The sequence below is a fragment of the uncultured Sphingomonas sp. genome (assembly GCF_913774285.1).
In the GTDB taxonomy this organism is placed as follows: domain Bacteria; phylum Pseudomonadota; class Alphaproteobacteria; order Sphingomonadales; family Sphingomonadaceae; genus Sphingomonas.
Genome location: NZ_CAJYHX010000032.1, coordinates 1 through 56,916 on the forward strand (window position 1 = coordinate 1; position 56,916 = coordinate 56,916).

At 65.9% G+C, this 56,916-nt stretch carries 48 protein-coding genes and 1 pseudogene (1 of these 49 only partly in view); 21 read left to right on the top strand and 28 right to left on the bottom strand.

Annotation, left to right across the window (positions count from 1 at the left end; genetic code table 11):
• The 3 genes and pseudogenes from QZ670_RS17890 to QZ670_RS17900 all read left to right on the top strand — a co-directional run.
• The coding region (locus tag QZ670_RS17890) for a HEPN domain-containing protein (protein WP_294257988.1) at positions 1–671 on the top strand (671 nt) is incomplete at its 5' end.
• Between the two features lie 73 nt (positions 672–744).
• Positions 745–1,020: an HU family DNA-binding protein gene (locus tag QZ670_RS17895; protein ID WP_294257989.1), complete on the top strand. Its 276-nt coding sequence runs from the start codon at positions 745–747 to the stop codon at positions 1,018–1,020.
• Positions 1,020–1,353: pseudogene (locus tag QZ670_RS17900) on the top strand (YbaK/EbsC family protein). The gene QZ670_RS17895 and the pseudogene QZ670_RS17900 overlap by 1 nt, the downstream one beginning before the upstream one ends.
• On the opposite strand, the gene QZ670_RS17905 reads toward QZ670_RS17900, so the two are convergent.
• Positions 1,348–1,536: a conjugal transfer protein TraD gene (locus tag QZ670_RS17905; protein ID WP_294258183.1), complete on the bottom strand. Its 189-nt coding sequence runs from the start codon at positions 1,534–1,536 to the stop codon at positions 1,348–1,350. The pseudogene QZ670_RS17900 and the gene QZ670_RS17905 overlap by 6 nt on opposite strands.
• 34 nt (positions 1,537–1,570) lie before the next feature.
• On the opposite strand from QZ670_RS17905, the gene QZ670_RS17910 reads away from it, so the two are divergent.
• From QZ670_RS17910 to QZ670_RS17920, 3 genes are all read left to right on the top strand, one after another.
• Positions 1,571–3,643, top strand: a complete 2,073-nt coding sequence (locus QZ670_RS17910) for an AAA family ATPase (RefSeq protein ID WP_294257991.1) — start codon at positions 1,571–1,573, stop codon at positions 3,641–3,643.
• A gap of 1 nt (position 3,644) precedes the next feature.
• Positions 3,645–4,349, top strand: coding sequence for a DUF6118 family protein (locus tag QZ670_RS17915; protein WP_294257993.1), 705 nt, complete (start codon positions 3,645–3,647; stop codon positions 4,347–4,349).
• A 786-nt stretch (positions 4,350–5,135) separates the two neighbouring features.
• On the top strand, positions 5,136–5,675 hold the full coding sequence (locus tag QZ670_RS17920) for a hypothetical protein (protein ID WP_294257995.1): 540 nt from the start codon (positions 5,136–5,138) through the stop codon (positions 5,673–5,675).
• On the opposite strand, the gene QZ670_RS17925 is transcribed toward QZ670_RS17920, so the two are convergent.
• Both QZ670_RS17925 and QZ670_RS17930 read right to left on the bottom strand, forming a co-directional pair.
• Positions 5,604–6,281: an ISNCY family transposase gene (locus tag QZ670_RS17925; protein ID WP_294257997.1), complete on the bottom strand. Its 678-nt coding sequence runs from the start codon at positions 6,279–6,281 to the stop codon at positions 5,604–5,606. The genes QZ670_RS17920 and QZ670_RS17925 overlap by 72 nt on opposite strands.
• Positions 6,281–6,619 (bottom strand): helix-turn-helix domain-containing protein, encoded by a 339-nt coding sequence (locus QZ670_RS17930; RefSeq protein WP_294257999.1) that lies wholly within the window; start codon positions 6,617–6,619, stop codon positions 6,281–6,283. The genes QZ670_RS17925 and QZ670_RS17930 overlap by 1 nt, the downstream gene beginning before the upstream one ends.
• A 550-nt stretch (positions 6,620–7,169) precedes the next feature.
• On the opposite strand from QZ670_RS17930, the gene QZ670_RS17935 reads away from it, so the two are divergent.
• Positions 7,170–8,102, top strand: coding sequence for a retropepsin-like aspartic protease (locus tag QZ670_RS17935; RefSeq protein ID WP_294258000.1), 933 nt, complete (start codon positions 7,170–7,172; stop codon positions 8,100–8,102).
• A gap of 226 nt (positions 8,103–8,328) precedes the next feature.
• Here QZ670_RS17935 and QZ670_RS17940 read toward each other — a convergent pair whose 3' ends face one another.
• From QZ670_RS17940 to QZ670_RS17950, 3 genes are all read right to left on the bottom strand, one after another.
• Entirely contained in the window at positions 8,329–8,637 is a 309-nt protein-coding gene (locus tag QZ670_RS17940; protein WP_294258186.1) for an IS30 family transposase, read from the bottom strand.
• On the bottom strand, positions 8,580–9,260 hold the full coding sequence (locus QZ670_RS17945; RefSeq protein WP_294258003.1) for a hypothetical protein: 681 nt from the start codon (positions 9,258–9,260) through the stop codon (positions 8,580–8,582). Before QZ670_RS17945 ends, QZ670_RS17940 begins: the two co-directional genes overlap by 58 nt.
• A gap of 1,397 nt (positions 9,261–10,657) precedes the next feature.
• A complete protein-coding gene (locus tag QZ670_RS17950; protein ID WP_294258006.1) occupies positions 10,658–11,419 on the bottom strand; it encodes an SDR family oxidoreductase in 762 nt (253 codons plus the stop codon).
• Positions 11,420–11,522: 103 nt separating this feature from the next.
• Between QZ670_RS17950 and QZ670_RS17955 the strand changes: the two genes are divergently transcribed.
• Entirely contained in the window at positions 11,523–12,416 is an 894-nt protein-coding gene (locus QZ670_RS17955; protein ID WP_294258009.1) for a LysR family transcriptional regulator, read from the top strand.
• 961 nt (positions 12,417–13,377) lie between these two features.
• Here QZ670_RS17955 and QZ670_RS17960 read toward each other — a convergent pair.
• Entirely contained in the window at positions 13,378–13,770 is a 393-nt protein-coding gene (locus QZ670_RS17960; RefSeq protein WP_294258011.1) for a nuclear transport factor 2 family protein, read from the bottom strand.
• Positions 13,771–14,082: 312 nt separating this feature from the next.
• Between QZ670_RS17960 and QZ670_RS17965 the strand changes: the two genes are divergently transcribed.
• From QZ670_RS17965 to QZ670_RS17975, 3 genes are all read left to right on the top strand, one after another.
• Positions 14,083–14,355: a PadR family transcriptional regulator gene (locus QZ670_RS17965; RefSeq protein WP_294258013.1), complete on the top strand. Its 273-nt coding sequence runs from the start codon at positions 14,083–14,085 to the stop codon at positions 14,353–14,355.
• A gap of 119 nt (positions 14,356–14,474) precedes the next feature.
• Entirely contained in the window at positions 14,475–14,996 is a 522-nt protein-coding gene (locus tag QZ670_RS17970) for a hypothetical protein (protein ID WP_294258016.1), read from the top strand.
• 120 nt (positions 14,997–15,116) lie between these two features.
• A complete protein-coding gene (locus QZ670_RS17975) occupies positions 15,117–16,193 on the top strand; it encodes an alpha/beta fold hydrolase (protein WP_294258019.1) in 1,077 nt (358 codons plus the stop codon).
• A gap of 310 nt (positions 16,194–16,503) precedes the next feature.
• Here the strand turns inward: QZ670_RS17975 and QZ670_RS17980 are convergent, their stop codons facing one another.
• Positions 16,504–17,922, bottom strand: a complete 1,419-nt coding sequence (locus QZ670_RS17980) for an ISNCY family transposase (RefSeq protein ID WP_294258022.1) — start codon at positions 17,920–17,922, stop codon at positions 16,504–16,506.
• Positions 17,923–18,611: 689 nt separating this feature from the next.
• Here QZ670_RS17980 and QZ670_RS17985 point away from each other — a divergent pair.
• Positions 18,612–19,382, top strand: coding sequence for a family 1 glycosylhydrolase (locus tag QZ670_RS17985; protein ID WP_294258025.1), 771 nt, complete (start codon positions 18,612–18,614; stop codon positions 19,380–19,382).
• A 174-nt stretch (positions 19,383–19,556) separates the two neighbouring features.
• Here the strand turns inward: QZ670_RS17985 and QZ670_RS17990 are convergent, their stop codons facing one another.
• Entirely contained in the window at positions 19,557–19,706 is a 150-nt protein-coding gene (locus QZ670_RS17990; RefSeq protein ID WP_294258027.1) for a hypothetical protein, read from the bottom strand.
• A 174-nt stretch (positions 19,707–19,880) separates the two neighbouring features.
• Here QZ670_RS17990 and QZ670_RS17995 point away from each other — a divergent pair, with 174 nt between their 5' ends.
• A complete protein-coding gene (locus QZ670_RS17995) occupies positions 19,881–20,171 on the top strand; it encodes a UvrB/UvrC motif-containing protein (protein ID WP_294258029.1) in 291 nt (96 codons plus the stop codon).
• A 168-nt stretch (positions 20,172–20,339) separates the two neighbouring features.
• Here the strand turns inward: QZ670_RS17995 and QZ670_RS18000 are convergent, their stop codons facing one another.
• From QZ670_RS18000 to QZ670_RS18010, 3 genes are all read right to left on the bottom strand, one after another.
• Positions 20,340–20,534 (bottom strand): YbdD/YjiX family protein, encoded by a 195-nt coding sequence (locus QZ670_RS18000; RefSeq protein ID WP_365894687.1) that lies wholly within the window; start codon positions 20,532–20,534, stop codon positions 20,340–20,342.
• A gap of 3 nt (positions 20,535–20,537) precedes the next feature.
• Complete coding sequence (locus tag QZ670_RS18005) at positions 20,538–22,589, bottom strand: carbon starvation CstA family protein (RefSeq protein ID WP_294258032.1); 2,052 nt, start codon at positions 22,587–22,589, stop codon at positions 20,538–20,540.
• Positions 22,590–22,693: 104 nt separating this feature from the next.
• Complete coding sequence (locus tag QZ670_RS18010) at positions 22,694–24,745, bottom strand: M3 family metallopeptidase (RefSeq protein WP_294258035.1); 2,052 nt, start codon at positions 24,743–24,745, stop codon at positions 22,694–22,696.
• Positions 24,746–24,840: 95 nt separating this feature from the next.
• Between QZ670_RS18010 and QZ670_RS18015 the strand changes: the two genes are divergently transcribed.
• On the top strand, positions 24,841–25,860 hold the full coding sequence (locus tag QZ670_RS18015; protein ID WP_294258038.1) for a glycoside hydrolase family 43 protein: 1,020 nt from the start codon (positions 24,841–24,843) through the stop codon (positions 25,858–25,860).
• Between the two features lie 56 nt (positions 25,861–25,916).
• On the opposite strand, the gene QZ670_RS18020 is transcribed toward QZ670_RS18015, so the two are convergent.
• The 6 genes from QZ670_RS18020 to QZ670_RS18045 form a co-directional block, all read right to left on the bottom strand.
• The gene (locus tag QZ670_RS18020; protein WP_294258041.1) at positions 25,917–26,426 is read right to left on the bottom strand and encodes a MucR family transcriptional regulator; all 510 of its coding nucleotides are present in this window, start codon (positions 26,424–26,426) and stop codon (positions 25,917–25,919) included.
• Positions 26,427–26,656: 230 nt separating this feature from the next.
• Positions 26,657–27,682 (bottom strand): cupin-like domain-containing protein, encoded by a 1,026-nt coding sequence (locus QZ670_RS18025; RefSeq protein ID WP_294258044.1) that lies wholly within the window; start codon positions 27,680–27,682, stop codon positions 26,657–26,659.
• Positions 27,679–29,211 carry a tryptophan halogenase family protein gene (locus tag QZ670_RS18030; RefSeq protein WP_294258047.1) on the bottom strand — a complete coding sequence of 511 codons (1,533 nt, stop codon included), beginning with the start codon at positions 29,209–29,211 and terminating at the stop codon, positions 27,679–27,681. Before QZ670_RS18030 ends, QZ670_RS18025 begins: the two co-directional genes overlap by 4 nt.
• Positions 29,208–30,800 carry a tryptophan halogenase family protein gene (locus QZ670_RS18035; RefSeq protein WP_294258050.1) on the bottom strand — a complete coding sequence of 531 codons (1,593 nt, stop codon included), beginning with the start codon at positions 30,798–30,800 and terminating at the stop codon, positions 29,208–29,210. Before QZ670_RS18035 ends, QZ670_RS18030 begins: the two co-directional genes overlap by 4 nt.
• Positions 30,787–32,217, bottom strand: a complete 1,431-nt coding sequence (locus QZ670_RS18040) for a tryptophan 7-halogenase (protein ID WP_294258053.1) — start codon at positions 32,215–32,217, stop codon at positions 30,787–30,789. Before QZ670_RS18040 ends, QZ670_RS18035 begins: the two co-directional genes overlap by 14 nt.
• Positions 32,214–33,728, bottom strand: a complete 1,515-nt coding sequence (locus QZ670_RS18045) for a tryptophan halogenase family protein (RefSeq protein WP_294258055.1) — start codon at positions 33,726–33,728, stop codon at positions 32,214–32,216. The genes QZ670_RS18040 and QZ670_RS18045 overlap by 4 nt, the downstream gene beginning before the upstream one ends.
• Before the next feature lie 235 nt (positions 33,729–33,963).
• Between QZ670_RS18045 and QZ670_RS18050 the strand changes: the two genes are divergently transcribed.
• The gene (locus QZ670_RS18050) at positions 33,964–37,323 is read left to right on the top strand and encodes a TonB-dependent receptor (RefSeq protein ID WP_365894689.1); all 3,360 of its coding nucleotides are present in this window, start codon (positions 33,964–33,966) and stop codon (positions 37,321–37,323) included.
• Between the two features lie 61 nt (positions 37,324–37,384).
• Here QZ670_RS18050 and QZ670_RS18055 read toward each other — a convergent pair whose 3' ends face one another.
• The 3 genes from QZ670_RS18055 to QZ670_RS18065 are packed head-to-tail and all read right to left on the bottom strand — an operon-like array spanning position 37,385 to position 39,610.
• The gene (locus QZ670_RS18055) at positions 37,385–38,341 is read right to left on the bottom strand and encodes an alpha/beta hydrolase-fold protein (RefSeq protein ID WP_294258057.1); all 957 of its coding nucleotides are present in this window, start codon (positions 38,339–38,341) and stop codon (positions 37,385–37,387) included.
• The gene (locus QZ670_RS18060) at positions 38,338–38,892 is read right to left on the bottom strand and encodes a transcriptional regulator (protein ID WP_294258059.1); all 555 of its coding nucleotides are present in this window, start codon (positions 38,890–38,892) and stop codon (positions 38,338–38,340) included. The genes QZ670_RS18055 and QZ670_RS18060 overlap by 4 nt, the downstream gene beginning before the upstream one ends.
• A 49-nt stretch (positions 38,893–38,941) precedes the next feature.
• Positions 38,942–39,610, bottom strand: a complete 669-nt coding sequence (locus QZ670_RS18065) for a class I SAM-dependent methyltransferase (protein ID WP_294258061.1) — start codon at positions 39,608–39,610, stop codon at positions 38,942–38,944.
• A 94-nt stretch (positions 39,611–39,704) separates the two neighbouring features.
• On the opposite strand from QZ670_RS18065, the gene QZ670_RS18070 reads away from it, so the two are divergent.
• Together QZ670_RS18070 and QZ670_RS18075 are read left to right on the top strand one after the other, a co-directional pair.
• Entirely contained in the window at positions 39,705–40,343 is a 639-nt protein-coding gene (locus tag QZ670_RS18070; protein WP_294258063.1) for a TetR family transcriptional regulator, read from the top strand.
• A gap of 10 nt (positions 40,344–40,353) precedes the next feature.
• The gene (locus QZ670_RS18075; protein ID WP_294258065.1) at positions 40,354–40,785 is read left to right on the top strand and encodes a DUF1810 domain-containing protein; all 432 of its coding nucleotides are present in this window, start codon (positions 40,354–40,356) and stop codon (positions 40,783–40,785) included.
• On the opposite strand, the gene QZ670_RS18080 is transcribed toward QZ670_RS18075, so the two are convergent.
• From QZ670_RS18080 to rpiA, 6 genes are read right to left on the bottom strand one after another with little or no spacing between them, the layout of a single operon-like run.
• Entirely contained in the window at positions 40,782–41,591 is an 810-nt protein-coding gene (locus QZ670_RS18080) for a Cof-type HAD-IIB family hydrolase (RefSeq protein ID WP_294258067.1), read from the bottom strand. The genes QZ670_RS18075 and QZ670_RS18080 overlap by 4 nt on opposite strands.
• Positions 41,588–43,021 (bottom strand): glucose-6-phosphate dehydrogenase, encoded by a 1,434-nt coding sequence (gene zwf / locus QZ670_RS18085; RefSeq protein ID WP_294258069.1) that lies wholly within the window; start codon positions 43,019–43,021, stop codon positions 41,588–41,590. The genes QZ670_RS18080 and zwf overlap by 4 nt, the downstream gene beginning before the upstream one ends.
• Positions 43,018–44,031: a phosphogluconate dehydrogenase (NAD(+)-dependent, decarboxylating) gene (gene gnd / locus QZ670_RS18090; protein ID WP_365894697.1), complete on the bottom strand. Its 1,014-nt coding sequence runs from the start codon at positions 44,029–44,031 to the stop codon at positions 43,018–43,020. Before gnd ends, zwf begins: the two co-directional genes overlap by 4 nt.
• Positions 44,028–46,832 carry a bifunctional transaldolase/phosoglucose isomerase gene (locus QZ670_RS18095; RefSeq protein WP_294258073.1) on the bottom strand — a complete coding sequence of 935 codons (2,805 nt, stop codon included), beginning with the start codon at positions 46,830–46,832 and terminating at the stop codon, positions 44,028–44,030. Before QZ670_RS18095 ends, gnd begins: the two co-directional genes overlap by 4 nt.
• The gene (gene tkt / locus QZ670_RS18100; RefSeq protein WP_294258075.1) at positions 46,829–48,904 is read right to left on the bottom strand and encodes a transketolase; all 2,076 of its coding nucleotides are present in this window, start codon (positions 48,902–48,904) and stop codon (positions 46,829–46,831) included. Before tkt ends, QZ670_RS18095 begins: the two co-directional genes overlap by 4 nt.
• A gap of 58 nt (positions 48,905–48,962) precedes the next feature.
• Complete coding sequence (gene rpiA, locus QZ670_RS18105; protein ID WP_294258077.1) at positions 48,963–49,661, bottom strand: ribose-5-phosphate isomerase RpiA; 699 nt, start codon at positions 49,659–49,661, stop codon at positions 48,963–48,965.
• A gap of 132 nt (positions 49,662–49,793) precedes the next feature.
• On the opposite strand from rpiA, the gene QZ670_RS18110 reads away from it, so the two are divergent.
• The 4 genes from QZ670_RS18110 to QZ670_RS18125 all read left to right on the top strand — a co-directional run bounded on the left by QZ670_RS18110 (position 49,794) and on the right by QZ670_RS18125 (position 54,514).
• Positions 49,794–50,501: an alpha/beta fold hydrolase gene (locus QZ670_RS18110; RefSeq protein ID WP_294258078.1), complete on the top strand. Its 708-nt coding sequence runs from the start codon at positions 49,794–49,796 to the stop codon at positions 50,499–50,501.
• A 107-nt stretch (positions 50,502–50,608) separates the two neighbouring features.
• Positions 50,609–52,252, top strand: a complete 1,644-nt coding sequence (locus QZ670_RS18115) for a glycoside hydrolase family 43 protein (protein ID WP_294258080.1) — start codon at positions 50,609–50,611, stop codon at positions 52,250–52,252.
• Positions 52,252–53,796 carry a glycoside hydrolase 43 family protein gene (locus QZ670_RS18120; protein WP_294258082.1) on the top strand — a complete coding sequence of 515 codons (1,545 nt, stop codon included), beginning with the start codon at positions 52,252–52,254 and terminating at the stop codon, positions 53,794–53,796. The genes QZ670_RS18115 and QZ670_RS18120 overlap by 1 nt, the downstream gene beginning before the upstream one ends.
• Before the next feature lie 94 nt (positions 53,797–53,890).
• The gene (locus QZ670_RS18125; protein ID WP_294258084.1) at positions 53,891–54,514 is read left to right on the top strand and encodes a DUF1826 domain-containing protein; all 624 of its coding nucleotides are present in this window, start codon (positions 53,891–53,893) and stop codon (positions 54,512–54,514) included.
• Between the two features lie 6 nt (positions 54,515–54,520).
• Here the strand turns inward: QZ670_RS18125 and QZ670_RS18130 are convergent, their stop codons facing one another.
• Positions 54,521–56,916: the 3' portion of a DUF5695 domain-containing protein gene (locus QZ670_RS18130; RefSeq protein ID WP_294258086.1), read on the bottom strand. Its footprint extends 349 nt past the window's final position; only the last 2,396 of its 2,745 coding nucleotides appear in the window; its start codon lies beyond the right edge, outside the window — the gene reads right to left on this strand; the stop codon is at positions 54,521–54,523.

Genomic DNA, 56,916 nt, shown 5'->3' on the forward strand with positions numbered 1-56,916 from the left:
ATCGGGTGGAGTTCTGGGCGACCGCCGAGGACCGGCTGAACCGCGAACTGGCGATCACCAAGACGCTGCGCACCCCTGTCAATTTCATCGTGCATACCCTGCAGGAGGTGAACGATGGGCTGGCGCATGGGCGCTATTTCTTCATGGACGTCGCCCGCGACGGCATCGCGCTGTACGAGAGCGAACCCACCGAACTGCATCAGCCCAAGCCGAAGACGCCTCCGCAGGCGTTGGCAATGGCGCGAGAGTATTTTCAGGAGTGGCTGCCAAGCGCAGGTGAGTTCTTTGGTTCCGCCAAACACTCGATTGAGCAGGGATGGCTTAAAAAGGCAGCCTTCGACCTACATCAGGCGACAGAACGCCTCTACCACTGCGTGCTGCTGGTCTGCACCTTCTACACCCCGCATGTTCACAATCTGGGTTTCCTGCGCACGCAGGCTGAACGCATCGACCCGCGTTTGGTCGACGCGTGGCCGCGTGACCAGCGGATCGACCGTTCGCGGTTCGAGAAGTTGAAGGAAGCCTATGTGAAGGCGCGCTATTCGAAGCACTACCGGATCAGCGCCGAAGAACTGGCGTGGCTGGCGGAACGCGTCGAGGTGCTGGGGCAGGCGGTGCAGGTGATCTGCGAAGAGCGCATTGCCGCGCTGGAGCGTGCCACTGCCGCATGATGGCGCCAGTCGCTGGACAGGTTGGTAAGCCGCACCTAGAGGGCACGCCCCTTTTCACACGGAGAACACGTCCATGAACAATGCCGATCTCGCCGACCGCGTTTCCGAAGTGCATGGCCTCACCAAGGCCGACGCGCGCAATCTGGTCGACGGCATTTTTGCCGCCATTACCGAGGCGGCAGCGGCCGGCGAGGAAGTGTCGCTGAACGGCTTCGGCAAGTTCAAGGTCAAGGAAAGCGCCGCGCGTGAAGGTCGCAATCCTTCGACCGGCGCGGCGATTCAGATTGCGGCGTCGAAGAAGCTCGCCTTCACGCCTGCCAAGGCCGTGAAGGACAAGCTCAACGGCTGATGGGGATCGAGGCCGTCCGCGCCTTTCTGGAGGCGTGGGCACCCGACATTCCGATCATCGAACAGGCTTCGAGCACCGCAACGGTGCTCAAAGCTGCCGCAACGCTTGCTCCCGGCCGGGGAGGTCCAGCAGCCGACAGGCCATCCGGTTGGGGGCGTCTGTCCGTTCGGATTGCCGAGCGCTTGCTGAATCTATTGCGACGTTTCGCTACGCCCGTTCGACAGCGTGTATCCCGGGGCCGGATCGCGCACCGCATCAGCGCGGATCACGGCCGAGCGGCTTGCGGATCTGGTGGGCGCAACCTGGGCCGATCTCTGTTCGCTACCTTCATAGTTCTGCGTCGCTGTCGGCGAATGCGCGCCGTCCGCGCCGTCGCCAGAGCGTTAGCGCGCGTTCGCGATCATCGCCCCGTAACGTCACGGCGGCTTCGACCATCAGCCCGAACAGGACCGCGCGATCGTCGTCGGTGAGTTCGACCAGCCCGGCTTTGGTAATCAAGCCGCCAAGTTCGATCAGCTGACGCGTTCGTTCGCGGCTGGAACGCGCGACCGTGAAGCTCGACGCCAGTCGCCGCCACGGAATGGACGAGCAGCATCGCAAGCTGGCGCTAGCGCGCGCCGAGATGCGCGGGCTGGTTCTGTCGAGCGAACAGCGCAGCGCCTTTGATCACGTCACCAGCGGCAAGGATCTGGGCGTGGTTATCGGCTATGCCGGCACCGGCAAATCGGCGATGCTTGGCGTTGCCCGCGAAGCATGGGAGAGCGCCGGCTACCAAGTGCAGGGGCTGGCGCTGTCCGGGATCGCCGCCGAGAATCTCGAAAGCGGCTCGGGCATCACGTCGCGCACCATCGCCAGCATCGAACATCAATGGGGACAGGGTCGTGAACTACTGACCGACAGGTCGATCCTGGTGATCGACGAAGCCGGCATGATCGGCACGCGCCAGATGGAGCGGGTGATCGCCGAAGCCGAGAAGCGCCACGCCCAAGTGGTGCTCGTCGGCGACCCCGAGCAGTTGCAGGCGATCGAAGCGGGGGCGGCGTTCCGCTCGATTGCCGAGCGGCATGGTGCAATCGAGATCACCGACATTCGCCGACAGCGCGAGGACTGGCAGCGGCTTGCGACGCGGCAGCTCGCCACCAGCCGCACGGCCGAGGCGCTGGAGGCCTATGCCCAGGCCGGCATGGTCATCGTCTCGGAGACGCGAGTCGAGGCCAGATTGGCGGTAATCGCGCGTTGGGATCGCGAGCGGATCGCTGATCCGGCGGTCTCGCGCATGATTCTCACCCACACCAACGAAGAATGCGATGAACTGAATGCGCTGGCACGGGACGCGATGAAACGCCGTGGGTCGTTAGACGCTGATATTGCTGTCGAAACCGCCCGCGGAGAACGCTTGTTCGCGGCCGGCGACAGGGTCATGTTCCTGCGCAACGAACGCAGCCTCGGTGTGAAGAATGGCAGTCTCGGCACCCTCGAACAGGTCGATCACGCCCGCATGGCTGTGCGGCTCGACGATGGACGCCAAGTCGCTTTCGACCACAAGAACTATGGCGACCTTACCCATGGCTATGCCGCCACGATCCACAAGGCGCAGGGTGTTACCGTCGACCGTGTCCATGTGCTGGCGACGCCGGGGCTCGACCGGCACGCTGCCTATGTCGCGCTGTCGCGGCACCGCGATGCGGTGCAGCTGCATTATGGCCGCGACGACTTCGCCGACCAAGGCAAGCTTGCCCGCGCCCTGTCGCGCGACCGGCCGAAGGACAATGCCCTCGACTATGATGCCGCTGCCGAGCGTTTCGCCGCGCGGCGCGGCGTCGAACGGTCGCGCATCCTCGATACGCTCGCCAAGGAGCCACTCGCCGAACCCGAGCGCAGCGCGCCTCCACCAGCACGGCGTCGCGGCATGTTCGACGGTTTGCGGCTGTCTATCCCCGAGCCCGAACGTGCGCCAACCAAGCTGCGCTTCGACGGGCTCAAACTATCGGTGCCGGCGGCTGCGCCGGAGGCATCCGCGACGCAGAAGCTGGAGCGAGTGGTCGAAGGCTATGCCCGTGCCGTGCAGGATGCAGGCCGCATGACTGGCCAGGGCCGTGCCCCGCTCGAAGTTCAGAAGGCGGCGCTTGCGCGCACCGCCGAGGCGGTCAACGCGCTGCAACCCCGCGGCGCCCACGATCTCGATATGGCGTTTGAGCGGACGCCGGGGCTGATCAGCGAAGCCGCCAATGGTCGCACCGCCAATGCTATTCGCCAGATGCAGCTGGAGGCGGAGGTTCGTGCCAATCCCGAGCTGCGCGCTGACCGATTTGTCCAGGCTTGGCAGCAGCTTCAAGCGCGCCGGGGCAAGCTGAGCGGGTGGGAGAATGAAGACAAGCGCGCCGGTGTCGAGAACGCCATGCGATCGATGGCGAAGGGGCTGGAGAAAGACCCGGCGCTAGGCGCCGCGCTCAGCCGCAGAGGCAGTCAGCTGCTCGGGCGGCAGTGGTCGCCTGAATGGGCGCCGGGCAGCCGGGATGGCGGTGTCAGCCGGGCGCTCGGCGACGATGCTCGCACGCGTTCGGTCATCCGCCAGCTCACCTTCTCGATCGATCGCGATCGGGGCCTTGGGATTGGAATATAGCATGGGTATCCACGAACCTCCCGTAGAAGCGGACCAGACCGTCCAGGCGTTCAACGACATCTCGCGCAAGCTCGCCGGGCTGACCGCTGCGATTGACGGCTTTGCGGCCCGACAGCAGGAATTGCAGGCGCGAGATTACGGCCCAGACCTGGAGAAGATCCGCGACGGCTACGACAAGGTATGTGGCGCGATTAACACTCTCGCGAAGCGCCCGGCGATGACGTTGACGCCGCAGGACATCGCCAAGCAAATCGAATCGGCTGGCGCGCCGGGGCGTGCGGACGATCATCGCGCTTGGACCGGCGCCAGCCATGCCCTGAGCAGCACAGTGCAAGAGCTGAAAGGGATGGTCGCGTCGGCCCATTCCGCGGAGACCCAGCAACTGTGGATCGCGGGCGCAGCCGCTTTGGCACTGTTGGTGGGCTTCGCGTTTGGCACTGTCGTTCCATCGGTAATTGCTCAGCTCGCGCCAGAGGGCTGGCATTGGCCAGAGGAACAGGCTGCAGCAGTTCTGAGGCGCACACCTTGGGACGCGGGCGTTAGGCTCATGCAGGTCGCGAACCCGCAGCAGGCGCGTGCGCTGGCCGAGGCAGCGCGGATTTCGAAGGATAATGCTGACGTTCTTGAAGGGTGCCGGAAACGCGCAGAGCAGTTCAGAGTCACGGTAAAGTGCTCAATAGCTATTTCCGACGCTAGGCTCGATTGAAGATTTCCCTTCGTTGCCGCCAGTTAGAAAAGGCACATTCCGCCGCAAGATAGAAATGGCACAAACGCCGTTGGCAGCGGGGGCTGCGTGGAGCCCTCCAAACAGCGCAGCGCTGCCCCCGCTGATGCCCCACACTCCCGGCTCCTGGCCCCGGACCCGCTGCGCACGCAGCGGGTCCGGTCACACCGGCTCAACTGCCTGCGCTCGTGCTATCGGGTAGAGGGTCGATGGCAGCTTCGGGAGAGAAAGCGGACCGGCAGCTCGCGCCCACTTGTGGACATGTGCGCATCGCAGCTAAATTGCCGCCACCCCGACAACGCGCTGCGGGCGGCGGTGCTGAAAAGTTAAACCTCCGGGGTTGAAATGGCGACTGGCGGGGTTTTCGCACGCGCACTTACGATCGGAGAAAGTAGCGCCTCGGAGGACCGCTCAATGTCCGACTTCCACCATTTTCAGCCGCTCAGCGCCCCGCGCGCGCCAGGGGGTGCCGGCCCGCTTCGGAGGAAAAAGCAGCCGGTCTGCTCCCGCCCCGATAGCGGTAATCAGCTCGTCTGAGCATGATTCCAGGACCGGTCATTTGGAACGCCAGTGCGAGTCCGGTTTCCCATCTCCGGCAGCAAGTAGGGGGATACCACAAGTCGGAGAGGGTTCTGAGGAAGGATTTCGGCAAGGATCAAGGTGGCATTCTCACCTTGCGCCTCCCGCTTTAGCCCGTCCTTTGCAGATGGATTGCCACGACATCGTAAGTCTTGCCTCGCACGGAGGGATGTGAGACTCTATCGCACAATGGGACCGGTTTTTGCTTTGATCGTTCAGGCGGTAGTTGCCGCGCAGGGGTGCCAATACGATCGGGCGGCGCTTTTGGCGCTGGATCAAGATGCTTTCGATCAAGATCTGACAGGTGGGTGGCGCAAGCTCGAGATTGAAGGCTGCGAAGCTGAGGCCGCCGACCTTTTGCGCGACTGGCGTATGGCGCATAAAGTGAAAGACTACTTGCTGGTGTGGCATGAAGGGCAGTTACGGGCCGACCTCAACCAAACCGCCGCAGCCATCTCCCTGTTTCGGCAATCCTACAAGCCCGCGAAAGAAGACCAGGGCATGGGCTGGAACCTGTATGTTGACGGCACGATCGCCTTTCTGAAGGGGAATCGCGCAGCTTTTCATGTGGCCAAAGCCAAACTTGCGGCACTACCCCGCCCGGCGAATTTTACCATGGAAGATCCAGACGGCAAACCGGTGTCGGTCAAATGGCCGCTAAATATGAACGTGTTTGAGAGCCTCGAGCGCCGCTGGGGGCGGCCTTACAAGATCGCCTATAACTGTTGACGCGCAAGCGCAGCATACGGATTTAGGATTTGCAGTAACCTGTTTTCGAGACACCATCCTTTTTGGGGCAACCTGAGCATTGTGGCGCAAGAGGTAAGAGGGGAGGAAGGTGTTAGCCTCTTCGATGGAGGATATGCCTTCAAGCCGCATCGCTTTGACGAGGCGGTTCTGGAGCGTGCTGTTGACCCGCTCGACCCGCCCCTTGGCCTGAGGCGAGTTGGCGCAGATGATCTCGACGCCTAGCTTGTCGAGCGCGCGGCCGAGGTGCGACATGCCGTCGCTGTCGGCCGTCGCGCGGTTGTTCCGAAAGGCGCTGTGCTTGTCCGAATAGAAGGCGATCGGCTTGCCGTGCTTCTCAAGATAGGTCCGTGTCGCCTGCAGGTAGGAGAGGGCGCTCTCGCTTTCCGCCATATCGAGGTGCATCAGCTCGCTGGTGGCATCGTCGATATAGACCAGCAGGCTGCAGCGTGGGCCGCGACCATCGAACCAGTCATGATCCGAGCCGTCGACCTGGATGAGCTCGCCGCGGCGCTCGCGCCGGTTGCGGGTCTGGTGGAGCCTGGCGCGCTTGGCGGGCTTGGCCTTCCAGAGGCCGGCGCCGATCATCAGCTGCCGCAGCGTCTCGTGCGACAGCGTAATGCGTGGCGCTCGGCCAGATACTCGACCGCCAGCGTCGGGCCGAAATCGGCATAGCGCTCGCGGACGATGCCGAGGATCTGGTCGCGGTAGGTTTCGCTCAACCGGCGGTTGCTCGGCCGACCGCGCTTTGGGGATATCAGGCCAGCAGCGCCGTCAGCGCGGAACCGGTCGAGCAGCCGGTACACCTGGCGCCGGCATAGCCTGAGCAGCTCGCCGGCCTCGTTTGCGGTGATCTCGCCGCGCTCGACGCGCTGCAGCGTTTCGTACCGTGACAACTCGCTCCGGCTCATCGCGACCACCGTCATCAGCGTGCCCCCAATTGCTCGGGCGGCATGCCACTCGGAAGGCGCCGACCAGAGATTGTGACATCTCTATCTGGCGGATGAGTGACATTTGTACGTTGCGCTTAAACCCTTAAACAGCCAATGTTGTCGCCAGTTAGAAAAGGCACATTCCGCCGCAAGATAGAAATGGCACAAATGCCGTTGGCAGCGGGGGCTGCGTGGAGCCCTCCACCCAGCGCAGCGGTCCCCCCGCTGATGCCCCAACCTCCCGGCTCCTGTCCCCGGACCCGCTGCGCACGCAGCGGGTCCGGTCACACCACTTTGCGGCACTGCTCGTGCTATCGGGTATTGCGCCGGCGGTCGCTTCGACCAGAAAATGCGGACAGGCAGCTCCCGTCCCAAACCCGGTCATCAGATGATAGCTTCGGCCTCTCGAAAGCGGTCGTTCAGCGCGAAATTTCCCTTTTCCACGCTTCCAAGCAACTGTTTGTCGAGGCTATGCTACGCAGCCCTTGCCTCACCAGTGCGAGGGCGCAACAATACAAAATAACTAATTATGTTGGGGGCTTTTTTGCGTATTGCCATGCTCGCATCATTGGTCGCACTGGCGCCAACGGCCAGTCTCCAAGCGCAGGTTCCAGCTCGGCAAGGCGCCTCACCCGATAATCGCTCGATTTCCAGCATCGAGCATACGGTTACCATATTGCCGGCTCAACAATCAGCCCCAACGCCATTTCAGAGTTTTAAAGGCATTATCTTACTCAAGGTAAAGATAAACGGTCGGGACGGATGGGCCATGCTCGACAACGGTTTCGGGCATACCGTGATCGACCTCGATTTTGCCAAGGTTGCGGGCCTAAAGATCGGGCCTATCGTAGGTACTATTGATCTTGGGCCTGCATCCGCCCCCGAACGGCTTATAGAAGGCATGAAGATTGATGTGCCTGGTCAGCTCATATTGTCTGGGATGGGCCTGTCAGTAGACCTGAAATCCTTTTCAAATACCGTAGGGCATCCGATTGATGCTGTCATCGGAGGGGACTATCTTGACAAGCTTTCATTTCTGGTTGCCTCCAGTAACAATACGCTTATTTTTGCCAAGAATGGTGACATAATTCCCAAGGGGAAGGCTGCAATTATTCCGCTGCAAAAAGGCGCGCAATTAGCGGCGGAGGTTAACGGCAAGTCGGTAAATCTGGCGATCGACTTGGGTTTCAATGGCGTCGTACAGCTAAAGAAAGAAGTGTGGGAAAGGGTAATTTCATCCAAAGTTTCAACGGTCGATGGCATGACAAGCTCTGCTGATGGAGTCCTGCGCCCGAGTCGGTCCGTGAAAGATGCTACGTTAAAAGTCGGTGGGATTAGCGCTGACGGCGTTGGAGTGGCTGTTGGCGATCGAATTGCTACGAGCGCAGACGGACTCTTGGGGACAGGCTTTCTAACTAAGTTCGACTTTATTCTGGATGTTGGGGCTAATCGTCTTGTTGCAATCCCTTTTGGCTGATTGCGCACAGGCCAATTGATCAACCGCTAAACTCCTAAAATACCGTCCTTTTGGCGAAAGCCAGCGGTACTCGGCGATGTCAGCTAACCGCATCCGATTGCACCAAAGCCGACGGACGGCTCTCAACCCACCTCAAGACATTCGGCGCCGTGGCTCGGCAGTTTCGGGGAATGGCCGGATGGGTGGCGAACCTACAGGCCGCTTGTCCCCGGTTTTTCGTCATTGATCACCTGGAAGTGGCCTGAATGGAGTGCGCGGCAGCGCCAAGTTGCTCGCTCAAAACGTCCCGCGGGGTTCGATATTCAAGGCACTTTCGCGGCGTTTCGTTGAGCCGATCGACCATGCTTTGCAGGTGGCGGTCCGATATCGCCGAGATGTCGGTGTCGAACGGCAGGAAGCGCCGGATGCGGCCGTTGGTGTTCTCGACGCTGCCCTTCTGCCACGGCGCCGAGGGCTGGCAGAAATAGGAGACGATGTTTAGGGCGCTGGCGAGCCTCGGATATCTCGCAAACTCGGTCCCACGATCGAACGTGATGGAGCGTGGGAGGGGAGGCCGAAGGCGAGCGCCATCGCGTTCTGCGTCATGGCGAACGCGAGCGGACGCCAAGCGAAGCCGAACAGCGCATCGGCCGCCAGGTCGATGAAAAGCATCCCGCCAAGGAGGACAGCGACCATGATCCGGGCGTCGTGACGGTGCTGGATGAGATCGCCCTGACGTTCGGCCATCAGGCGCCAGACCATATGGCCGACGATCGCGAAACCCAGAGGGACCAGCAGCAACGACAGTCCTTTGCCCGCCAGTGCATCGCCGAGCAGCCCGCGGTCCACTGAGGCGATGGCGGCCCAGGCCAAACCGACGCCCAGCACGCCCCCTTTCAATCTGAACCGGCTATCGAAGCACGATAAGCAGAACCACCACAGGAAGACCACCGCGAAACCACTCACGGTGTGAGCAATGGCACCGACAATACCGGTCGGGGCCAGCGCGGCAATCGGCGTGTTGCCGATGACGAAGCCGGAGAGGCAGAGCGCCAAGGGTGCAAACAGTGCCGCAGGTAGGCCAACCCGCCGACGCGCGCCGAACAGGAGCCATGCCAGCAGGAGGATCGTGCCGACAGCACCCGCCCGGATCGCGACGTCAAGTTGGCCAATGTTCATGCCGTCACGATACGGGACGGCGCGGCACCAAGCCACCTCGCCCGTCTGTGACCGCCTGATCGTCGGCATTCTCACCAGCGGTAAGTTTCGAGAACCGTTTTCCGTTCTCGATCAATCATCCTTTTCGGGAATGGCAGCTATTGCCGCCTACGTCCTGAAAGCTGCCTGTCCGCTCTCCACCCACTCTCGGTCATTCGGCCCAGCGGTCGAGCCAAAAGCCGTCATTCGCCGCTGGTCGCCGGCCAACGGCCGCTTTTAGTGCTAACCTCGTCGGGGGCCTCCGAGATTGGGTGGAAAGCCGACATGCAGAGTGTCGAGCGGCTCAGTACGCGTTGGGTAAAATCCCCGGTAAGCGGCAAAGATGCTCGAAAGCGGAGATAGTCCCTGCATCGTCGGACCCGTGGCTCTGATGGTCGACGTTAAGCTCACGAGATGCGAACCTGTCTCCCCACCCCATGCTACTGGCCCGACGGAGGAAAAGTGCAAACGCCGCGGAGTTGGGTGCCGTCCAGGCGAAGCCGCCGTCACTCCGCGACCGTAGCGGGTATGACCACTTGTTCGATAATCTCAGCGTCGGGGTTGCCTGCGGGCGAACGGCTACATGTTCTGTGGGATACACTGCTACAGTGAAATCCCACCCGCTTTTACGGATCAAAGAGCAACTAGCGATAATTCTATCGCCTTTCTCTGAGATCGTGCGGAGGTAATAACCGCCAGTCGTCGCCAGTATACTGAAAACATCAAAACGACTCTGGCCGGGATGTGCGCCAACCTGTGGCGAGGATAGAGCGATCAATGCTGTGGTCGCAGCCAAGAGCACAAAGCGTCTCATATAGTCCCTCTTCGTCGACGCAGGATACTTGACTGGTAAACCGCCGCAAGTGGGGCGGGAGCGGACCGGCAGCTTTTTCAGCCAGAGCTGCCGTCGCGCTGTCTGGAGCCCCTACGGTGCAGCGTTGGCGATTGGCTCGCCGGCTTCATTGCGCCGGACTCGCTTCAGCTTCGGAGTGCAGAGCGTCCGTCGGTCGATCTTCGGTTCAGTTGGAGAGGGAGGGGCAAAAATGCCGACCGAGCGAGAGTCGCGCGCCGGCGCATTGTTGTTCCTCTGCCGATGATGATGCTCGTGCTATTGGGTAAGGCTTCGGCAGAGAACGCGAACCGGCAGCTCGCGCCGAATGGATACCGCAGTCTCTTTCAGCGAAACGTCGAGCCCGATATACTCGTCCATGGCTTTTCTCCATCAGATGCCTGGGCCCAGCTTCCCGTCGTGAGCCCGTTCTTCCATCTTGTCGGGGAACAGCCACCAGCATCCATCTCGTGACAGCCTGGAGTACCGCCTCCGCGATTACCCCATGTCGTGGGAAAGCAAATGGACCGCTCCCGGCCCCGACAGGCGCTTACAGCCGAAACCCTCCCGCAACTTCGATCCGCTGACCGTTGACCCAGCGAAAGTCGTCGGACAGCAATGCCGCAATTACCGGGCCAACCTCCTCGGGACCGCCGACGCGCCCGAGCGCCGTTTGTGAGGCGATCGCCTTGTTCACGTCGGCATTGTCGCGCGTCACGCCGCCGCTGAAGTCCGTAGCGATGGCACCGGGTGCGACGACGTTCACACTGACACCTCGCGACCCGAGCTCCAGCGCCATGTACCGGATCAGTGTTTCCACGGCTGCCTTGATCGGCCCGTAGATCGCGCGTCCCGGGAAGCTGAACCTGGCGAGGCCGGAGGCGATATTCACGATCCCGCCGCCATCGTTCATCAGCGGCAGGAGCTTCTGGGTAAGCAGGAACGGGCCTCTAAAATGCACGGCGAAGATCGCGTCCAGCTCGGTCTCGGTGCCGTTGGCAAGCGTCGCGGTCGAGGCGGTGCCGGCATTGTTGACGAGATAATCAAACCGCTCCGCGCCCAAGGTCGTAAGAGCCGAGCGGACATCGGCAATGAAGCCGTCGAAGCTGCTCGCGCGGCCCACGTCCAGGTGCAGCGCCACCGCACTCGCACCCGCCCGCTTGACGGCCTCGACCACTTCGTCGGCCGCCTCGCGCGCGGAGTGATAGGTCACGATCGAGGATATACCGCGATCGGCCAAGCGAAGCACGGTATCGCGACCGATGCCGCGGCTGCTGCCGGTAACGATGGCGATACGGGACAATGAAGGCATTACGATGCTCCTATTGTTCGCCTCCAGAACATGGCAAATCACGGGTCGCTGCTTTAGAGGTCCATTTGCGACAACATTATTCAGGCAGGAAGAACAACGCGCGATGGATCGGCTGGCTACCCTGGCGCTTTTCGTCCGTATCGTTGAGCGGGGGAGCTTCAGCGGAGCAGCGGGTGATCTCGGTATTTCCCGCCCTGCAGCCACGGCCGCCATTCAGGAACTGGAACAGCGCCTCGGCGTCCGCCTGCTCCATCGCACCACGCGGCAGGTCAGGCCGACGGGCGAAGGCGAGAGCTACTATCACCGCTGCGCCGCGATCCTGGCAGAACTCGAGGACGCCGATCGTATTGCGGCCGGCGCCGTGTCCGGGCTTATACGCGTCGATGTAGCGGGACTGATCGCCCGAACCATGCTGCTGCCGGCCTTGCCCGACTTCCTGAGGCGACATCCAAGTCTCAATGTCCATCTGGGCGAAGGCGAGCGGTTCGTGGACTTGGTACGCGAAGGCGTGGACTGCGTGGTGCGAGCGGGGAAGCTTGTCGACAGCGGCATGATCGGCCGCACCTTGGGCGCTGTCGAGGAGATCACCTGTGCCAGCCCTGCCTATCTGGCGGCGCATGGCACCCCCACCTCGCCGGACGATCTGGACGGCCACCAGATGATCGGCTTCGTGTCTTCCAGGACAGGACAGCCGCTCCCGCTCGAGTTCACAGTGGCAGGTAAGATCGTGGAAGTCGGGCTGCCGGCGCGCGTCCTCGTCAATGGTTCGGACACCAGTGCCGCCGCCGCGAAGCTGGGCTTCGGGATCGTCCAGGCACCGCGCTACCGCTTCGCCGATGACCTCGCATCGGGCGCGCTGATCGAGCTAATGACGGATTACCCGCCGACCCCCACGCCCATATCCATCCTATTTCCGAACAACCGCCACCTATCGGCTCGGGTCCGCGCTTTCGTTGACTGGACCGCCGAAACCTTGGCACCCTACCTTTCCCAATAGACCATCGTTTTTGGGAAAGGCGACAGCCCCACGTAATGTCGGCTTTTGCCACCCGCCTCCCTAAAAGCCGCCTGTCCGCTTTCCACCAATCTCGGCCGTCGCCAAGGGGGTTCGAGCAAAAAGCGGACGTTTCCTTGGGGCGAGCGGCAAATGGCGGCTTTTGGCACGGCAGTTCGCCTGAACGTCCGAAAGTGGGTGGGAAGCGGACAGGCGGCTTTCGGCGTGGCGCCGCGTATAGTTGTCGTCCCGAGAACGATCAGGTCTCGGGACTTATGATGCTGTCGGAAAGCTTATCATGGGACGACCGCTCAGGATCGTTTCGATGATGCTGCCACCACGTTGGCAGCAGCGGCCGCCTACAGTCGCGCGGTTGTTCCGAAAGGCGCTGTGCTTGTCCGAATAGAAGGCGATCGGCTTGCCGTGCTGCTCCAGATAGGTCCGCGTCGCCTGCAGGTAGGAGAGGGCGCTCCCCCAATTGCTCGGGCGGCATGCCACTCGAAAGGCGCCGACCAGAGATTGTGACATCTCTATCTGGCGGATGAGTGACATTTGTACGTTGCGCTTACACTCTGAAAAATTTCTGTTGTAGCCAGTTAGAAAAGGCACATTCCGTAGCAAGATAGAAATGGCACAAACGCCGTTGGCAGCGGGGGCTGCGTGGAGCCCTCCTCATAGCGCAGCGCTGCCCCCGCTGATGCCCCACACTCCCGGCTCCTGTCCCCGGACCCGCTGCGCATGCAGCGGGCTCGGTCACGCCGCCTCGGCCGCTGATGCTCGTGCTATCGGGTAGGGCTTCGATGGCAGCTTCGGCAGAGAAAGCGGACCGGCAGCTCGCGCCCCAAAGTCGGTCATTTCTGTCGGCGCTCGTATCGCCCGAAAACGGCCTGGAGGCGGACGTTAGCCGATCAGTGGGAGGGCACCCGACTTGCTAGTCCATTTGTCGAAAGGTCGTTGGAGCACGTTATGATACCGTCGTTGCAAAGGTCTGCTGCCACTCACCTCGCCAATCGTAGAGCGCCGCCGTCGTAGCATATTCACGTAGATACGAGAGTTTGCCATCGCGTATCGTGGCGATGGTTGCCCCGTCAAACCGCTTTTCCTCACCACGCCACCTGTAGTGGAAAGCCCATTCGGCAGTTTCACCCTCACCTGAGGTTCGTAGATCGCGGATCGTCCAGTCGATCACGCAGCCGTCCTCAGCCAGCCATCTCGATACCCATTGCGCTACACAATCGTGCCCGCGATAGATCGGTCCGAAGCTCTCAATGACGACGCAATCCGAAGCAAGCGTCGCGAGTATCGCGGCCACGTCGTGCGCCCGCCAGGCAGCGATATACTGCTCAAGTTGCATCATCAATGTGATCTCCTTCCTGTGGGTCTCTCCCTTATAAGGCTCCTGCGCCGCGTGCACGAGGCCAGCTTGAACGGCAGCTATCCCCGCCTCGGCTCCCGCAAGCTGCCGGTCTGCTTTCCATCCAGACTTGGACGTAGCAGGCGAAGATTGCTCCCACCAGTGAATGTCCGCTTAAATCCGCCTGGTCCGCTCTATCAGAGCGCCGTTGGCATCGGATAGGAGCGCTTACGAAATCGGCGGCACGTGGTTGACTAGTAAGTCTACATATGTTGGTATGGTGCCATGGTTCGTAGAAGACAGCCATCGAGGCAGATGTGCCGCCTTCTCGAAGCGCTTTCTGAGGCGAGTAGCGAATGGCGCCACGGTTATGACTTGATGAAGGTTACCGGCCTTTTGTCCGGGACGCTGTATCCGCTGCTGATGCGAATGACCGAACAGGGGCTGGTCGAGGCCGAGTGGCTCGATCCAGCACAACCCGGACGCCCCGCGCGCCACGCCTACCGCCTGACCTCGGCAGGCGCGGCCCTTGCGCGGGACCTTGCTGGCAGCGCGCCGGATCAACCGTTCACGGGTGCGCTGGCGTGAAGGCAGCGCTTTCATGTGCACTGCTCCATCTGGCAGCTGCTTGTCTCGGCGAGCGCAAGAGTGATTGGGCACTGGCCATGGAGGCTGAGCTTGAAACGGCCATCAACGAAGGCCAGCCAATGAAGTTCGCATTCGGGTGCCTCCTAGCGGCGGGGCGCGGCATGTTTACCGCCGAGGAAGGCCGCTTCGTCCTCACCAGCTATACCGTAGCGATCGGGCTGCTTCTGCCGATGGCGGCGCTGCAGATCGGCTGCGCGCTGTTTGGGCTGCCCTATCTCTATCCTGGCCGGCACGGGCTGGTCGGCGCAATGATCGACGGCGATCTGCAGGCGAGTCTGCTGCGCGGCGTGTACCAGGCAGCGATTCCATCGCTGGCGCTGCTGCAGCTGTTGATCGGCCTGGGGCAGCTGCGGATCGCCTGGGTGGTGCTGGAGCGCGATTGGGCGGCGGTGCTGCGCTGGGGGAGTCTGAGCCTGGCCGCATCGGCGACACTGGTGATGTTCCTGAGCGTGTTGTTCATCGATGGCCGGCAGGCGCTGCTGCAGGGCGCGGTGCTGGCGATCGAGCTGGCGACTACCGCCGGCTTGGCGCGCTGGTACGCCCATTTTTCTCCCGGTCCGGCGCCAACTCCGGTCCGCTAGGCGCGTCGTCCAGCGGCAGAATTCGAGACCATCTTCGGGTGCACCGCCCCGGAGCGGGTGGCCACGTGGCCTCAAGCGGTGCCGTGACGCCACGTGTTGTAGTTCGGAGCAGGAAATCTGATGCGGAGAACTTTCAAGGTACTCAAGGTACTCGCGGTCGGTGCGATCGGGCTAGCTGTAACTGCTGCGGGAGGCAGGGTGCCAGTCCATCAGCCAACCGTGGAAACTGGCCTGATAGACAAAGCGCCATTTCGTATCGACGTGCCGGCCAAGTGGAACGGCAGGCTGATTATGCTGATGCATGGCTATGAGCCCGCAGGCATGCCTCGGCACCTACCCTGGCCGGCCGCGGAAGAAACCAAGCTCTTTGTCGATGCCGGCTATGCTGTCGCTCAGAGCGGCTATAGGACCCAAGGGTGGGCAATCGCCGAAGCGCTGCCCGATATCGAGCGGCTGCGCGACTATTTCGTGAAGCATCATGGTCGGCCGAAGCAAACCTACGCAATCGGCTTTTCGCTCGGAGGCTTGCTCGCGCTGGTGACCGCGGAAAGACAGGCAAATAGCTATGCCGGCGCCCTGTCGTTATGTGGCGTAAACATGTCGGGCGACGCGGTCGGCGGGTTGTTGCTGCGCAATCTTGCCGCGTTCGATTTCTACTTCCCGCATGTGCTGCCGAAGCTCGATGCCGCAGATGCGCCTGCAATGGTTGGCCAAGACGTCATTGAGGCGGCGCTGGATAAGGATCAAAATATCGCCAGTCGTCTGGCTGACGCGCTCGATATCCGCCGCCCCGCATTGGCGGGGGCGATCATGCTCGATTATCTGGTGCTACAAGAGCTGCGCAGTCACGCGGGCGGATTTCCCGCCGACAATCAGGCAACGCTCTACACCGGATTCCCAGATGACGAGGCGCTCAACGCAGGCATCGCCCGCTATCGCGGTAGCCCCAAGGCGATCGCCTACCTTGCTGCCAACGCGCCGTTGTCAGGCAATATCCGGGTTCCGGTGGTTCTCCAGTCGAATGCTGATGATCCCACCATACCGCCGCGCTATGGTTCGCTGTATCCAGAGGCGGTCCGCCACGCGGGTAAGCAGAAACTGCTGACGGTTCTGCCCCGCATCGGCCACGGACATTGCGATTTCTCCGCCGATCGAACGATGGCCGCCTTGACGCAGTTGGTCGAAAAGACGCGCTGACGCGGCGCAATGCTCCCGTCGCCGCCAACGCATCTTCACTCCGGTCGCGTCCGCCTCTAGGCGGCGGAATGAATTGGGCGAATATCCGGCGCTGCGTACGATGCTGTTAGGCGGTTTTCACGTCGATGGAGAGGCAGCTCTTGACGAGAGCTGCCGTTCAACGAGTCACACGGGAGCGACGGCTATGTCCCAAACCTCGTCAAAATGACGTTCAAAATCGAAGATGAACGAACGACCGCTTTCAGGTGCTCCGATCACGACGCTGAACGACCGACATTGGGGCGAGAGCGGACCGGCAGCTTTTCCATCATCACCGGACAGTCTGCTTTTCCTCGGCAGCGGTGTCCAGTTGACGCTTGAGGCGGGGGAGGGGCGGTCTTCCCCGTCGCTTTGGTGGCTCGTTTCCCAATCGTCCCTCATCCAGCACCACCCGCGACGTAGCGAAAACACCCACCGACTGTGAGCTGCGGGCTGGCGCATTGTTGTTGCGCTGCCGGTGATGCGGGTTGGCGCTCTGCATAGCCTGCGCCATGGCAAGGGCCGCGCCAAGCCGCTTGTTCTCGACGATCTCGGCCTGATTGACCCGCTGCATCTTGTCGTAGACGCGGTAGGGCAGGACCACTTCACCGTGCCGCACCTCAATGCGCCCATCGGGAAATTCGCAAACGTGGACGCGCTTGCGGGCGAGCGTCCGCGCCAGCGGCGTCGGCTCCAGGATGAACATCGCCTTGTTGTAGTGGAGCGCCAGAGCGCCGGTGACGGAGCGCTCGACGCGCCAGACCATCTCGGCTTCCACATTCTCGTGCGGGGCAAGCGGCCGATGGGCGTCCCGAGGATCCGCAGGTGGGCAGGCGAATTGAGCATTGTGGCGCAGGAGGTAAGAGGGGAGGAAGGTGTTGGCCTCTTCGATGGAGGAGATGCCTTCAAGCCGCATCGCTTTGACGAGGCGGTTCTGGAGCGTGCTGTTGGCCCGCTCGACCCGCCCCTTGGCCTGGGGTGAGTTGGCGCAGATGATCTCCACGCCGAGCTTGTCGAGCGCGCGGCCGAGGTGCGACATGCCGTCGCTGTCGGCCGTCGCGCGGTTGTTCCGAAAGGCGCTGTGCTTGTCCGAATAGAAGGCGATCGGCTTGCCGTGCTTCTCAAGATAGGTGCGCGTCGCCTGCAGATAGGAGAGGGCGCTCTCGCTTTCCGCCATCTCGAGGTGCATCAGCTCGCTGGTGGCATCGTCGATATAGACCAGCAGGCTGCAGCGTGGGCCGCGACCCTCGAACCAGTCATGATCCGAGCCGTCGACCTGGATAAGCTCGCCGCGGCGCTCGCGACGGTTGCGGGTCTGGTGGAGCCTCGCGCGCTTGGCGGCCTTGGCCTTCCAGAGGCCGGCGCTGATCATCAGCTGTCGCAGCGTCTCGTGCGAGAGCGTGATGCCGTGGCGCTCCGCGAGATACTCGGTCGCCAGCGTCGGGCCGAAATCGGCGTAGCGCTCGCGGACGATGCCGAGGATCTGCTCCCGGTAGGTTTCGCTCAACCGGCGGTTGCTCGGCCGACCGCGCTTCTGGGATATCAGGCCAGCGGCGCCGTCAGTGCGGAACCTGTCGAGCAGCCGATAGACTTGGCGCCGGCATAGTCTGAGCAGCTCGCCAGCCTCGCTTGCGGTGATCTCGCCGCGCTCGACCCGCTGCAGCGTTTCGTACCGTGACAACTCGCTTCGGCTCATCGCGATCACCGTCATCAGCGTGCCCCCAATTGCTCGGGCGGCATGCCACTCGGAAGGCGCCGACCAGAGATTGTGACATCTCTATCTGGCGGATGAGTGACATTTGTACGTTGCGCTTACACTCTGAAAAATTTCAGCGAACGAAAGGCTTAGTTATGTTTACCTGCGGCAGCTCGTCGCGCGTCGCGGGCGCCACATCGATTTCACAAGAACTTGGGGTATCATCAGGGGTGCCATACCCCACGAGCTGACATTTATCTATATAAATCAAGCGATTATAAAGCGTGCGGTCTCTGAAAAGATCCTGCCCCCGCAACCACCGCCATAGAACGCCAAACGCCGCCCTTACGGGCGGCGTTGTCGTTTGTGGCATACGCGATCAGATCCTCCACCTTCGCAACCACTTCCGCCTGCGGGCCCTCCGGCTCGTTCGGGTAGATCGTGACGCTTTCGATGAGGCGCGTGGTTGCGCTGCAACCTGCAGTTCAAGGCGCCGGCGCATCCGTTGGTTGACGTACCGCCGCTTCGACCGCGAGGCGTAACGTACCGCGTGCGATATGATCAGGATCCCTTCCCGCCGGCTCGAACGGGTTGATCAGATGTTGTTGCGAAGCGACGCGAAGCCGTAGACCGTCGACCGCAAGGAGAGCAGCCGCAGCGTGCGCGTCTTCACTCAGCCACGGCAGCGCCCATCAACGAGCCCAATGGCGGCCCGCTGCTCCAGACGGTGCTCCCGCCGTCCTTCTTCGGCGCTGCGCGCCAGCCTTGCCGCCTGTGCCGAAGCGAGCGGGTCCGCCAAGTTCACGGTGGGCAACACGGTGTTGCCCGAGGATGTGGAAGCGACCACGCGGAACATGCTGGCCGCGCACCGACTGGCTCGTCAGGAGATCAAGGCACTGCGCCCGAACGTTACGCTCGCGCTCGTCGACGATCAGGCATCCGGGCCGGACAGCATGCGCGATGCGCATCGCGCGCGCGTCTATGGTGCCTGGCTGCGCAGTGCGCGCGAGGACGATTATGTCGGCGTCCAGAATTATGAGCGCGCCGTGTGGGACGCCAAGGGCAGGCTGCCGATGCCGAAGGGCGTGCCGACGAACGTGGCGGGTAGCGAGATCTATCCCGCCTCGCTCGCTAACGCGGTGCGCTATGTCCATGCCGAGACCGAGGTGCCTATCCTGGTGAGCGAGCACGGCGTGTCGAGCACCGACGATCGCCAGCGCGCCAGCCTCATCCCCGCCGCGCTCGGGCATCTGCGGGCGGCCATCGCGGAGGGGGTGCCGGTGCTCGGCTATATCCACTGGTCGCTGCTCGACAATTACGAATGGGGTGGCGACGAGCGTGCCCGCTTCGGGCTGGTGGCGGTCGATCGCACCAGCTTCCGGCGGACGCCGAAACCGAGCGCGTCCGCCCTGGGAGCGATCGCGCGGCGAAACGCGCTCTCCACGGTTTTGGGGGGCGTGGGTGCCCATGCGTAGAATGCCCCGCGCGGATCAGGTGCGGGGCCGAAGCGAGAGAAAGGGTTCGGACAGCCGGCCCCGCAGCGGCCGTCCCGACGGTGACCCTCGAGGCGCTCGTCGCGTTGCGCGTTGGTCCCGAAGTGACGAGCGAGGGTTGCCCAAGCCGTACCGCGCCGGGCCGGATATGGGGCGCTAGCTACCGGAAGAACCGCGCCGGTTCTGAACAATCGCGATCGTGATTGCTGCTAGGATCCCCAAGGGAAACCACAGTCCCGGCTTTCCGAAAATAATGCCGATGAACCAACATAGGGCGAGGGCGACGACCGGTGTGAGCTTGCTCATGCGGGCAGGCTAAATAACAGCGTGTTCCATCGCAATACGTATGAGGAAGGTCCCAAGCAAAAGGCGTGTACTCGCCCGCGGAATTATGCGGATCGGCAGTGGCGCGGCGCAGCATTCTTGTGAATGCGCGAGTGATGCATGCGTCCGCAATGCCACCACGTGCGTTGGAGGCAGGTGCCAATAACGATCGAAATCCTGCAGCAGCAGATGGACGATGCCGTGGCCGCCCTCGACTTCGAGACGGCGGGACGATGCCGCGACATGATCAATGCCATGCGTGGAGGCGCTACCGCGGCCGAGGCGGAAGCGGCCGATTTCGCGGGGCTCAAGCGTCAGGCGCCCGGCGCCATGGGGCTGGGAACGAGCCAGCAAAGGCGGACCCCGCCCACAGGATGGCGCCCTCCGACCAAGCCCGATCCGATGACTGCGGGCCGCTCCAGACGCGGTGGCGTCCGCAAAGCCTGAAGCCGACGGTGGCGAGAGGCGTACGTGGGGCTTTCTTGGGCGCCTCCCTTGCCGGCCCCCGTCCCCGTGCGTCACCGGCCGGGCACGGTTGGCGCCGTGCGCCCGCCGCGGCGGCCCCTCAGCCGACTACCCGAACCGCCTGTTCGTGGCCCGGTATAAGGTCCGGCCTCAGCAGCAGCGTCCCTTGCCGCGGCCATAGCGGTCGCGCTGGCGTGCGGCGAAGAAGGCGGCACGCGATTGCGGCGGTTGGTCCGGGTGGCAGGCGGCCATGTGCGCCAGATAGCGCTCGTAGGAGGGTACCCCCGCGATCACGCCGATCGCCTCGCGCATCCCGGTCCAGAATCCCTTGGACAGCATGCGCATGGCTCAGGCCCGCACCGCGTGCGGCAGTTCCTGCATGGTCGGTCGGTCCGCCCGTCGCGCGGCGAGGCAGGCCCGCACCGCGAACACCAGGGTCGCGAGCACTAGCGCGAGGAACAGTCCACACAGCACGGCATCGACCAGGTCGTTGAACAGGATGCTGCGCATCTCCGCCACCGACTTGGCCGGCCCCAGCAATTCGCCGCGCGCCATCGCGTCGCGAACGCGCGCGGCATGGGCGAGGAAGCTCACCCGCGGATCGGCCGAGAAGAGCTTGAGGCCCGCGGCCGACACCGTGCAGGCGAGCAGCCAGCCGGTGGGGAGCAACGTCACCCAGGCATAACGGTCGCGCTTCATCCGGAAGAGCACGACGGTTGCGAGCAGCAGCGCGATCGCGGCGAGCATCTGGTTGGCGATGCCGAACAGCGGCCACAGCGTGTTCACCCCACCCAGCGGATCGGTGACGCCCTGGTAGAGGAAATAGCCCCAGGCAGCGACGCAGAGCAGCGTGCCGACCAGCGCCGGCACTGCTCCGGTCGCGTTGCGGAAGCTCGGCACCGCGAGGCCGATCAGGTCCTGCAGCATGAAGCGCCCAGCGCGGGTGCCGGCATCGACCGCGGTGAGGATGAACAGCGCCTCGAACAGGATCGCGAAGTGATACCAGAAGGCCATCATCGCGCGGCCGCCGATCATCCGGCTGAAGATGTCGGCCATCGCCACCGCCAGGGTGGGGGCGCCGCCGGCGCGGCTAATGATCGTCGTCTCGCCGACGTCGCGGGCGGTCCCGGCGATCGTCTCGGCGGCGATTGGGAAGCCCATTGCGGTGACCGCCGCCGCCGCGGTGTCGGGCTGGGTGCCGACGACCGCTGCCGGGCTGTTCATCGCGAAGTAGATGCCGGGATCGAGGATCGAGGCCGAGATCAGCGCCATGATCGCGACGAAGCTCTCCATCAGCATCGCGCCATAGCCGATGAAGCGCAGGTCGCCTTCGGAGGCGATCAGCTTGGGCGTGGTGCCGCTGGAGATCAGCGCATGAAAGCCGGAGACCGCGCCGCAGGCGATGGTAATGAACAGGAAGGGGAACAGCGTGCCCGACCAGACCGGCCCGCTGCCGTCGACGAACCGGGTGAGCGCCGGCATCCTGAGCGGGGGCGCGACAAGCACGATGCCGATCGCCAGCGCGGCGATCGCGCCGATCTTGAGGAAGGTCGAGAGATAGTCGCGCGGGGCGAGCAGCAGCCACACCGGCAGCAGCGCGGCCACCGCGCCGTACGCGACCAGGATGAAGCACAGCTGGACCGGCGTGTAGCTGAACCAGGCGGCGAGCGCGGGGCTTGCCGCGACCTGCTGGCCATAGACGATCGCCGCGAACAGCCCGACCAGCCCGATCAGCGAGGCCTCGCCGACGCGGCCCGGGCGCACGAAGCGCATATATACGCCCATCACCACGGCAAGCGGTATCGTCGCGGCGACGGTGAAGGTGCCCCAGGGGCTGTGTGCCAGCGCGCGCACGACGATCAGCGCGAGCACGGCCAGGATGATCACCATGATCAGGAAGGTGCCGACCATCGCGATCGTGCCCGCCCAGGCACCGAGCTCCATCCGCACCATTTCGCCCAGCGACCGCCCGTCGCGGCGCACCGACAGGAATAGGACGAGGAAGTCCTGCACCGCGCCCGCCAGCACCACGCCGGCGAGGATCCAGAGCATGCCGGGCAGATAGCCCATCTGCGCAGCGAGCACAGGGCCGACCAGCGGTCCGGCGCCGGCGATGGCGGCGAAATGATGGCCGAACAGCACGTTGCGGTTGGTCGGCACGAAATCGGTGCCGTCGGGGCGGCGGATCGCGGGGGTCGGCCGGGCGGGATCAACCTGCGCAACCCGGTCGGCGAGGAAGCGGGCATAGAAGCGGTAGGCGATCAGATAGACCGAGACCGCGGCGACCAGCACCCACAGCGCGTTGATCGGCTCGCCCCGCGCGGTGGCGATCACCGCCAGCGCTGCGGTCCCCGCCAGCGTGACGAGGATCCAGAGCAGCTTTTGCAAGAGCTTGGGCATTTCCGTTTTCCTGACCTGCGCCGATGGGGTGCGGACTGCCCTACCAGCGTCCGGGCGGCCGAGTCACCCTTTGCGGACGAGGTTGCAGGCGGCGCCCGCCGCGATCAGTGCAGACCGCGGTTGCGCAGCAGCGCGTCCGGGGTCGGCATCCGCCCGCGGAAGGCGGCATAGCTCTCCGCCGGATCGCGGCTGTTGCCGCGCGCGAGCACTTCGTGGCGGAGCCTGGCCGCGAGCGCGGGATCGTAGAGGTCGCCGGCTTCGCGGAACGCGTCGAACCCGTCGGCGTCCATCACCTCGGCCCAGGTATAAGCATAATAGCCGGCCGAATAGCCACCGTCGAAGATGTGGCTGAACTGCGCGAGGCGATGGCGCATGCCGACCGCCTCGGGCACGCCCAGCGCCTTCAGCTCCGCCGCCTCCCAGGCACGTGCGTGGAAATCCGCGGGCAGGGCGGTCAGCGCGTGCAGCCGCATGTCGAGCAGCGCCGAGGATAGCTGCTGTACCGTCTGATAGCCCTGGTTGAAGGTGCGGGCGTCGAGCAGCGCCTGCAGCATCGCTTCGGGCATCGCTTCGCCGGCGGCATCGCGGGCGTAGCGGCGCAGCGTCTCGGGCGCGACCGCCCAATGCTCATAGACCTGGCTGGGGAACTCGACGAAATCGCGCGGCACCGCCGTGCCGGACAGACTGGGATAGCGCACCTGGCTGAGCAGCCCGTGCAGGCCGTGCCCGAATTCGTGGAACAACGTCCGCGTCTCGTCGAGCGAGATCTGCACCGGCTGGCCGGGTGCGGACGGCACGATATTCTGGTTGTTCACCACGATCGGCAGCTCGCCGAACAGCTCGTTCTGGTCGCGCAGGCTGTTCATCCAGGCGCCTGGGCGCTTGGTAGGGCGTGCGAACCAGTCGGCATAGAACAGGCCGATCGTGCGGCCGTCCGCCTCGCGCAATTCCCAGACGCGCACGCCCTCGGCGTAGACGGGCACGTCGGTCCGTTCGTGCGCGGTGATGCCGTACAGCCGGTGGGTGGTGTCGAACAGCGCCGCCACCATGTTGTCGAGCAGCAGATACTGCTTCACCGCCGCCTCATCGAGGCCGAAGCGCGCCTTGCGCACCTGCTCGGCATAATAGCGCCAGTCCCAGGGCTCGACCTTGGCGATGCCGTCCTGCGCGGCGAGGGCGGCGATGTCCGCCAGCTCTTCCTGCGCGCGGGCGAGCGCCGGGCGATAGACGCGCATCAGCAGCTCGGTCGCGGCGGCGGGCGTCTTGGCCATCTGGTCCTGCAGCACGAAATCGGCATGGCTCTCCGCGCCGAGCAGTGTGGCGCGTTCGATGCGCAGCGTGACCATCCGAGCGATGATCGCATTGGTGTCGTTGGCGTTGCCCTGGTCGCCGCGCAGCACGAAGGCGCGCCAGATCTTCTCCCGCGCGGCGCGGTTCGGCGCGGCGGTGAGGAAGGGTTCGGCAGCAGAGCGGGTGGCGGGGAACAGGAAGCCCTCGGCGTGCCCTGCGCCCTGTGCCGCGGTGGCGGCGGCGCTGCGCTGGTCCTCGGGCAGGCCCTCGACTTCCGCATCCGTCAGCAGCACGCTGCCCGCCTTCTGGTCGGCGAGCAGCTTCTGGCCGAACTGGACGCCGAGCGTCGCCAGTTCCTCGTTGATCGCGGCGACCCGAGCGCGCGCCTCGGGCGCGAGCGCGGCACCGGCGCGCAGGAACCGCCGATGCGTTTCCGCCAGCAGCCGCGCCTGTTCGGGCGCTAGCGACAGGGTTGCGCGCGCCTGCCACAGCGCGTCGACGCGGGCGAACAGCGCGGGATCGAGCAGCGTGTCGTTCCGCAGCCGGATGAGCTTGGGCGTCACCGCTTCCTCGACGGCCTGGATCGCGTCGGTCGCGTCCGCCGAGGCGACGGTGAAGAAGGTGCTGGCAATCCGGCCGAGCTGCCGGCCTGCGCCCTCCATCGCCTCGATCGTGTTGGCGAAGCTCGGCGCGGCGGGATCGTCGGCGATGCGGCGATAGTCGGCCTGCGCCTCGGCGAGCGCGGCATCGAACGCCGGCGCATAGTCCTCGGCACGGATGCGATCATAGGGCGGGACGCCGTCGGGCGTGGCCCAGCGATCGAGGAGCGGGTTGGCGGACGGAGCGGGGAGCGAGGATGCCAGCATGATGGGCTCTATCTAGGGGCAAGGCCCCGCGCTTTCATCCCTCGTTGACGACCGATCTACTCGGACTATTGTCGCGGCATCACAGGGAGAGGATGATGACCAAGGTTTTCTTGCGCATGGTGCTGGCGGCCGCCTGCCTAGCGCCGCTGGGGATGCCCACTTCGGCGCTCGCGCAGGCCGCGGCGGCGCCGGTACCCGGTTCCAACCCGATCATCCGCGACAAGTTTACCGCCGATCCCGCGCCGCTGGTCGTCGGCGACCGGCTTTACCTCTATGTCGGGCATGACGAGGCGCAGCGCGACGAGATGTTCAACATGCGCGAATGGCTGGTCTATTCGACCACCGACATGCGGCACTGGACCGATCACGGTCCGATCCTGAACGTGGCCGATTTCAAATGGGCGAAGAAAGATGCCTGGGCCTCCCAGGCGATCCAGAAGAACGGCAAATTCTGGTTCTACGCCGCGGTCGAGCACGACGCGACCAACCCCGGCAAGGCGATCGCGGTCGCGGTGTCGGACAGCCCGACCGGCCCGTTCGTCGATGCCAAGGGATCGGCGCTGATCACCAACAGCATGACGCCGAAGGGGACGCACAGCTGGGAGGACATCGACCCCACCGTCTTCACCGACGACGACGGCACCACCTGGATCGCCTGGGGCAACCGGCAATGCTATATCGCCAAGCTCAAGCCCAACATGATCGAGATCGACGGCCCGATCACCGAGATCACTCCGCCGCATTTCGAGGAAGGGCCCTGGTTGCACAAGCGCGGGCCGCTCTATTACCTGACCTATGCGTCGCTCGACCGTTCGAAGCACCGCGACGAGAAGGTCTCCTATGCCACCGCGCCGTCGATCCAGGGTCCCTGGACCTATCGTGGCGAGCTGACCGGCTCGGGCAAGTACAGCTTCACCATTCATCCCGGCATCGCCCAGTTCAAGGGAGACTGGTACCTGTTCCTGCACAACGCCACGCTGGCGATCGGCGACCTCAGCGGGGCGATCGGCCGCCGAGCGGTGACGGTGGAGCGGCTGGAGTACAATGCGGACGGGACGATGAAGCCCGTGATGCAGACCGAGGCAGGCGTTACGGCGCTTCGGGCGGGTAACTGAGAGGATCGCACGCCGCGCGGACCCGGCGCAGCAGGCCGGATCCGCGCGGCAGCGGCTCAGTCGGCCGCGTTGGCGCGCGCGCGGGGCTTGCGCGTCGCCTTTGCAGGGGGGGCATCGGTTGCGACGTTGCGCGCCGCACGCCCCTTGGCGCCCAGCCCGATCTTGTGCGCCATGGCACGGCGCTGTTCCGAATAGGTCGGCGCTACCATCGGATAATCCGGCTTCAGATTGTAGCGCTCGCGATATTCCTCGGGCGTCAGGCCATGCGTGCTCAGATGCCGGCGCAGCGTGCGATACGGCTTGCCGTCGATCATCGAGATGATGTGGTCCTTCGAGGCGAGCGACTTGCGCACGGACACGGCCGGCGTGAATTCGTCCGTCGGCGTTTCGTCACCGGTATCGTCCACCTGCGCGCCTCGACCTGCGAGCGCGATCACGTCCGCGTGCATCTGTCGCAGAAAGGTAGAAACGTCCTCCATCGTCGCACGGTTATTCGGATTGGACAGCCAAGCGATGGTAAGATCACTTGCCAGTTCAACGGGATCGGTGTTGATTTGATCAGACATACTGCGTCCCTCTCATTTTGTGCACCATGGTGCCGTCGCTATACGTATAGCGATACGATGGGTGCGTCTCCCGGAATTTGGCGAGAGACACAAAAAACCATGTTCGTTCTGCATCTGTTGGTGACATGTCGTCGCGGTCGCAGCGACGTTGTGCTAGATATTCAAGCGCATTTAGGGTCTGCGGACGACAATTGGGCGTCCGTGGCGGTTCTACGCTCGAGCGCTTGCGGTCACCGTTGGGCCTCCAGCGCGCGGCGCAGCGTATCGCGAGCGCGCTCGACCTGCTCCGGCGTCGGCGCCCCGAGAACACCGCGTATCGCTTCGGGAATATGCGCGGCAGGGTCGCCGTGGAGCTGGAACACGAGGTGGTCGAACATCGCGCGCCAGGCCAGCCGCTGGTCCTCGGGCAGCAGCCGCAGCGAATGGAGCGCGTGATACAGCGCGTCGTGTGGGTTCAGGATGGTGGGCTGCGGGTGGGTCCACCAGTAATTGGCGAACAGGTTGACCGGATCCAGCGAGTCGACGGCGTGCCACCAGAGAAACGGTATGTAGATTGCGTCGCCCGGCTCCAGTATCGCTGCCTGTGCATGTCGTGCGGCTTCGGCATAACGGGGGAAACGCGCAAGATCGGGCGCGGCAATATCGACGAAGCTGGTCGGCGTCCCTGCCGGGGTGAATTCAAGCGGCCCCATATAGAGGTTCGAGACCTGATCGGGCGGGAACAGCGTGAAGCGTCGCCGGCCGGCGACGACAATGCCGATATTCTCCATCAGGTCGTAATGCGGCGCGACGCGCAACTGGTTGCCGAGCCAGAGCCGCGGAACCACTGCATCGCCGACCAGGGTGATCGCGTTCTCCGCGGTGAAGCCGGGAAGCAGCTCGGGTGCGAGGATCGACTGGATCGCCATCGCATAGCCGGTGGGGCGTTCCAGTTCGCGCAGCAACCGGTCCAGGAACGGATCGAGCGGCGACAGGCCGCGGACGAAGTTCATGCCGGTGAAATCGTCGTTGTAGAAGAACCGGCCCGCGATCGCGGGTTCGCCGACGATCGCATTCACCGCGCCGTCATGGCTGAAGCGCTTGCAATAGGCGACGATCCCCTCGGCTCCCTCGCATCCGGCACGCACCGCCGGCCAATCGGCGGCGAGGCCGCGCAGCACCACCGGCTCGCGCGCGGGACGAATCTCGGCATCGAAGCGGGCGCGGTCGATCGGGCCCAGTTCGCGCAGCGCGCGCGGTGCGGGCAGGTCGGTCATGATGCTCGCCGTGCGGGTGTCAGGTCGCAACCGATGCGGCGGAGGTAATCGTCCTGCAAGGGCATGGTGTCGGCCGTTTCGTCAATCACTTGCGCGATGTGGTTGAGGCGTTCGAGCGTCTCCGTATCGGATAGCAGATCGGCTACCGGATGATAGCGTTCGGGCATGATTCCCTGGCCGGTCATCACCGCGAGCCAGCTTGCTTCCTGGAACAGCTCGCGCTGCTCGCGGAAGATGCGGCCGTTGCGGCGGAACAGCGCGATGCGCTCGGCGAGGCTGTCGGGCGGCGCCATGTCGCGGCAACGGCGCCAGAAGGCGCTGTCCTCGCGCTCGGTGGCCTTGTAGTGCAGGATCAGGAAGTCGCGGATGTCGGCATATTCCTGCGCGGTCTCGCGGTTGAAGCGGTCGATCTCGGGCGCATCGAAGCCGCGGCTCGGAAACAGCGCCATCAACCGGCCGATGCCCGATTGAATCAGGTGGATGCTGGTCGATTCGAGCGGCTCGAGAAAGCCGCCGGCAAGGCCAAGTGCCACGACATTGCCGATCCAGGCGCGGTCGCGGTGCCCGGCGCGGAAACGCAGCGCGCGCGGCTCTGCCAGCGCGGGCCCATCCAGGTTCGCAAGCAGCGTCGCCGTCGCTTCGTCGTCGGACAGATGCGCGCCGGCATAGACATAGCCGTTGCCGGTGCGGTGCTGGAGCGGGATGCGCCATTGCCAGCCTGCCGGTCTCGCTGTCGCTCGGGTGAGTGGCAGGCGGTCGCCGCCCGGCGCGCAGGGCACCGCCACGGCGCGGTCGCAAGGCAGCCAATGGGCCCAGTCGCAGAACCTGGCGCCCATCGTCTGCTCGATCAGCAGCCCCCGAAAGCCCGAACAATCGACGAAGAGGTCGCCCGCGATCTCGGCCCCCGATTCGAGCCGGACGGCGGCAACATGGCCGGTCTCGCCATCGCGGCGAGCTTCGACGATGCGGCCCTCGGTGCGATGCACGCCCAGCCCCTCGGCGAGCCGCCGAAGGAAGGCGGCATAGAGGCCCGCATCGAACTGGAAGGCATAGCCGAGCCGGGCGAGCGGCGAATTGGGTTGGTCCGGCCTCGGATGTGCGAAACGCCCGCGCCGGGCCGCGGCGATGCCGATCGAATAGGCGTCGAGCGGCCTCCTATCGCCCAATGCCCGCGCCTTGAGCCAGAAATGGTGGAACTCCACCCCCAGCATGTCGAGGCCGAAGACGCCGAAGGGGTGGACATAGCGGGTGCCGATCCGCTGCCAGTCGACGAATTCGATGCCCAGCTTGTAGGTGGCGCTGGTCTCGCGGACGAACGCCGCTTCGTCGATGCCGAGCATCCGGTTGAACAGGTTGATATGCGGAATCGTCGCCTCGCCGACGCCGACAGTGCCGATCGCATCGGACTCAACGAGCTCGATCTGCAATCCCGGCAGGGCGCCGACCAGCTTGCCGAGCGCGGCTGCGGCCATCCAGCCCGCGGTGCCGCCGCCGACGATCACGATCCGCCGGATCCGATCGTCTCTCACACCGGCGATCCGGGTGCGGCGAAGGGCGCGTCCTGCGCGAAGGAGAAGACCGGCAGCGGCTCGGCGGCAGGCGGCGGGGGCGGGGCCTGCTGGGGCGCGATGCGCGCGAGGAATTCGGCATGGGTCGGCATCTTCTGCGCCGTCTCCCAATAGCCTTGGCGCATCTGCTCCAGCGCCTGCGCGACGAGGTTCTCGTCGAGCGCGTCGGCGGCGGGCTCGTGCTCGCGCGGGACGATGTGCTGGCCCAGGCACACGGCGACCCAGCTGGTGTTGGTGAACAGCTCGGTGCCTTCACGGAACAGCCGCCCCTTGCTCTGGAACAGCGCGATCCTGGTCGCGAGGCTTTCGGGGATGTCCATCGTCCGCACCCGGTTCCAGAAGGGCGTGTCGGTGCGGGTCGTCGCCTTGTAGTGGAGGATGATGAAGTCGCGAATATCCTCGTAGAGGTCGCGCATCTGGCGGTTATATTCCTGCCGCTCGATCGGATCGAAGCGCTTGTCAGGGAAGAGCGCGATCAGCCGGGCGATGCCGCTCTGGATCAGGTGGATGCTGGTCGATTCGAGCGGCTCGAGGAAGCCGCTCGACAGGCCGAGCGCGACGACGTTGCGCGACCAGCTCTCGCGCCGGCGCCCCGTGGTGAAGCGCAGCCGCCGCGGATCGGCAAGGGCCGGCCCCTCCAGCGACGCCATCAGCTGCTGCTCGGCGGTGTCGTCGTCGAGAAATTCGCTGCAATAGACATGGCCGTTGCCCATCCGGTGCTGGAGCGGGATGCGCCATTGCCAGCCGGCTTCCCGCGCGGTGGAACGGGTGAAGGGATCGGGATCGCGGACATTGGCACAGGGCACCGCCACCGCGCGGTCGCAGGGCAGCCAGTGGCGCCAGTCCTCATAGCCCGTCTGCAGCGCCTCCTCGATCAGCAGGCCGCGGAAACCCGAGCAGTCGATGAACAGATCGCCCGCCACGGTGCGTCCGTCCGCCAGCGTCACCGACTGGACGAAGCCGTCGTCAGGCCGCAGCGTCACGTCGCTGATCTTGCCTTCGATGCGGATGATGCCGCGCGCTTCCGCCAGCTGGCGCAGCAGCTGAGCGTAGAGACCGGCGTCGAAGTGGAAGGCGTAGAACAGCTCGCGCACGGGGGTCTGCGCGGTAGGCGAGGGGCGGCCGAACTTGCCCATCAACGCCGCCACCGCGCTCATCGACCATTCGGCGATGTCCGGCATCGCCCGCCGCGCCCGCTCGCGCAGATAGAGCTGGTGGAAATGCACCCCCTGCAGATCCTGCGCGTAGTTGCCGAAGGGATGGAAATAGCGCTCGCCCAAGCCACCCCAGTCGACGAACTCGATGCCCAGCTTGAAGGTGCCGCCGGTCGCCGCGAGAAACGCGTTCTCGTCCAGCCCGATCATCTGGTTGAAGCGCAAGATCGGCGGGATCGTCGCCTCGCCGACGCCGACCGTGCCGATCTCGTCGGATTCGATCAGGGTAATGCGGGTATAGCCGTTGTTGAGAAAGCGGGAAAACGCCGCGGCGGCCATCCAGCCGGCGGTACCGCCGCCGACGATGACGACGTCGCGGATACTATGCTCGTTCATGCAAATGCCTCGATTGCGCGGCACGGAAGGCGGCGAGGGTGGGGAGGGGCGCGACCGCCTGGGCGATCCGGTTGCGATAGCGCGCCATGGCATCGGCGGCGCGCGCGGGCGGCACGGCATCGGCAAGCGGATCGATCCGGCGCGGCAGCACGCCCTGGCCGAACAGCACCGACAGCCAGCCGTCGCGGTCGAAGGTCTCTTCCTCGTAGAAGGGCAGGCGGCCGCGTTCGCGGAACAGGCGGAGTGTATGGCCAAGCGAGTCGGGCAGCTCGACGCTGGCGACGTCGTGCCAGAACGTGCCGCTGCGCCGCGCCGTGACATAGTGGAGCAGCACGAAATCGCGCACCCGTCGCGCTTCAGCGAGCGCCTGGCGATTATACTCGGCCGCCTCGAGTGGATGCGGGACGCCGGCCGGCAGCATCGCGATCAGCCGGTCGATCGCGCTGTGCGCGAGATGGAGATTGCTCCATTCGAGCGGCTCGATCGTCACCGCCGCATCGCCGATCGCGACGACATTGTGCCGCCAGGGCTCGAGCGCCGCGCCGGCTGCGAAGCCGATCGCGGCATCGTCGCGATGGCTGTGCGCGGCGCTGTAGACGGCGCCCTGCTGGGTCGCGCTGGCCCAGCGCCAGCCCTGCGCGGTGGCGGTCACGCATTCCATTGGGGCGGGGTCGTCGTCCGGAGCCGCGTCCTCCAGCACCAGCCGGTCGCAGGCGAGCCATCGCTGCCAGCTTTCGCGAATGCTTCCCAGCCGCCCGTGCAGCACGGCGGCGGGGCCGCTGCAGTCGCAGTACAGATCCGCTTGCACGCGCATGCCGTCGGCAAGCACCACACCCGCCACGCTGCCATCGAGCGCGCGCTCGACCGTCGTCAGATCGCCGTCCAGCGTGCGGACGCCGACATGCCGCGCGAACGCCTTGAGCATGGCGAGATAGCGGGGCAGATCGAGGGTGAGGCCGAAACCGTGCCCGCCCAGAATGCCGTCGGCCGCCGGCAGCACGAAGCGTCCGGCCCGTGCCATGGCCGCGGCAGGCGAGAAAGCGTCGAGCGGCGCGACGACGTCGTCCCGTGCCGCACGCGCCCAGAGATGGTGGAAGGACACACCGTCGATGCTCTCGCCATGCGGCCCATGCGCATGCACATAGTCCGGCAGGCCTTCCACCCAGTCGCGGTAGAGCGTGCCGAGCCGGTAGACGCTGCCGGTGCGCACCACGCCGTCGCCAATGCCGATGCCGAGATCGGCGTGGAAGCCGAGGATCGAGGGGAGGGTGGTGGCGATCCGATCCGCCAGCGCGTCCCTGGGGGGCGCGAGCGGCAGGATCGACACGGCCAGCGTCGGTACCCGGCGCTTGAGCGCGGCGGCGGCGGACCAGCCGGTCAGCCCCCCGCCGACGACCAGAACATGGGTGAGGCTCATGCCGCCGCCGCCATCGCGCAATAGCGGTCGATATAGCGCAGATGCTCGGGCACCCGCGCCACCGTGGCGGTGATTTCGGCTTCCAGCGCGCGCATCCCCTGCAGCAGCGCGGTCGCATCGGCAGCGTCCGCGCGGGGATCATAGCCTTGGGGCAGGATGCCCTGGCCGACATAGACGGCGATCCAGCTCGCATCGAGGAACACGCCCTCGCGATACTTCACCACCCGACCGGCGCGGCGGAACAGCTCGATCTTCTCCGCCAGACTGTCCGGCACCGTCATGGTGCGGACATAGTTCCAGAATTCCGTGTCGGTGCGGATGGTGGCATGATAGTGGAGGATCAGGAAGTCGCGGATGCGATCATATTCCAGGTCGATCAGCCGGTTGAACTCGTCGCGCTCGATGGGCGCGTCCGCGGCTTCGGGGAACAGCTCGATAAGCGCGGTAATCGCCTGCTGGACCAGATAGATGCTGGTCGACTCGAGCGGCTCCAGAAAGCCGCTGGCGAGACCGATCGCGATGCAATTCTTTACCCAGCTTCGCCGTCGCCGCCCGGCCCGGAAGCGCAGCACGCGGGGATCGGCGAGCGCCGCGCCCTCCACCGCGCTGGTCAGCGCCTGCGCCGCCGCCGCGTCCGAGGTGAACGCGCTGGCATAGACATAGCCATTGCCTGTGCGATGCTGCAGCGGGATGCGCCAGCGCCACCCCGCGGGCATCGCGATGGCGCTGGTATAGGGTGTGACCGAGGTCGCGGTGCGGCAGGGCATCGCGACCGCGCGATCGGCGGGGAGCCAGTGGTTCCAGTCCTCGAACGGCTCCGCCAGCGCCTCGCCGAGCAGCAACGAACGGAAACCCGAGCAGTCTACGAACAGATCGCCCTCGATCACCTGGCCGTCGTCCAGCCGCAGGGCGGTGATGTTCCCGCTCGCGCCGTCGCGCAGCACCTCGACCACCTTGCCTTCGCTGCGGACCGCGCCCAGCCCCTCGGCGATGCTGCGCAGATAGGGCGCGAACAGCAGCGCGTCGAACTGATAGGCATAGCCATAGGTGGAGGCGAGTTGCGCAGGATCTGCCGCGGGCAGGTCGAACCGGTTCTCGCGGGCGAGCATGCAGCCATAGGAGAAATTCTCGAGCGGCGGCACGTCCACACCTGCCAGCCGCAGCCGCGTCCAATAATGGTGGAAGTCGATCTCGCCCGTGCCGCGGCCGAACGTGCCGAACGGATGGACATAGCTGTCGCCGATCTTTCCCCAATCGCGAAATTCGATACCCAATTTGAACGTACCGCGCGTCCATGCCATGAAATCGGCCTCGCGGATCCCGAGCTTTTCGATGAACCCGCGGATGTGCGGCAGGGTCGCTTCCCCGACGCCGATCACCCCGATCGCTTCGGATTCGATCAGGTGGACGCAGCAACGTTCCGGCAACAAACGGGCGAGCGCCGCAGCCGTCATCCAGCCCGACGTCCCCCCTCCCACGATCACGACGCGTAGACTCGGCTGCCCGGCCATCGCTCCACCCTCTCCCGGTTTTGCGCGATTACCAGCATTTTCCGCCGATCTGTCAAACGTTCCTTCGGCCGTGCCCCGGCCAACCGGTAACCAAGCGTTGCATCCGGGTTACAGTCTTTGCGAAAACATTTCCGTTGATGGTAGCGGTAGCATTGCCAAGCGCATGGCGATCTGTTGTAACTCACCGACAACATTGTCGTGGCCAACGAGCCACCAAGAATCGGAGGAGGGGATAATGCGGTCGTCATCGCGCGCGCGTCTGCGCAACATCAACAAAATCGGATCTTTCCTGCGGGGTGCGTCGGTCACCGCGCTGTGCGTTGCGGGGATGATGGGCGCCGCCCATGCCCAAACGGCGTCGGACGATTCGCAAGCGGGCGCGACGCAGGTCGACGGGGCGCAGCAGGACCAGATCGTCGTCACCGGCATCCGCGCCAGCCTCGCCACCGCCCAGTCGATCAAGCGCAATTCGGACACGGTGGTCGACGCTATCACCTCGCAGGACATCGGCTCGCTGCCCGACCGCTCGGTCACCGAAGCGCTGCAGCGCGTGCCCGGCGTGTCGATCAATCGTTTCGCCGGCTCGAACGACCCGGATCACTTCTCGGTCGAAGGCTCGGGCGTCGCGGTGCGCGGCCTCACCTTCGTCCGCTCGGAATTCAACGGCCGCACCGCATTTGCGGCCGGCGTCGGCGGTCAGGCACTGAACTTCGCCGACGTGCCGTCCGAACTGCTCGGCTCGGTGATCGTCGCCAAAAACACGACGGCGGACATGATCGAGGGCGGCCTTGCCGGCACGGTCAACCTCAACACCCGCAAGCCGTTCGATCGCACCGGGCTGCATGCCGCCATGAGCCTCGAGGCCAATTATGGCGACATGCGCAAGAAGTGGACGCCGACGATCTCGGGGCTGATCTCCAACACCTGGGATACCGGCATCGGCCGCTTCGGCCTGCTCGCCAGCGGCGCCTTCTCGCAGATCAAGAGCCGGTCGGACGGCATCCAGGTCGCCAACTACCAGACGCGCGACAACACGCTGGTCAATGCGGCGAATACGAACGGCACGCTCGTCTGCCGCAATCCGCTGCCCTCGTCGACCGACACGACCAGGCTTCCCGCCGCCAATGCGCCCTGCGGCACCGCCAGCGGCGCTGGCGCGGATGGATTCGCCGATTTCGCCCGCTCGCGGGTGGCGCCTGCGGGCGGCCAGTTCCGCACCCAGGAATTCAACCGCAAGCGCGACGGCATGTCGCTGGCGGCGCAGTTCGAATCGATCGATCATCGGACGACGCTGACCGCAGAATATGTCCGCTCGCACACGACGCAGGAGTGGAGCGAATACACGTTCGAGACCGCGCCGGATCTCGCCGAATACACCACCTATCCAAAGGGCTGCCTGCAGAACTCGAACGGCCCGAACACCATTCCGGCCGATGGCAGCGCAGGTTCGGCAACCTCGCGCGCCGAGTGCCCGGTCGGCCAGTTCAAGGACTTCGCCTACGACGCCAACGGGCTGTTCCAGTCGGGCTATATCGTCAACACCAGCAATGGCTGGCGCGGCGATCCGAGCACGTCGCCCTATGTGCCGATCGGCGGCCTCCAGCAGTCGCTGGCACGGCGCCAGTCGCGCGAGGAGACGCTCAACCAGGACTGGAGCTTGCGGCTCAAGACCGACCTGACCGATCGCCTGACGGTGACGCTCGACGGCCAGGTCGCCAAGTCGCACCGCCAGCAGCTCGACTTCTCGGTGTTCGGCTCGAGCTTCGCCGACCAGGAGCTCGACATTTCGGGCAAGATCCCGTCGGTGACGCCGCACAAGCCGCAATATCTCGGCTATAACTGGTCGACCCCGAACGCCGCGCTCGCGAGCGCGACCGATGCGCAATATTTCAACGACCCCCGCTTCCAGTTCTGGCGGGCGGCGATGGACCATTTCGAGGACAGCACCGGCACGCAATATGCGTTCCAGGGCGATGTGGAATACAAGTTCGACGAGGATTCCTTCCTTCGCCGGGTGAAGTTCGGCGCGCGCTACCAGGACCGCGATCAGACCGTCCGCTACTCCACCTATAACTGGGGCATGCTGAGCGAGACCTGGTCGGGCTCGCGGCCGGTCAACTTCTCGGACACGCCGGCGAGCATGGCGACTCGCTACAACTTCCCGAACTTCTTCCGCGGCCAGACCGCGGGCCCGCCGGGCGCCTTCTATTATGGCGGCGACATGATCCGCGGCTATGACCAGGCGGTGAAGGACTTCCAGGCGGTCCAGGCGATCGCCACCGGCCTCGGCGCGTCGCCGACCTGGGTTCCCGCCTCCGGACGCGCACGCGCGGTCGCGGGCACGCCTTATCTTCCGTCGGAAATCCAGCCGGTCAGCCAGCTGGACACGGCCGCCTATGGCATGGCGAGCTTCGGTTCGGACACGCTGTTCGGCACGGTGCGCTTCTCGGGCAATGTCGGCCTGCGCTGGGTACGCAGCAATGTCCGCTCGGAAGGCCGGATCGGCGTGCCGAGCCAGGCGGAGCTGAACATCCTCGAACCCTATGCGACCCGCTGCGCCCTGACAGTGCCGCCAAACGCCCCGCCGGGCACCCAGCCGCAGCCGCAGGGCGGCGTCTGCACGCTCGGGCCGACGGGCTATGCGCAGCTGCAGCAGTTCGCCGGCGCCGGCTTCGACAATTTCGATGCCGCCAAGACCAGCTACAGCTATCTTCTGCCCAGCGTGAACCTCAAGTTCGGGCTTTCGGATACGCTACTTCTGCGTCTGGCGGGCTCGAAGGTGCTGACTCGGCCCGACAATGCGAACATCCGCAACTTCCTGAGCATCGGCCTGGGCACCAGCGGCGAGCTGACCGCGACGACGGGCAACCCCTATCTGCGTCCGGCGACCGCCTGGCAGTTCGACGCCAGCCTGGAATGGTATTTCGCCAGCGTCGGCTCGCTGACGCTGAACGGCTTCTACAAGGCGATCGACGGCTTCTTCTATCAGAAGGTGACCAACCGCTCGCTGACCAGCAATGGCGTGACCAAGGACGTGTTCGTCCGCGGACCTGCCAATTATGAAGGTACCGGCAAGATCAAGGGCTTCGAGCTCGCCTATCAGCAGACTTATGAATTCCTGCCCGGTCCGCTCAAGGGGCTCGGCATCTCGGCCAACTACACGTTCATCGACAGCTCGGGCCTGCCCAACAGCTTCCTGAATGGGGGTTCGCCGTCGAACGTCTCGACGGTGACGCCGTCGGGCAACCTGCCGCTTGAGCAATTGTCGAAGCACAATGTGAACGCAGCGGTGTTCTACGAACGCAGCGGCATCTCGGTGCGCGCGGCCTATAATTGGCGCTCGCGCTTCCTGCTGACCGCATCGGACGTGATCTTCCCCTATTTCTCGATCTTCAACGAGCCGGTGGGGACGCTCGACGCATCCCTGTTCGTCAACTTGACCAAGGACGTCAAGATCGGCGTGCAGGGGGTGAACCTGACGAACACGATCACCAAGACGACCCAGGCCTATACCGGCGACCCGAAGGACCTGGCACCACGCTCCTACTTCATGAACGATCGTCGCTTCTCGTTCATCCTGCGCGGCAGTTTCTGAGGATAAGAGGGGCTCGGCGACCGCCGGGCCCCTCCGACCCGTCTGCACGGCGGGCAGGTGCTTACTTGGCGGGTGCTTCCGCCGACGGATAGCCCCAGATCCAGCGCAACACTTCCGGCAGCAACGCGCCGCCTTCCGCATCCGAATGCCCGCCCGCGGTCCAGGCATGGCGGATCTCGTAGCGCGGTCCCGGCCGTCTTTCGGCTTCGGCATGCGCATTTGCCCATTCGAGGCTCTTGAGCATCTGCTGGTTGGCGAGGAACCAGTTGCCGTGCTCGTTGTCGAGATCCTCGCGGCCGTCCTGCAGGAACACCCGCAGCGGCCGGATCGGGCTCTTTCGGATCAACCCCGGATAGATATCGCCGCCATAGCGGATCGGTGTGCCGTCCGCGCCGAGGGTGAGGCCGATCGAGGTGTAGCTGCCGATGCAGCTGATGACGTTGCCGAACGCCTCGGGATGGCGCCACGCCAGGGTCCAGGAGGCAATCGCGCCGCTGGAGGTGCCGCCAACCGCGCGCCGCTTCGGATCGGCCGAGAAGCGCCAGCGCCGCGCCACTGCAGGGAGCAGCTCGTCCAGCGTCATCCGCGCATAAGCATCGGACAATGAGTCATATTCCTCGACCCGGTGGTCGGGGTTCTGCATGCCGAGCGTGTCGGGATAGTGTGCCGAGCGATTGCCGGGAGTGACGAATACGCCGAGCGTCGCCGGGATGGCGCCCTGCGCGATCAGCGCATCCAACACCGCCGGCACCTTGAGCGCGCCATTGGGGTTGGTCGCGCGCTGGCCATCCTGGAAGAGCAGCAGATTGGGCGGCCGCGCGGGATCATAGCCGGCCGGGACATAGACCCAGTAGCGCCGCACCGTGCCGGGATAGACGCGGGATTGCAGCTCGAACGGCCCCTCCAGGCGGCCGCGGAGCGGCGCGGCGGCGGTCGCTTGCGGCGACTTGGTGATCGCGGGCGCTGCCACTGCCATCAACGCGCCGGCGAGGAGGAGGAGGAGGGGCGAACGGATCATGTTTTGTCTCCCGCGAGATGCGCGGCCGCAGCCGCCCGTACGGCAAGCCAGCGATTGCGCTCTTCCTCCGCATCGGCGAGCGCCCGATGGGCAGGCGGCGCGCGATCCCGCATGTCGGCATGGACCAGCAGATCCTCGATCGTGGCGTCGAGCAGCGCCGGCGGCACCTGGCCGTCCAGCACGGCGCGCGCCGCCTCGCGCCACGCCGCCTCGGTATCGCGCAGCCGCAGGCTGTGGCGCGGCAGCCCGGCGGCGCGGAGCAACGTGCTCAGCCATTTGCCGTCCCAGCTGGGCGCGCTGGCCAGCAGATCATGGCCGATCAGCACTTCGACCATCCGCCGCGCCACCGCCTCGTGCGGCTCCCCTTCCGCGAGCAAGGTCGCGCGGGGGATGTGGTGGATCGCCTCGGCGGCAGGGTCCCAGTCGTTCCAGTCGGGGGCGGGGCGAATGAGATGCGCCTCGGAGCGGCCGTCCTCGAAGACCCACGCCACTTCGATCGGGTAGCTGCGCTTGCCCAGCGACGAGGCCTCGAAGTCCAGAAATACCAGCATGGCCGCGATAACGACAGCGAAGCGCCTCGACTTCAAGGATTTTCGTCGCTCAGCGAAGCCGGATCGACAGCTCCACCTCGTCATTGAACGGCATCGACATATAGCCGCCCGCGACATTGCCGACCCGTTCGAGATAGTCGGGGCAATGATCGACATTGTCGGCGATCAGGATCGCGCCTTGGCGGAGACGCGGCTCCAGCAGGTCGAGAATGTCGGCATACAGCGCCTTGGCGCCGTCGAGCAGCACCAGGTCGATCGTTTCCGGCAGGTTGGCGGCCAGCGTCTGCAGCGCGTCGCCTGCGCGGAAATCGACTAGGTCGGCGAGCCCGGCTTCGGCGAGGTTCGCCTTGGCGCGGTCGATCTTCGAGGGTTCGAATTCGGTCGCGATCACCCGCCCGCCGCCATTGTCGCGCAGTGCCGCGGCGAGGTGCAGCGTCGAGATCCCGAACGAGGTGCCGAATTCGACGATGGTGCGCGCGTTCGTCGCACGGCCCAGCATGTAGAGCAGGGTGCCGACGGCCGGTGAGACGGGGAGGGCAAAATCGCCGAGCCGGCTGTAGAGGGCGACATAGTCGGTCTTGCTGCGCAGCAGGCGGCGCTGCTCCTCGCCGCTGATGCCGGCAAAGGCGGACGCGAGTGCCGGCGGGTTCGCCTCGGCTTCGGCAAACAGGCGTGCGAGCAGGGGCGCCACGGGGGCGCTGGAAAGCGTGGTCGTCATGGGGATGTGCTCCGGTGACCGGCGGGAACTTGCCGGCACCCGCAAAATACGACTAATCCGTCAGCTTCGCCTATTCGCATTGCCGAGGATCCGCATGGCCGCCGCCCGAACCCCGCCGATTCACGCGCGAAAAAGCCCGAAACAGCAGCGTGCGACCCAGCTGATCGAGGCGGTGCTCGAAGCCGCTGTTCAGGTTTTGACGACCGAGGGCGCGCAGCGTTTCACCACCGCCCGAGTCGCCGAGCGGGCGGGGGTGAGCGTCGGCTCGCTCTACCAATATTTCCCCAACAAGGCGGCGATCCTGTTCCGGCTGCAGGCGGACGAATGGCGTCGTACCACCGCGCTGCTCTCGGGAATCCTCGAGCAACGGGACGTGCCGCCACCGACGCGGCTGCGGCGGCTGGTCCACGCCTTTGTCCGCTCGGAATGCGAGGAGGCGGCGATTCGCACCGCGCTGGCGGACGCCGCGCCGCTCTATCGCGACGCGCCCGAAGCGGTGACGGCAAAGGGGGAGGCGGCGCGGATCTACCATGCGTTCGTCGAGGAAGCGCTGCCCGACGTGCCCGAAGCCGCGCGTCACTTGGCGGGCGACCTGATCAAGATGACGCTCGGCCAGGTCGGCGCCAGCTTCTCCGCCACGCCGCGCAGCGAGGCGGAGATCCTCACCTGGTCGGACGCGATGGCCGATATGTTCCTCGCATATCTGAGCGCGTTAGGCGGCGAAACCGATTAAGGTGACCGCGATGACCGACCCTCACGACCTCGACCGATTCGTCGCCGCGCAGGACGGCAGCTACGAAACCGCCCTCGCCGAAATCCGCCGCGGTGCGAAGCGCAGCCACTGGATGTGGTACGTCTTCCCGCAGATTGCGGGGCTGGGCCGGAGCGCGATGGCGCAGCGCTACGCCATTGCGTCGCTGGCAGAAGCGCGGGCCTATCTGGAGCATCCGCTGCTCGGGTCCCGGCTGCGCGACTGCGTGTCGGCGCTGCAGGACCTGACGAGCGGGACCGCGGAATCCGTGTTCGGCGAGATCGACGCGATCAAGCTGCGCTCGTCGCTGACGCTGTTCGAAGCCGCCGGTGCGGGGCCGCTGTTCGCCGCCGCGCTGGACCGCTGGTTCGGCGGCACCCGCGATCCGGCGACGCTGGCGATCCTCGAACGGGACGCCGGCTAAGCGTCCAGCAGCGGCAGCAGGATCGTATCGATTGCCTGCGCCACCCCGTCCGCATCGCTGGCGCCGGTGACGTGCATCGCCGCCCGCCGCACGTCGTCGGGCGCCTGCCCCATCGCGATCGACAGTCCGGCCCGCCGGAACATCGGCAGGTCGTTATACTGGTCGCCGATCACCGCGACGTCCTCGAGCGCAATGCCGAGCGTCGCCGCCAGCGCGGCGATGCCATCCCCCTTGTTGGCGGTGGGGGCGGTGACGTCGAGATAATATGGCTGGGAGCGTGCGACTTCGGCCCCGTCGCCCAGCGCAGACGCCACCTCTGCCTCCAGCGCGGCGAGCATGTCATGGTGCGAGGAGACGGCGACGATCTTGTCTACCGCGTCGAGCAGCGGCGTGAAGTCGGTGCAGACGACCGGATCCTGCGCGGAGGTGACGCACTCGCGCGGGGTGTAGTGGTCGTCGAGCCGGTCGGCATACCATTGGCCCTTGGCGAAGACCCAGCGGATCACGTCGGGCCGCGCGATCATGTCCAGCGTCCGGGCGGCCACCGGAGCGTCGAGATGCGTCGCCGACAGCACCGTGCCGTCGCGCTGCACGATCGTTCCGCCGTTGAACGCCCCGATCGGGGTGGTGAGGCCCAGCCGCTCGGCGATCCACAGCAGCCCGCTCGGCGGACGTGCGCTGATGATCGATACCGGCACGCCCGCCGCGACGAGGTGCTGCACCGCCGCCACGACCGGTGCGCCGAGAGTCTTGTCGGGGCGCACCAGCGTGCCGTCGACATCGGAGAGGAACAGGCGCAGGTTCATGTGATGTCGTGCCACTTGCGGCCGTCGCGTGCGAGCAGCGCGTCGGCGGATTGGGGGCCGGTGCTGCCGGCCGGATAGTCGTCGGGTTCGCCACTGCGCCAGGCATCGAGCAGCGGCTGCACCGCGCGCCAGCCGCCTTCGATCTGGTCGGCGCGCTGGAACAGGCTCTGGTCGCCGATCAGCACGTCGTAGAGCAGCGTTTCATAGCCGGTGCGATGGCCGAGATCGAAGGCATCGGCATAGGCGAAGGCAAGGCTCGCCGGCACCATCTTCACCAGCGGACCCGGCTCCTTCACCGCCATTTCCATGGTCAGCGCTTCGTTCGGCTGGATCTGGAGGATCAGGCGGTTGGGCGGCAATTCGCTGTTCGGCGTGTTGCGGAACAGCGTGCGCGGCACCTCGCGGAAGTGGATCACGATCTCGGTGTCGCGCGCGGTCATTGCCTTCCCAGTGCGGAGATAGAAGGGCACGCCGTGCCAGCGCCAGGTCTCCACCGCGACCTTCAATGCAACATAGGTCTCGGTCCGGCTGTCCGCGGCGACGTCGGGCGTGTCGCGATAGGCCGGCACCGCCTTGCCGCCGGCCTCCCCCGCCAGATACCGGCCGCGCACCGCGTCCTCGGGCGGGATCGGGGTGACGGCCGCGATCACCTTTGCCTTCTCGCTGCGCACCGCCTCGGCGTCGAAGCTGTTGGGCGGCTCCATCGCGACCAGTGCGAGCAGCTGGAACAGATGGTTGGGCACCATGTCGCGCAGCGCGCCGGTCTCGTCGTAGAATTTGCCGCGGGTGCCGACGGACACCGTCTCGGCCGCGGTGATCTCGACATGGTCGACATAGCGGTTGTTCCACACCGCCTCGGTCAGCGCGTTGCCGAAGCGGGCGACGGTGATGTTCTGCACCGTTTCCTTGCCGAGGAAATGGTCGATCCGGTAGATCTGCGTCTCCTCGGCATGGGAGAGCAGCCGGGCGTTGAGCGCCTGGGCCGATTCCAGATCGGTCCCGAACGGCTTCTCGACGACAAGCCGGCGGAAGCCGTCCGCTTCGTCGAGCAGCCCGCTGGTACCGAGCTTCTCGCCGATCGGCCCGAAGAAGCTCGGCGCGGTGGCGAGGTAGAAGACCGCATTTCCCTGCAGCTGCGCCTTCAGCGTGTCGTACAGTGCATCATCGCCGAAATCGCCGCGCAGATAGGTGATGCGCTGCTCCCAGCGGCGCCACGCCGCCTCGTCCCCTTCGACGAAGCTCTTCAGCTTCTCGCGCAGCCCTGCATCATCGCTCTCGCCATGGCTGATGCCGAGCAGCGTGGTCTCGCCGTCGAGCAGCCCGTCGCGCTCGAGATGGACGAGCGCCGGCATCAGCAGGCGACTGGCGAGATCGCCCATCGCGCCGAAGATCACCAGCGTCGCGGCGGGCGCCCGCGGCGCTTCGCTCATTGCGGCATCTCGACATGCCCGCCGAAGCCGAAGCGCATCGCCGAGAGCAACTTGTCGCCAAAGGTGTGCTCGGTACGGCTGCGATAGCGGGCGAACAGCGCAGCGGAGAGGACATAGGCGGGCACCGCCTCCTCCATCGCCGCGTCGATGGTCCACTGGCCCTCGCCCGAATCCGCGACCTGGCCGCTATAGGCGTCGAGCGCCTGGTCCTTGGCGAGCGCCGAGGCGGAAAGATCGAGCAGCCAGGAGGAGATCACCGAGCCCCGCCGCCATACCTCGGCGATGTCAGTCAGGTTGAGGTCGAAGCGCTGGTCCTCGGGCAGCTTCTCCGAGGCCTTGCTCTTCAGCACGTCGAAGCCCTCGGCATAGGCCTGCATCAGCCCATATTCGATGCCGTTGTGCACCATCTTCACGAAATGGCCCGAACCCGCGTCGCCGCAATGGATATAGCCCTTCTCGGCGCGCGGATCGCAGCCCTCGCGCTCCATCCGTTCGGGGGTGCGGGGAATGGTGCCGATTCCGGGCGCCAACGCGTCGAAGATGGGGTCGAGCAGGTCGACGGCTTCCTTGGCGCCGCCGATCATCATGCAGAAGCCCCGCTGCAGCCCCCACACGCCGCCCGAGGTGCCGACATCGACATAATGGAGCCCGCGCTCGGCGGCGGCCTTGGCGCGGCGGATGTCGTCCTTGTAGAAGCTGTTGCCGCCGTCGATGATGATGTCGCCCGGCTCCGCGGCGCCCAGCAGCGCCTCGACGGTGCTTTCGGTCGGCGCGCCGGCGGGCAGCATCACCCAGAAGATCCGCGGCGCCGCCAGCTTGGCGACCACGTCTTCCAGCGAGCTGGCGGGCGTTGCGCCATCCCTGGCGATCGCTTCCACGGCTTCGGTGCTACGGTCATAGCCCACGATTTCATGGCCATGCTCCATCAGCCGGCGTGCGATCCCCGCACCCATGCGGCCGAGGCCGATCATCGCAAGACGCATCCGCGCTGTTCCTTTCTTCGAGTTCAGAGAGCCGCGAGCACGGCTGATTGCAAAGCTTGTATCCCGCCGCCACCATGCTTCAAATGGACGCGCAGCACCCGGCGGCCCCGCTCGGCGAGGACATCGGTGTCGCCGCGCGCCTGGGCGATCTGGACGGTCCCGAAGCTGGCCTTGCGGTCGGGCACGGCAAGGTCCGGATCGGGTTCGCGGGTGATGGTGAGGAAGACGCCGCCCGCTGGTCCGCCCTTATAGGCCTGGCCTGTCGAGTGCAGGAAGCGCGGGCCGAAGCCGGCGACGGTCGCGACCCGCTTCGTATCGCGCACCGCGACGCGCATCGCGGTCAGCGCTGCGGTGTCGGCGTCATTGCGCTCGATATAGGCAAGGAAGCCGGCATAGTCGCCAGTCACCAGCGCGCCGAAATGATCGGCGAGCAGGCTGGCCGGGCTGCCGGAGAGCGACTGGCCCTTGCTCGCATAGAGCGCGAAATCCGCATTCTCGGCAATCGGCTGTTCGGGATCGAGCGTGCCCGAGGCTTCATAGGCATCGACCAGCTTGCGAGTCGCGATCTTGGCGTCCTCGACATCGGGCTGGTCGAACGGATCGATGCCGATCACCGCGCCGGCGATTGCCGTTGCGACTTCCCAGCGGAAGAACTCCTGCCCGATCAGCCGCGGGGTATCGAGGGTGATGCGCACCACCGGGTGGCCGGCCGCGGCGAGCGCGTCGAGCTTTGCGGAATCCGCACCGCCGCCCGCGCCCGCCAGCGCGAACTGCACGAAGACGCGGTCGTTGCCGTACGATTCCGGCGGGCCGAGCGGTTCGAGGTCGACGGGCACGATGCCCTTGCCCTGCTTGCCGGTGGATTCGGCCAGCAACTGCTCGAGCCAGGCGCCGAGCGGCGTTAGCGGCGGTTCGGCGAGGATGGTCAGCTTGTCGCGGCCGGCCTTGGCGGCCTCGCCGAGCAGCACGCCTAGGCGGATGCCCGGGTTGGCGGCTGGAGGTACGTCCTCGCCGCAGGAGAAGACCATCGGCCGGGTTGCCTCGAAGAAGCCGGCCACATCGAGGCCCATCGCCGCGGCGGGGACCATGCCGAACACCGACAGCACGGAGTAGCGGCCGCCGATCGCGGGGTCGCCCGGGAAGGTGGCGAGGAAGCCGTCGGCCTTTGCGGTGGCTTCGAGCTTGGAGCCGGGATCGGTCACCGCAACGAAATGCTCGCCCTTTCGTCCGCTCGCCTCAAAAAAATAGGCGCGCAGCAGCTCGGGCTCGAGCGTCGAGCCGGACTTGGACGAGACGATGAACAGCGTTTCGGCAGGATCTGTCTGCGCCTGCACGGCGGCAATCTGGCCGGGATCGGTGGTGTCGAGCACGTGCAGTTTGGGGCTGCCCGAGGCATTGCCGAGGATCTGCGCCAGCACCTCCGGCCCGAGGCTCGACCCGCCCATGCCGAGCAGCACGACGTTCTTGAAGGGCCGGGCCTTGTCGGCGAAGTGCTGGAGCGCGGCCATGTCGACCTGCTCGCCGCGCGCGGCAGGAAGCCAGCCAAGCCATTTGGCTTCGTCGCCGTTCGTCCACAGGGTGGCGTCGCCTGCCCAAAGCCGGCGCGACCAGGCGTCCGCACGGGCGGTGGCTAGCCGGTCTTCGACGGCCTTTTCCAGCGCTTCCGGCAGCTGCGCCGCGAAGCCGTTCAGCCGCTTGCCGAGATGCGCGGTGCGCTTGGCGGCGACCGCGCCGAGCAGCGCATCGGCGGCATCGCCGAACTGCTGCACGCCGTCGAGCACCAGCGCGCGGGTGATGTCGTCGAGGCCGAGGCCCAGCCGGTCGGCTTCCGCCAGCACGTGGCGGGCTTCGTCCAGGCCGTCGGTCAGCGTCTCGGCGACGGTGCCATGGTCGCGGAACGCGTCCATCGTCTTGGGCGGCATGGTGTTGACCGTGTCCGGGCCGATCAGCGTGTCGATATAGAGCGTGTCGGGATAGGCGGGGTCCTTCACGCCGGTCGACGCCCAGAGCAGCCGCTGCGGCATCGCGCCCTTGGCAGCGAGCGCCTGCCAGCGCGGGCTGGCGATCATCTCCCGATACCAGGCATAGGCCAGCTTGGCATTGGCGATCGCGACCTTGCCGCGCAGTGCCTTGAGCGCCTCGCTTTCGGGATCGCCCTCGGCCACCCGCGCGTCGATTTTCTTATCGATCTGGATATCGATCCGGCTGACGAAGAAACTGGCAACGCTCGCGATCCGGTCGATCGGCTGCCCTGCGGCTACCCGCGCTTCCAGCCCCGCGAGATACGCTTCGGCCACCGCCTGGTAGCTCTCCTGCGAGAACAGCAGCGTGACGTTGATGTTGATCCCGTCCTCGATTAGCTGGCGGATCGCCGGGGCGCCGGCCTCGGTGCCGGGGACCTTCACCATCAGATTGGGCTCTTCGACATGAGCCCAAAGCCGACGCGCTTCCTCGATCGTCGTCTGGGTGCCGTTGGCGAGATAGGGCGAGACTTCGAGGCTGACATAGCCGTCGCGGCCGCCCAGCCGATCATAGACCGGGCGCAGATCGGCGGCGGCCGCCTTGATGTCGGCGATCGCCTGGCTCTCGTACACGTCGGCGACACTGGCGTCGCCGGTGCCGAGGAAGCGCGTGAAGCCCTCGTCATAGGCCTCGCCGTGGCCCATCGCCTTTTCGAAGATCGACGGGTTCGAGGTGACGCCGGTCAGGCCGTCCTGCTCGATCAGCGTGCGCAGGCCGCCGTCGCGCAGGAAGCTGCGGTCGACGAAATCGAGCCACGCGGCCTGGCCGGCGTCGTGGAGCTGCTTGAGCTTGCTGTCGGCGCTCATTTGGCCTGTCCCAGCACGTCGCGTGCGACCTTCACCACATTGTCGACGGTGAAGCCGTATTTTTCCTGCAGCTTGGCGAGCGGGGCCGAGGCGCCGAAGGTCGACATGGTAATCGTGGCGCCGTGGCTGGTGACATAACGATCCCAGCCCATCGATCCGGCCTGCTCCACCGCGACCCGCGCCATCACGTCCGGCGGCAGCACGGACTCGCGATAGGCGCGGTCCTGCTTCTCGAACAGATACCAGCTGGGCAGCGACACGACACGCGAGCGCACGCCCTCGGCAGTCAGCCGCTCATGCGCCTCGACCACCATCGGCAGCTCGGAGCCGGTGCCGATCAGGATCACTTCGGGCGTGCCGCCCTCGGCATCGGCGAGCACATAGCCGCCGCGTTCCAGCCCGTCGGCCGAGGCATATTTGCTGCGGTCGAGGGTCGGGATCGCCTGGCGTGAGAGGATCAGCGCGGTCGGCTCATGGCTGTGCTCGAGCGCCACCTTCCAGGCGACCGCGACTTCGTTGGCGTCGCCGGGGCGGATCGTGTCGAGGCCGGGGATCGCACGCAGCGTGGCGAGATGCTCGATCGGCTGGTGGGTCGGCCCGTCCTCGCCGACGCCGATGGAATCGTGGGTGAAGACGAACACCACCGGCAGCTCCATGATCGCGGCGAGGCGGATCGGCGCGCGCATGTAATCGGCGAACACGAGGAAGGTCGCGGTGTAGGGGCGCAGATAGCTCAGCGCCATGCCGTTGGCGATCGAGCCCATCGCGTGTTCGCGCACGCCGAAATGCAGGTTCTTGCCGCCATAGTTGTTGGCTTCGAACGAGTCCGCACCCTTGATGTCGGTCTTGGTCGAGGGCGAAAGGTCCGCCGCGCCGCCGAGCAGGGCGGGGAGGTGCGGGGCGACCGCGTTGATCACCTTGCCGCTGCTGTCGCGCGAGGCGAGGCCCTTGGCATCAGCGTCGAAGTGGGGAATCGCCTGTTGCCAGCCATTGTGCAGCTTGCCGCGGCGGAGCTCGTCGATCTCGGCGGCTTCCTGCGGGAAGGCTTCGCGGTAGCGGGCGAACAGCTGCTCCCAGGCTTCGCGCGCCGGCTTGCCGCGATCGGCGACGGCAGCGCCGAAGCGCTCGGCCACGCCCTCGGGCACCAGGAACTGCGCATCCTCGGGCCAGCCATAGGCCTTCTTCGTCGCGCGGACATTGTCCTCGCCCAGCGCTTCGCCATGCGCCTTCTCGCTGCCGGCGCGGGGCGAGCCCCAGCCGATCACGGAGTGGACGATAATGAAGGTCGGCGCGTCGCTGGTCGCGCGGAAGGTGGCGATCGCTTCGGCCAGCGCCGCGGTATCGTTGGCGTCGTCGACATGGAGGACGTTCCAGCCATAGGCTTGGAAGCGCTGGCCGACATCCTCGTCAAAGGCGAGATCGGTGCTGCCCTCGATCGAGATATGGTTGCTGTCGTAGATCCAGCAGAGATTGGAGAGCTTGAGGTGCCCCGCGATCGAGGCGGCCTCGCCCGAGACGCCTTCCATCATGTCGCCGTCGCCGCACAGGACATAGACGTCATGGTCGAACAGGTCGAAGTCGTCGCGGTTGTAGCGGGCAGCCAGCGCGCGCTCGGCGATCGCCATGCCCACCGAATTGCCGCAGCCCTGGCCGAGCGGACCGGTGGTGGTCTCGACGCCGGTGGTCATGCGGTATTCGGGGTGGCCGGGCGTCTTGGAGGAGAGCTGGCGGAACTGCTTGATGTCGTCTAGGCTCACCGCCGGCTTGCCGGTCGGCTGCCCATCGGCATCGATCTCGCGCACGCCGGCAAGGTGCAGAACCGAATAGAGCAGCATCGAGGCATGGCCGACCGAGAGGACGAACCGGTCGCGATTGGGCCAGTCGGGCGCGGCGGGATCGTAGCGGAGGAACTGGCTCCACAGCGTGTGCACCACCGGCGCGAGCGCCATCGGCGTACCGGGATGGCCGCTGTTCGCCTTCTGCACCGCGTCCATGCTGAGCGTGCGGATGGTGTCGATCGCCAGGCGATCGGGCGAGCCGTCTTCGTGGGTGTTCTGGTCGAGGTCGGACATGGATCAGGCAACTCCGTTCGTTGCGGTGCAACGGGTGGGTTCGCAAATGGCTGCAATCTTATTCATCTATCGGCCGCTCCTGGCAGCTCACTCCGTCGGATCGGGCGACGTAGAGCGCGTCGATCTCGGTGAGGAACAGGCCGTGCCCGAGCGCGCCGGGGATGGCCGAGAGTGCGCGGGCCAGGGCCGCCGGGTCGTTTAGGTCCGGGAAACGGGCGTCGAGGATGTGATGCCCCCAGTCGGTCACCCACGGGTCCCGGTCGCGCAGGCGCAGCGCGGCCGTACCGCCCAGGCGCGCTATCTCGGCGGCGACGAGCCCCTGCGCGGCCGGCAATATCTCGATCGGTACCGCACGGTCGCCCAGCCGCTCGACCCGCTTCGAGGCATCGGCAATGGCGATGTTGCGACGGGCGAGCGTGGCGACGATCTTCTCGAGCAGCATCGCCCCGCCACCGCCCTTGAGCGCACGGAGCTGGGAGTCGATCTCGTCGACCCCGTCGATGCAAAGGTCGATCGCGGCGAGGTCGTCCGGCGCCACCAGCCGGATGCCGGCGGCGCGCGCCGCGGCTTCGGTGGCCCGCGAGGTGGCGACCGCGACGATGTCCAGCCCCGCTGCCACGCGGGGGGCGAGCAGCTGCACCACATGCGCCGCGGTGCTGCCGGTGCCGAGCCCGACCCGCATGCCGTCCCGCACCTCCTCGATCGCGGCAGCGGCGGCGTCGCGTTTCAGGCGGTCGGCATCGGCAACGGAAACCATGATAGCCGAACGGTACAGCGCCCGCAGCGTTCCGGCTGCTATACGTGCGTGTAGGCCCGCCTGTTTACTGTGGCGGCGACCTCCCATAGGTCTCGATCTTCCGAGGATCATGGCCCCGGAGGGAGAGGTCGCATGACAAGCACGGTGCCGCAGCGCATATATCTTTGCGGGTTGCTCAGCGATGCGCGGATCTGGTCGTCCGTCGCCGAGGCATTGCCGGGCAGGATCTTCGCGTTCCCGGGCTTCTCGGCACTGTCCGAGATGGCGGCGCAGGTGCTGGCAACGACCGAGGGGCCGCTGGTGCTGATCGGGCACTCGATGGGGGGGCGGGTCGCGCTCGAGGCCGTCCGGCAGGCGCCGGAACGGATCGCGGGTATCGTGCTGGCCAATACCGGCGTGCATCCGCCGGCGGAAGGCGAGGCGGCGGGACGGCAGCGGATGATCGATATCGCCGGCACGCAAGGCATGGCGGCGCTGGCCGAAGCATGGCTGCCGCCGATGATGGGCGCGACGCCCGAGCGGGTCGCGGCGCTGATGCCGACGCTGCGCGCCATGGTCGAGGCCTATCCGCTCGATGCCTATCTGGGGCAGATCGCCGCGCTGCTCGGACGCGCCGACGCTGGCCCGGTGCTGGCGGGCTATGCCGGTCCGGTGCTGCTGCTTTCGGCCGATCATGACCGCTGGTCGCCGCCGGCACAGCATGAAGCGATGCACGCGCTCGCGCCACAGGCCACCATCCGCATTCTGCCCGCCGCGGGGCACATGCTGCCCATCGAGGCGCCCGAGGCGGTGGTGGCGGAACTGCGGCAGTGGCTTTCGGCAAACGGCCTGACAGGTTGAGGCTGGTCATCCGCGCACACGCCTCTATGGTAGCGCTACCGGTGTTGCGGACTGCCGGACGGTAGCCGCGAAAACCGAACCTGCGAAAGCGGATGCGAGGGGATGCTATGAGGATTTCGACGATCGTCGCGGCGACGGTGCTGGCAGGTGCGACGGCGTTGCCCGCCTTTGCCCAAGGCCCCGCACGGTTCAGCGACTTCCGCTACGCCGGCCATGCGATGGAAGCGGCAAGGCCGGGCCCCGGCGAGTATCGCAACCCGATCCTCTCGGGCTATTATCCCGATCCCTCGGTCACGCGTGTCGGCGAGGACTATTATCTCGTCCTGTCGTCCTTCGCCCATTATCCCGGATTGCCGATCTTCCATTCGAAGGACCTGGTCCACTGGACCCAGATCGCCAACGCGATCAACCGGCCGGGCCAGCTCGATTTCACCGGCATGCGCACTTCGCAGGCGGTGTTCGCGCCGGACATCTCCTACCACGCCGGCACCTTCTTCATCGTCAACACCTGCGTGAGCTGCAAAGGCAATTTCGTGATCACCGCCAAGGACCCGCGCGGCCCCTGGTCCGATCCGATCTGGCTGCCGTTCGAAGGCATCGATCCCTCGATCACCTGGGAAGGCGACAAGGCCTATATCGTCAACAACCGCGCCCCCGACGAACCCCCGCGCTACGAGGGGCACCGCGCGATCTGGATCCAGGAATATGACTGGCGCGCGGGCAAGATGGTCGGCCCAAGCACCCAGCTGATCAACGGCGGGGTCGACATCACCAAGAAGCCGGTGTGGATCGAGGGGCCGCACGTCTTCAAGAAGGACGGCTGGTATTATCTCACCGCCGCCGAGGGCGGGACCAGCGTCAACCATTCGCAGGTGGTGTTCCGGTCGAAGGACCTGCTCGGCCCCTATGTGCCCTTCGCAGGCAACCCGATCCTGACGCAGCGCGATCTCGACCCCAGCCGCCCGAACCCGGTCACCTCTACCGGCCATGCGACGCTGGTGCAGACCCAGAAGGGCGACTGGTGGGCGACCTTCCTCGGCGTGCGCCCCTATGCCGACGACTTCTACAATACCGGCCGCGAGACCTTCCTGCTGCCGGTCACCTGGACCGACGGCTGGCCGATGATCCTGCCGCACGGCAAGCCGGTGCCGATGGTGGTCAAGGCACCCAATCTGCCCGCGCAGCCCGCGCCCGCGCTGCCGACCAGCGGCGACTTCAGTTACGTGGACCGCTTCGCCGGCAACAAGCTGTCAATGCAATGGGTCGGCATCCGCACCCCCAAGACGCCCTTCTACAAGGTCGAGCGCGGCGAGCTGGTGATCACCAGACCCGCACCGCTCGGCGATCTGAACCAGGTGCCCGGCTTCGTCGGTCGCCGCCAGCAGCATGCCAATGCGACGGTGAGCGTGACGGTGCGCTATGCGCCGACCAAGCCCGGCGAACGTGCAGGCCTCGCGGCGGTGCAGAGCGATCTCCATTATCTCTTCTACGGCCTGACCAACAAGGGCGGCACGCGGACGCTGGCGCTCTACACCCGCGCCAAGGGCGATGAGCAGCTGGTCGCCTCCACCCCGCTGCCCGGCACCGCGCCGGTGACGCTGACGCTGCGGATCACCGGTGGCACCATGGCGTTCGACTATGCCAGCGGCGCGAACAAGGGCACGCTCAAGCGCGATCTCGACGCGCGCTTCCTCAGCACGCACGAAGCCACAGGGTTCGTCGGCACGATCATCGGGCCGATGGCGCAGTGATGCGGCGGCTTCTCCTCCCCGCCGTCGCCGCGGCGCTGCTGCCGGTTGCCGCTTTCGCTCAGGTCTGGCGCTCGGACCAGGGCGACGGGACCTATCGCAACCCGCCGCTCAACGCTGATTATCCCGATCCCGACATCATCCGGGTGGGCAAGGATTTCTATTTCGCCAGCACCACCTTCGCCAATGTGCCGGGTCTCACTATCCTCCACTCGCGCGACCTGGTGAACTGGGACATCCTCAGCCACGTCATCCCGAAGCTGATCGGTGCCGCCGAGTTCGACCTGAAGGAGGGCGGTTCCTATCGCGCCGGCGTCTATGCGCCGAGCCTGCGCTACCATGGCGGCATGTTCTACCTGGCGGTCACGCCGATCCGGCAGAACACGCGCATCTACCGCGCACGGGATCCCCGCGGCCCCTGGACCTATGCGGAACTGGATCGCGCCGCCTTCGATCCGGCGCTGTTCTTCGATGACGACGGGCAGGTCTATCTCGCCACCTCGATCGGCACCAACGGCACGATCACGCTCCACACGCTCGACAAGACCGCGTCGAAGATCATCGCCAGCCGGGTGATCTACTACAACAAGGGCGCGGAAGGATCGAAGCTGCTCAAGCGCAACGGCTGGTATTATCTGTTCAACGCGATCCCCAACAAGCTGGCGCTCACCGTCTCGCGGTCGCGCAGCCTCGACGGGCCGTGGGAGACCAGGCCGCAGATCGACGACACCACCGGCGGCCACCAGGGCGCGCTGGTCGATCTGGCGGACGGCCGCGATGTTGGTTTCGTCATGCGCGATTCCGGGCCGATCGGCCGCGTCACCAATATCAGCCCGGTCTTCTGGCAGGATGGCTGGCCGGTCTGGGGTACCCCCGAGCAGCCCGGCCGCGTGCCCGATCGCGCGCGCAAGCCGATTCCGGGCGGCCGCTTCACCGAACCGCCCAGCTCGGACGACTTCACCGCCACGACGCCCGGCCGCCAATGGCAGTGGAACCACAATCCGCTCGGTCCCTATTGGTCGCTCACCGCCCGGCGCGGCTGGCTGCGGCTGCGCGCGGTGCAGGCCGACCAGCTCTGGTGGGCGCGCAACACGCTGGTCCAGAAGGGGCAAGCGCCGCGCTCGCGCGGGGAGGTCGTGGTCGATCCCGCCGGCATTCGGCCGGGCGACGTGTGCGGCTTCGGCACCTTCGGCAAGTATAGCGCGGCGATTGCGGTGGTCGGCCAACCCGACGGCAGCCGTGCGTTGTCGATGCGGGTGACCGAGTCCACCACGACGGGACCGAAGACCGAGATCCGCGTCGCCGCGATCCCGACCAAGGCACCGCGGCTGTGGCTGCGCACCGAGACGGACTTCACCGCGGCGACCGCGCTGCTCTCCTACAGCGAGGACGGCCGACGCTTCACCCCGCTCGGGGGCACTGTGCCGCTGGTCTATGACTGGCGGACGGGCACCTTCCAGGGGGTGCAGTTCGCGCTGTCCTGTTTCAACCCTGGCGCCGCGGGCGGGGCGCTGGACGTGGACCGGTTCACCCTCTCGCGCTTCTGATCGCCGCCACCGCCTCAATTCGTCGCACCCCCGCTTGCGCCGCGCCTCGATCGCGGCAAGGAAATGATACAGTGTATCATGCAAGGGCGAGAAGATGGTGGCGCAGGCAAGCTTGGCGGTGGACGTTACGGACCGGGGGGCGGTGTCCCCGGCGCTCGCCATCGAACGATGCGAGCCCGCCGTGCTGGAAGCCGCCGCGCAACCCTATGTGCACCTCGCCGTCTGGCATCGGCGCTTCCCCGAGGCCCTCGACTGGCTGGGCAGTCTCGACTGGAGCGCGATCGACGATTGCGAACTGACCAGCCGCGTCGAGGTACTGCCGGTGACCATCGCCGATGCGCTGGCAGCGGCCGGCTATCCCTATGGCGCGTGGGGCACGGCCTTGTGCGACGAGATCGTCGGGCTCGCGCGGCACTTCGCAGGCGCGTTGAAGCTGGACGCCGTGGCGGTGCGGCTGGAAGTGATCGAGACCGACGCCTGCCGCAAGTTCCACGCCGACTATGTCGCGGCGCGGCTGCTCTGCACGCTGGTGGGGCAGGGCACCCAGTGGCGCTATGGCCCCGAGGTGGCGGACACGCCGATCCGCCAGTTGCGGACCGGTGATGTCGCCATCTTCAAGGGACGCCTGGCGACCGATACGCCGGCGATCCTCCACCGCTCGCCGCCGATCCTCGGCACCGGCGAGACGCGGCTGCTGCTCGCGATCGACCCTGCCTGACGCGCGTCAGCCGGCGCGGGGTGCCAGCCGGACCTCGGTCAGCCCCGCGCCGAGCGGCAGTGCGGTGGCGCCGCGCACCGGCGTGCCGCCTTCGACGCGGTAGCCGCGACCGCCAACGGTCTTCTCCACCCGGACGAGCGCCTGCGGCGTCATCGCGCTGCGCGGGTCGAGGGTGAGCGTGACTGCGCCGGTCGCGGGCACGTAGCGTGCCTGGGCGATCTTGCCCGCCTCTAGCGTGATCCACAGGCCGGCGGGGGCGACGAACAACCGGCTGCGCGCGCCGTCCCTGGGCGCGATCGTTACCGCATCGGCCGTCACGTGCACGTTGCCGCCATAGCCGAGCCAGCCGAACACCGGGTCCTTCACCAGATAGGTCGCGGCGCCGTACGCATGGGCGAAATAGCCCGAGCCATAGTCGCCGGTGTAGGGATCCCACGCCATCCGGTCCGGCCAGCTGTGGAAGGCGGCCGAGCCGAAGCCGTCGCGATCGATATTGGTGATGCCGCCCATCAGCCCGCCATAGGCGACGCGCAGCAGGTGGAGGTCGGCGGGGTTGGCGCGGAAGGCTTCGAACAGCGGCAGCGCGTTATTGGTCGAGCCGTAATGGTGGATCTGGCGCTCGATCCGCGGATATTTGCCGCCATAGAGGAAGTCCCAATAGCGCCGGGCATTGCCGTTATATCCCCAGTGCGGGATCAGCGGGTCATAGCCGAGGATCACCTCCACCGTCTCGGCGGCCTGTTTCGGATGATCGAAATAGCGCATCCAGGAATACACCTCGGGCTGGCCGGTCGAGTCCCACGCCATCTCGCTGCCGAACGGATAGGCGAGGCTCGCCCAGTGATCGGCGCGGCTCTTCATCAGCGCCTCGATCTGCGCGGCGCCGTCGGCAATCCCCTCGCGCTTCAGATCCTCGAGGATGTCGACGAAGGCCTCGCCCTCCATCTGGCCGAACTGGGTATAGTAGGGCGCATCGCGCATCATCGCGACGATCGTCATCCGGGCATGGTCGAGATACCAGCGCCACTCGTGATGGGTGACCAGCCCCGGATGGTTGCGCGCCAGCCTGTAGAGCGTCCAATAGCCGAGCGCGACATGCGGGTAGTTGAACGACCGGCCGAGATCGTCGGCATCCTTCTTCGACCAGCTGGTCCAGGTCTTCCAGTCGGCGGCGGTATCGTAATAGCCGGGGAAGGCGGCGGGATCGTAGTAGAACAGACTCTTCTTGACCGCGCCGATATGCTCGCCGCTGGCGACCTGGAGCTTGCCGAAGATCGTCTTGTCGACCAGCGTCTCGAGCTTCTCGACCTCTGCCGGGTCGGGATTGTCGAGTTGCTTCATGATCGCCGCGATCCAGCCGCCGGCGCCGCCCTCGTCGCTCATGCCGGCGATCCACACGCGCGGTTCTTGGGTGAGGATCTTGCCCGCTTCATGGTCATAGCTGAGGATCGCGGGGGCGCGGCCGAACGGGTCCTTGGGATCGTCATACCATTGCTGCGTCGTCGCGAAGCGGCCGAGATCGGCCATGGTCTGCTCGAGCGGCTTGGTGACGAAATACTGCACCGTCTGCACGCTGCCATCGGCATAGGTGATGGTGACGCGCGCGCGGCCCCAGCCGGTCCCCCGCACGGCATAGCGCCGCCAGCCGTTCACGACGCCCACTGCGGTCACCGTCATCGCCCCGGCGGGGGAGACGTCCAGCTTGGCCACGGGCTGCGCGTATTTCAGAAAGAGCGATGCCTCGAGGTCGTTCGGCACGACATAGCCCGGCACGCCCAGCGCCACCGGCCGGCCCTGCGCGACGAGGGCGGACTGGATGCCGCGGATCGACGGGGCCTGCACCAGCCGCACGCCGATCGTGCGGCCCTCGCCAGGGGCGAGGGTGAAGCTGGTCGGCGGGTTCCACTGTTCGCCCGCCTTGCGCCATTCCTGCTCGACAAAGCCCTTGGAGGCCACCGTCCAGTCGTAAAAGCCCTCCGAGACCTGGCTGCGCGGGCTCTTGTCGGTGAAGATCGCGCCGGGTTCGCTCGGGTTCTTGAGGGGGGCGTAATTCTCCAGCGGGGTGCGACCGTCGGGGAGAACCAGCAGCGCCGGGCCCTTGCCGTTAAGCCTTGTGACCTGGAGATAGCCGGCGTCGCGGCCGATATAGGGATCGACGAAGCTCGCCTGCGCATGCGCCGTCTCCAGCGTGCGGTCGCGGATGATGTTGTCGAACACCATCGGCATGCCGAGCCCGCCGATCTCGACCGGCGCGGCGGAGGTGTTGACGATGCGGAAGCGCAGCACCGGCACGCCCGCTGCATCCACCCAGCGACGCTCGATCCGGAGCGGGATGCCGTCGCCCATGCTCGCGGTGATGTCCGCCGCCGCGAACACGCCGGGGCCGAGGGGGAGGGGCTTGA

Excerpts from the sequence above, each read along its gene's own strand:
- QZ670_RS18110 (WP_294258078.1), top strand. The coding sequence starts at position 49,794 with ATGACAAGCACGGTGCCGCAGCGCATATATCTTTGCGGGTTGCTCAGC.
- QZ670_RS18120 (WP_294258082.1), top strand. The coding sequence starts at position 52,252 with ATGCGGCGGCTTCTCCTCCCCGCCGTCGCCGCGGCGCTGCTGCCGGTT.
- QZ670_RS18055 (WP_294258057.1), bottom strand. The coding sequence starts at position 38,341 with ATGATCCGTTCGCCCCTCCTCCTCCTCCTCGCCGGCGCGTTGATGGCA.
- QZ670_RS17915 (WP_294257993.1), top strand. The coding sequence starts at position 3,645 with ATGGGTATCCACGAACCTCCCGTAGAAGCGGACCAGACCGTCCAGGCG.
- QZ670_RS18065 (WP_294258061.1), bottom strand. The coding sequence starts at position 39,610 with ATGACGACCACGCTTTCCAGCGCCCCCGTGGCGCCCCTGCTCGCACGC.
- rpiA (WP_294258077.1), bottom strand. The coding sequence starts at position 49,661 with ATGGTTTCCGTTGCCGATGCCGACCGCCTGAAACGCGACGCCGCCGCT.
- QZ670_RS17980 (WP_294258022.1), bottom strand. The coding sequence starts at position 17,922 with ATGACGGTGATCGCGATGAGCCGAAGCGAGTTGTCACGGTACGAAACG.
- QZ670_RS17895 (WP_294257989.1), top strand. The coding sequence starts at position 745 with ATGAACAATGCCGATCTCGCCGACCGCGTTTCCGAAGTGCATGGCCTC.
- QZ670_RS17965 (WP_294258013.1), top strand. The coding sequence starts at position 14,083 with ATGTGCCGCCTTCTCGAAGCGCTTTCTGAGGCGAGTAGCGAATGGCGC.
- QZ670_RS17990 (WP_294258027.1), bottom strand. The coding sequence starts at position 19,706 with ATGAGCAAGCTCACACCGGTCGTCGCCCTCGCCCTATGTTGGTTCATC.
- QZ670_RS17925 (WP_294257997.1), bottom strand. The coding sequence starts at position 6,281 with ATGATCGGCGCCGGCCTCTGGAAGGCCAAGCCCGCCAAGCGCGCCAGG.
- QZ670_RS18035 (WP_294258050.1), bottom strand. The coding sequence starts at position 30,800 with ATGAACGAGCATAGTATCCGCGACGTCGTCATCGTCGGCGGCGGTACC.
- QZ670_RS17945 (WP_294258003.1), bottom strand. The coding sequence starts at position 9,260 with ATGAACATTGGCCAACTTGACGTCGCGATCCGGGCGGGTGCTGTCGGC.
- QZ670_RS18095 (WP_294258073.1), bottom strand. The coding sequence starts at position 46,832 with ATGAGCGCCGACAGCAAGCTCAAGCAGCTCCACGACGCCGGCCAGGCC.
- QZ670_RS18125 (WP_294258084.1), top strand. The coding sequence starts at position 53,891 with ATGGTGGCGCAGGCAAGCTTGGCGGTGGACGTTACGGACCGGGGGGCG.
- QZ670_RS18040 (WP_294258053.1), bottom strand. The coding sequence starts at position 32,217 with ATGAGCCTCACCCATGTTCTGGTCGTCGGCGGGGGGCTGACCGGCTGG.
- QZ670_RS18010 (WP_294258035.1), bottom strand. The coding sequence starts at position 24,745 with ATGCTGGCATCCTCGCTCCCCGCTCCGTCCGCCAACCCGCTCCTCGAT.
- QZ670_RS18015 (WP_294258038.1), top strand. The coding sequence starts at position 24,841 with ATGACCAAGGTTTTCTTGCGCATGGTGCTGGCGGCCGCCTGCCTAGCG.
- QZ670_RS18045 (WP_294258055.1), bottom strand. The coding sequence starts at position 33,728 with ATGGCCGGGCAGCCGAGTCTACGCGTCGTGATCGTGGGAGGGGGGACG.
- QZ670_RS18080 (WP_294258067.1), bottom strand. The coding sequence starts at position 41,591 with ATGAACCTGCGCCTGTTCCTCTCCGATGTCGACGGCACGCTGGTGCGC.
- QZ670_RS18025 (WP_294258044.1), bottom strand. The coding sequence starts at position 27,682 with ATGACCGACCTGCCCGCACCGCGCGCGCTGCGCGAACTGGGCCCGATC.
- QZ670_RS17955 (WP_294258009.1), top strand. The coding sequence starts at position 11,523 with ATGGATCGGCTGGCTACCCTGGCGCTTTTCGTCCGTATCGTTGAGCGG.
- zwf (WP_294258069.1), bottom strand. The coding sequence starts at position 43,021 with ATGAGCGAAGCGCCGCGGGCGCCCGCCGCGACGCTGGTGATCTTCGGC.
- QZ670_RS18075 (WP_294258065.1), top strand. The coding sequence starts at position 40,354 with ATGACCGACCCTCACGACCTCGACCGATTCGTCGCCGCGCAGGACGGC.
- tkt (WP_294258075.1), bottom strand. The coding sequence starts at position 48,904 with ATGTCCGACCTCGACCAGAACACCCACGAAGACGGCTCGCCCGATCGC.
- QZ670_RS17970 (WP_294258016.1), top strand. The coding sequence starts at position 14,475 with ATGAAGTTCGCATTCGGGTGCCTCCTAGCGGCGGGGCGCGGCATGTTT.
- QZ670_RS17975 (WP_294258019.1), top strand. The coding sequence starts at position 15,117 with ATGCGGAGAACTTTCAAGGTACTCAAGGTACTCGCGGTCGGTGCGATC.
- QZ670_RS18050 (WP_365894689.1), top strand. The coding sequence starts at position 33,964 with ATGCGGTCGTCATCGCGCGCGCGTCTGCGCAACATCAACAAAATCGGA.
- QZ670_RS17930 (WP_294257999.1), bottom strand. The coding sequence starts at position 6,619 with ATGACGGTGGTCGCGATGAGCCGGAGCGAGTTGTCACGGTACGAAACG.
- QZ670_RS18020 (WP_294258041.1), bottom strand. The coding sequence starts at position 26,426 with ATGTCTGATCAAATCAACACCGATCCCGTTGAACTGGCAAGTGATCTT.
- QZ670_RS18070 (WP_294258063.1), top strand. The coding sequence starts at position 39,705 with ATGGCCGCCGCCCGAACCCCGCCGATTCACGCGCGAAAAAGCCCGAAA.
- QZ670_RS18060 (WP_294258059.1), bottom strand. The coding sequence starts at position 38,892 with ATGCTGGTATTTCTGGACTTCGAGGCCTCGTCGCTGGGCAAGCGCAGC.
- QZ670_RS17960 (WP_294258011.1), bottom strand. The coding sequence starts at position 13,770 with ATGATGCAACTTGAGCAGTATATCGCTGCCTGGCGGGCGCACGACGTG.
- QZ670_RS17920 (WP_294257995.1), top strand. The coding sequence starts at position 5,136 with ATGGGACCGGTTTTTGCTTTGATCGTTCAGGCGGTAGTTGCCGCGCAG.
- QZ670_RS17950 (WP_294258006.1), bottom strand. The coding sequence starts at position 11,419 with ATGCCTTCATTGTCCCGTATCGCCATCGTTACCGGCAGCAGCCGCGGC.
- QZ670_RS18115 (WP_294258080.1), top strand. The coding sequence starts at position 50,609 with ATGAGGATTTCGACGATCGTCGCGGCGACGGTGCTGGCAGGTGCGACG.
- QZ670_RS17985 (WP_294258025.1), top strand. The coding sequence starts at position 18,612 with ATGGCGGCCCGCTGCTCCAGACGGTGCTCCCGCCGTCCTTCTTCGGCG.
- QZ670_RS18000 (WP_365894687.1), bottom strand. The coding sequence starts at position 20,534 with ATGCGCATGCTGTCCAAGGGATTCTGGACCGGGATGCGCGAGGCGATC.
- QZ670_RS18005 (WP_294258032.1), bottom strand. The coding sequence starts at position 22,589 with ATGCCCAAGCTCTTGCAAAAGCTGCTCTGGATCCTCGTCACGCTGGCG.